The organism is Nostoc sp. (assembly GCF_036919895.1).
GTDB lineage: Bacteria > Cyanobacteriota > Cyanobacteriia > Cyanobacteriales > Nostocaceae > Nostoc.
In genome coordinates this window covers 1-57671 of record NZ_JBALBW010000074.1, presented here as the reverse complement: position 1 = coordinate 57671, position 57671 = coordinate 1, and the positions used below count along the sequence as shown (strand labels likewise).

The following is a 57671-nucleotide window of genomic DNA, read 5'->3' as shown; positions in this document are numbered from 1 at the left end:
GGTCAGGACTGCGTAAGTCTTGAATTAATTCGTCAACAATATTTAGTTTAGCAAGCCGGGAAGTTTTTTCTGGTAGCAGCAATTGTGAAGGAAGTGGTGGCGTAGCTATTTTTGGATTAGTTACAATCTCTGGTGGGGGTGGTATCATCGTTGTTTTGTTAGCTTCAGTCAAACTTTTAGTATTTGATATTTCTGACTTTTGCACTTGTTTGACCTGACGAAACCACCTCAGTAGGTAAATAAGTGCGCCAATACTTCCTAGAATGCCAATGGCAAATATCAACCACCAGACAAAACCAAAACCTCTTTCGGTTGCTTTGGGTGTTGTAGTTGGTTTAGAAGTTAAAACAGGAGAGGCAATAATTGGAGAGGTGACAATCTGATTTTTGGCAGCTAAGGCTGCTTGCAGTTTCTCTCTAGTTGTCAGACCCGCAAGGCCATCTACTTTTAAACCCTTTACTTTCTGGAATTTAGCTACAGCGATTTCTGTAGTGGCATTATACTGTCCATCTATCAGTCCACTGTAGTATCCCAACTGCTTTAATTGGGTTTGTAATCTCTGCACATCTGATTTTCGACTACCATATCTCAAAACAGACGGACTAGCAGGAACTGTCGAACTAGCTTGCGCAAGTTCTAAAATTTTAGGCGCTAGCTTAGGTGTAGCTGTACTTGCGCGATTTGGGTAAAAACCCACGCAAGAAAAACAGGTAAATATCAGAATTGAGGAACGGCATAGCCTCATATTGAAAGTTTCAGCCTGAACGTGCTTTTGAAGTCTTCGATACCACAATACCTTCAAGATGTCCAAATGTTAACTATTATTTTTTATTGGAGATTGGGGATGGGCTATGTATTATTCCCCTTGCTTCCTGCTATACCTCCCCTTTAACTATTATTTATGGCAAAATTTCTTGTTCAGATTCTCTGACTACTAGAGTTACAGGGCTTAATTTTTTAGCAGATGCTTCTAAAACGGGTTGCTGTATATTAGCTATTTCGCCGACAGTAACTGTGTCGTTTCGCGCTGCTAAAGTATCGCGTTGGTTAATCAGATAGATGCTGATTAAAGTCAGGAAAACACCTACCCATTGCAACGGACTGAGGACTTCTGAAAGGAAGATATTGCCGAACAGTAGGGCAAATATCGGTGTGAGGAAGGTGAGGGAACTAAGACTCGTGAGACTGCCACTAGAGGCAAAGTAGAAAAATAATCCGTAGGCGATCGCACTGCCAAATACGGTAGCATAACCCAAAGCAACTAAATCAGATGCTCCCAGATTCTCCCACTGCTGAGATTCAACAACTGATGAAATTCCCCATAGTGGCAATCCCCCCAAAATCATGTGCCATCCCGTAGCTGTTACTGGGTCAGCATGTCGGCATACAAATCGAATCAATACTGTTCCCACTGCCATCGATAGCGCTGCTAATAGCATCAACCACTCACCGCTAGCAAACAAATCTTGCCAGTTGCCAATTGTGATATTTGCGCCTGAGTCGAGAAAATGTAAAATCAACTCATCAGGTAAACCAATTAAACTAATGCCTGTGACTCCCAAGCCTAGACCCAGCCATCCCCAAAAACCAATGTGTTCTTGGAATAGCCACAACGACAGCAAGGCAACAGCCAAGGGTTGCGAGTCAATCATCACAGACCCTAACCCCGCACTCGTTCTGACTAATCCCTCTGCCAAGAAGCCTTGAAACAGCGTTCCATCTACTAGAGCAAATAAGGCAATCCACAGCCATGCAGCCCAACCTTTGGGCTGGGGTTTACCCATGAATGCTGCTGCTATTAAAATTAACACTCCAGCTGGTATCAAACGCACACCTGCCATGAATAGGGGTGTGGTGTGGGGTATCACTCCTTTCATGGCTACCATTGCCGTCCCCCATAGGAAAAAGGGGGCAATTAACAAAAGAGGGGCGAAGGGAAATCGAGATGCACTGAGTTTCAGTTGCATGGGTTTGCTGATGCCTTTGTTTAACAAGCATAAAAATCGCTTTACCCAATTTTACCGAATTATGTAGTTTTGCGATCGCGTAGCCTCGCAAAGATAAGGAAAGAATACTCAGGTTACAGGAGGTTGAATATTTTTTAACGTAACGATACAGATAGCTTTAAAAATCTGTACTAACCTTCTGTGCTTCTTTGATTGAGAGTTAAATTCGATGGGGAAAATTAAGATATAGTCCAATTTTATAAACGCAAATTAGGCAGCTTTTTAAAATCTTTTCAAAAATCAAATACTAGTCCTATAGTTACTAAAACTTTTGTCACATAAGCAACGCCATTGCTTCTCTACGATTGGAGCGATTTCGTGCAGAAAAGCAAGCAGTCTTAACTGCTTTATTGAAGTTTTAGATAAGGATACCTAAGTTTTCCCGGCTCAAGTATCCAATAGCAACATAACCTATATGAAATAGATTGTTAATTCTATTCTAATTACTAGTCTTTATTTTTTAATGCTTCTTAGGACAGTTTATAAATTGAACCTTAAGCAGGATGCCAAAATTAGAGATTATGTCTATTTTATTTTTGAAATTATCTTGAGATGAATAATCTTTTTTTTGTAAGATGTGCGTTAGCCTAGTGTAACGCACCCTACTTTCTAAAATAAGTTAGCAACGCTAGACTTTTCTAAACTAGCTACTAGTTTTACTCCAAATTCTTCCTCAAATACTCCTTTTTTATAATCTAAGCTCCAAAGTTCTAAAGCACAGTCATCATCAGGTTGAGATGGAAAAATCAGCAGATTTACCTGCTGAAGCTGTTGATAATACTCACATTGCACTTGAGCGATCGCACCAATTTGTCGTCTGTCTAATGCCACTGCTAATCTCAGAATAGCACTCAATTGACTAACCATTTGGCATTGCTCTTTAGTCAGCATACTCTGGTAAATTTCATGTTTTTTCTTGGGTGGCGATTTGCGATGATAACGAGCTAAATTGGCTATGATTTCAATCTCGGTTTCTGTATAACCAAGTAATTCGCCATTGCGAATTAAATAGTAAGAGTGCTTGTGGTGAGAGGAGTGACTGACATAATGCCCGCAATTGTGTAATATTGCGGCTGTCCACAACAGTTGTCGCTCGTCAGATCCCCAATGATGTAACGTACCTTGAGTTTGGTCAAATAAACTCTCGGCAAATTTGGCGACGCGATCGCTATATTCTAAATTGACGTGGTATTTATTAGCAATTTTTAAAACATTTCGCTCCCGAATTGAACTTTGGTAGCGGAGCTTATCTTCAATTAAACCGTGGGCTAACATCCAATCTACGATTACGCCTTCTCTCAGAGACCGCTCGCAAACTGTGATGGATTCACTACCCAAAAGGGTCATCACTTCCTGTAATATTACTGCACCAGACAGTATAACTTCAGACCGCTTATCTGGCATACCAGGAATCTCAACCTTTTCGGAATTACTCAGTTTCCGCAAGCGATTTACCAACTCTTGCAAGTCTTTAAGACTAAACTGGTAGCCATTAAGAGTGGAAGGAATAACACCTAAATTTTCTCGTGCATGAATCATCGCCAAGGTTTCAATCGTGCCAGATGTACCCACCAAACGGGGAGATTCCTCAATCTGGAAATTTGCTAATACCTCATCCACGGAACGTTCTAACATCCCACGTGCATAAGCTTGCAGATACTGAAACTCGGTGTTGCTGATGGGGTCGGTGGTGATTAACTCGGTAGTGAGTCGCACTGCACCGACTTTGGTACTGGTGAGAGTGCGTGCTTGGTGACTATTGCCTAAAATTAATTCTGTGGAACCACCGCCAATATCAACAATGATATGGGGTTGGTTGTGAAATTCCATCCCCGACAGCACGCCAAGGTAGATTCGTCGGGCTTCTTCTTGACCAGAAATCAAGTTAACGCTTAAACCCAACTCCTTTTCTACTCTGTGCAAAAAATCTTTACCATTGGGGGCTTCGCGCACCGCACTAGTTGCCACAGCAATGATTGTTTCGACATTGATGGTTTTGGCAACTTCTTGGAAGCGTCCTAAAGCAGCGATCGCCTTTTTAACGATCTCTGGTTTGAGTTCTCCAGTGGTAAGATTGCGATCGCCAAGTCTGACGGTTTCTTTTTCTTTGGCGATAATGCTGAAGGCTGGTAGCGTCGGGTCAATTTTGACTACTACCATGTGTAAAGAATTTGTTCCCAAGTCAATGGCAGCAATAATCCGATCTTGCTTAGGTGGTTGAGTTGGAACACTCTCCCAGCTAGCCGAAACTAAATTCTGCATCTAGTTTTCTCTCTCTATTAAGAAATGATGGCAAACGGTGGTATGTCGGAGTAGCTGGCACTGATATTTATTAAAACTCACTTACTCTGACTAAGTGCTGTTAGCGGATAGCTATGGTTTAGCCCGGATTGAGTAAAAATACTCAGCACTCGCAACTCAGTTTCGTTGAGGGCAACTGAGGTAAGTATATTCACCCTAATGCTCCTAACGCTAGTGACTGTTTAAAGATATTTAAAGTTGCCACTTTAGATGATGTTTTTACAAATAACAAATAACGTTATTCTATAGATGTAAAGATGTGTGAACTAAGCATTGGGAATGGGTAATGGGAAGGATGAAGGACACAAGGAAGAGAATGAGAATAACCCATGCCCAATCCCCATTCCCATTGCCCCCAATCCTCATTACCCCGGGCCCCACCTTCCCCAATCCCCAATCCTATGTTAAGGACACCAGAACGCCCCCAGAAACCAGTTTGGCTTGTAATTATCCTGCTTTTGCGCTGGCATAAACCAGAAGGACGGTTAATTTTAATGATTCCTGCCCTTTGGGCTGTGTTTTTGGCAGCTTCAGGGAAACCGCCTTTACCTCTGGTTGGTGTGATTATATTAGGTACTCTGGCCACGAGTGCGGCTGGGTGCGTTGTCAATGATTTGTGGGATCGGGATATCGATCCAGAAGTGGAAAGAACACGCGATCGCCCCCTCGCTTCTCGCGCCTTGTCTGTGAAAGTTGGGATTGTAGTTGCGATCGTATCCCTAGTATGTGCAGCTATCCTGGCCTTTTACCTTAACCCCCTGAGTTTCTGGTTATGTGTGGCAGCAGTGCCCGTAATTGTTCTTTATCCAGGCGCAAAGCGGGTGTTTCCTGTACCGCAACTCGTGCTTTCAATCGCTTGGGGTTTTGGCGTATTAATTAGCTGGAGTGCAGTTACCCAAACTATCTCCCAACCAACTTGGTTACTTTGGGGCGCAACCCTACTGTGGACACTGGGATTTGATACAGTTTACGCCATGAGCGACAAGGAAGACGATCGCCGCATTGGTGTTAATTCTAGTGCCCTATTTTTTGGGAATTATGCCCCTCTCGCTATTGGAATTTTCTTTGCTGGCACAATTTTGTTATTGTCTTGGTTAGGTGTCCTCATGCATCTGCACTTTGCCTTCTGGGTTAGCCTTGCAGTTGCAACTATCGGATGGGTTTGGCAGTCTCTGCGATTAAGACAGCGAGACTTACCTAATCCTGTTTATGGTGAGATGTTTCGGCAAAACGTGTGGATTGGTTTTATCTTACTTGCTGGGATGATTACTGGCTCTCTTTAATAAATAAAAAGAGAATTATCATAACTTTAATTATGAGATTTTTAATTGAAGTGTACTTCTAAATCGTAGCAATTGCGCGTCGATGAGTTAAGCAAAAAATATTTATGAGTTTTTGTATGTTTAAATTATTTGATTGGTTTAGTCCATTAATTCAGTTTGTGCGTACTTGGACAGCAATAAGTCTAATATGTTTAGTTATTACTTGGTCATTTCCTGCACAAGCTGTTACCCGTATCGATCCGCAACTAGAACAGCAAGTATTACAAATTATCCGCGAACATCCAGAGGCAATTATTGAATCTGTTCAAGCATATCAGCAGCTACAACAACAAAAAGTCAAACAATCACAGCAAGAATTTTTGCAGGATTTAAAAACGAATCCTCAAACAGTGATTGGTGAGTCTCCCATCACAGGTTCAACTCAGTCAAAAACTGTGCTAGTAGAATTTTCCGATTTTCAATGCCCCTATTGTGCTGAGGCGCATAAAACATTGAAACAATTATTAGCAAAGTATCCAGATAAAGTAAAATTAGTTTACAAGAATTTCCCGCTTGTTTCAATTCATGCTGAAGCATTACCAGCTGCGGCAGCAGCTTGGGCAGCATATCAGCAGGGAAAATTTTGGGAATACCATGATGCACTATTTACTAATCAAAAGCAACTGGGTGAGGCTTTATATTTAGATATTGCTAAAAAACTAAAGCTAGATATAAGTAAGTTTAAACGCGATCTTACTCTTGCTACTCCCGCAATTATAAGAGATATCCAATTAGCAGAAAAATTGGCTATTTCTGGCACACCTTTCTTTGTCATTAATAGTCCAACTTTTTCAGGAGTAGTGCAGTTAGCAGATATCGAAAATATATTGACTGGTGCTAAGTAAATTAGTGCATTTGAAAATAGCCTCTAACTATTTACAGCACTTCCTGCTGCTATTTATAAATAGTCTTTCAGATTCCCTTTTTGATTCTCTAAATATTTAATCTTTAATTCCTCTGGAACAGGAATAGGGCGACTATTTTGTAAACTTACAAAAGCACACTTTTGGCTAGCTACTGCTGCTAACTCATTGTTAGATAAAATTTCAGCTTGCACAGTCCACTTCAACCGTCCTAAATTACTCAGCCATAAACGTCCAACTACTTGGCCAATAATTTTTATCGAGGTTTATATTCTATTTTAGTTCCAGCTAGAACAGGTGCATATCCTTGCTCAATTTGCTGATTGAGTTGCCAATGTTCATCTAGAAACTTTAAACGTAAATCTTCTAGCCATCTGATGTACACAATATTACTCACAATTCCCATAAAGTCGATGTCGTATGTTTTTACAGGAATTTTTAATACTACTTCTAATGGTCTGTGCAAACTGTTATTTCCTAGCATTATTCCTCTTTGTTGGATTTTTCAAACTGATCGGTCTGTAAAATTATAAAAAATTTACTCTCTTCACGCATAGGTAATTGTCTAATAACCCATTACCCACAACAATTTCAAACTTCTACTTTGTAGTTTAAGATTAACTCGTCACCAGGTAAACCTCTAATACCCCAATTATATTTTGGCGTTTCAAAAATTGTGATTTCAATATCGTATACAGTAATATTAAATTTTTCATTAATATTTTTAATCAGTAGGCGAATCAACTCTTTTTTTGTTTCCACCGAGCGCCCCTCAAACATGCTAATCTCGATAATCAGATAATTGTCTGTTCTATCAGATGGATAGTAAAAATCTGATTTATCCAGTGGGAAAAATCGGTGAAATCTTTTTTCAATAGTAAGCTGTAAAACCTCTATGAGAGAAGCATGGATTATATTGGATAGTTCTGTTTTAATAGGATTTAATTTGTCTGCTAAAGCATATATCTTGATTTGTACCATACATTTAAAGGTGAGATTCCAAGTACTGATTTAGGTGATTAATTACCCTGCTCATGTGAATTTAATCTCCATAAAGCTTACTCATCATTATGGCTCCTTCGAGGGTTGCAATTATGATAGTAGCGATTATCATCAGCACTTACTTCAGGGTGAATCTCACCTTTCTCGATTCCCCTTTCAATAATTCGACGAATCAGATACAGCCAAGAGTTCATCGCCTGTTGAGCGCGTTCCCGTAACGCCGGATGAGCATCATCACTCTCCACAGCAGTATTTAGCAGTGGACATCCTCCTTTGATAGGTGGATTTTCTGCGAAGCTACTAAATATCCCAATGATTGCTTGCAGTTCTACTGTATGGCGTTTGCTTCGCAATGCAAATCTAATGTGCTGTTTATGCTGAAAGAGTTAAAATCTGCTCGACAACCTGAGAATTAACATCTTTATATTCGCCCAAAGCTACAGTACCGCGCTTTTCAAAACGCTCAATAATTACAGGAATGGTATCAAGTCCAACACCATAATCAGATAAGCGGGTGCGTACACCAACAGACTCGAAGAAATGGCGAGTTTTAGCGATCGCTTCAGTAACCCGTTTTTCCTCACTACCATCGACAATTCCCCAAACTTGCTGGGCATATTGTAGAAGTTTTTGCCATTTGCGATCGCGTTTAATTGTCAGGGTACTGGGTAGCACAATAGCCAAAGTTTGAGCATGATCCAAACCATGCAGTGCTGTTAATTCATGCCCAATCATGTGAGTTGCCCAATCTTGGGGTACTCCTACACCAATTAACCCATTAAGTGCCAATGTCGCAGACCACATCACATTAGCCCGTGCATTGTAGTCTTGGGGATTAGCTAAAGTTTTTGGCCCCTCCTCAATCAGCGTTTTTAAGATTGATTCAGCCATCTGGTCTTGTAGTGGCGCATTGACCGGATAAGTCAAATACTGTTCCATCACATGGGTATAAGCATCGACAATTCCATTACTAATTTGCCGTACAGGTAGGGAAAAAGTCGATTCTGGGTCGAGAACAGAAAAACGAGGAAACACCAAAGGACTGCTGAAAGGTAATTTTTCTTGGGTTTCCCACTTCGTGATAACCGAATTAGTATTCATTTCCGAACCGGTTGCAGGTAAAGTCAAAACTGTACCGAAGGGGACAGCAGCCTTTACAGGTGCATTCTTGGCGAGGATATCCCAAGGATCGCCCACAAAGGGAACCGCAGCAGCAATAAACTTAGTGCCATCTAAAACGGAACCACCACCGACAGCAAGGAGAAAGTCTATTCCCTCATTCCGTACTATTTCAACCGCTTTCAAGAGGGTTTCCAGGTGAGGATTGGGTTCGATTCCACCAAACTCAACTACATTCCGTCCAGACAACGCAGACTTCACCTGGTCATAAACACCATTAGTTTTGATGCTACCGCCACCGTAGGTAATGAGAATTTTGGCATCAGCAGGAATTTCAGCAGCAATATTGGCGATTTGACCTTTGCCAAACAGGATTTTGACTGGGTTGTAAAAAACAAAATTTTCCATGAGTGATTAGACTAAGGAATCGGATTTGACTTTGAGTATTGTAATCAGTTTTATGGCGTTGACCAATTGCAGTCAGAATCGAGATGTAGAGACGCAATATATCTTTTCTATTAAGATTTTGAATTATCCTTATTGTATTAGAAAGTCAAGCTTTGAGCTTGACAAAGCTATAGCAGTCCTAAATCATTTGTAAAAAGAAAAGAAACGAACCGCAGAGGCGCAGAGAAGCCAGTGCGTTGGGCGGGTTCCCCGAATTGTAGCAACTGGCGCGACGCAGAGAGAGAAATCGGAGATTTTCACGGCTCATTTAGGATTGCTATAGCTGCTAGTTGTTTATGTTTGATAATTTTGGTGAAAAAAATAAAAGTGCTGATGAAATTGGCGAAAATTCTAGTAGATAATTAAGCTAATTTTAGATTTTGATTTGGATGAAAAATCTCAAATACAAAATCTAAAATTGGTATGCGGAATTAAACTTTACTCAACCATTCATTCTCTTCTGGGTCTTTGAATAGTGAAGTGCTGAGATAGCGTTCGCCGAAGCTAGGCTGGATCATGACGATTAGCCGTCCTGCATTTTCTGGCCGTTGTGCTACTTGAATAGCTGCATATAAAGCAGCACCAGTAGAAATCCCCGATAACAATCCTTCTTCTTTTGCTAGGCGACGGCTGTAAGCGATCGCTTGCTCATCTGCTACCTGAATTACTTCATCCACCACATCTGGACGATAAATTGCTGGAACAAATCCCGCGCCAATACCCTGAATTTTGTGAGAGCCTGATTTACCACCTGTTAATACTGGACTGTTGCTTGGTTCAACTGCGATCGCTTGAAAACTTGGTTTCCGTTTTTTAATAACTTCTGCAATTCCTGTAATTGTCCCCCCAGTACCCACTCCCGCCACGAGAATATCTACTTCTCCATCGGTATCATTCCAGATTTCTTCTGCGGTGGTTTCGGCGTGAACTTTCGGGTTAGCAGGGTTGCAGAACTGCTGCAACATATAAGCATTGGGCGTTTGAGCTACAATCTGCTCTGCATGAGCGATCGCTCCTCGCATCCCTTCTACCCCTGGCGTTAACTCTACTTGAGCGCCATAAGCTTTGAGCATCGATCGTCTTTCATGGCTCATTGTGTCAGGCATCGTTAGAATGAGATGGTACCCCTTAGCGGCCGCCACCATCGCTAACGCAATTCCTGTATTTCCAGAAGTCGGCTCTACTAAAACAGTTTTTCCGGGGTGAATCAAGCCTGCTTCTTCTGCCGCTTCCACCATACTCGCGCCAATCCGATCTTTCACAGAAGATGCTGGATTCATGCTTTCTAGCTTCACCACAATCCGAGCAACCGCTCCTGAAGCTTGGGGAATTTTGTTTAATTGAACTAAAGGAGTTCGTCCGATTAACTCTGTGATATCTTTCGCTATCCGCATGTTACTACTCCGTCGTGTCTAAATATAATACATCGGGCTTTGCTGGGCGCGAGTTTCTCTTTCCTCGCACAAGTCTTGGAGTGTATACCTACCCAACACTTCAATTGAAGCAACGTTAGCTTGCTCCCAAACTTCATAAACCAGAGTCTTTTCTAGAGTCGGAGAGTCAGAAGTATCTTTCTCTTTCCGCTCGCCTTCGACTAAAGTGACAATTTCTAGCAGTGTAATTTGCCAAGGTTCACGAGCTAAAACAAAACCTCCTTTAGAGCCGCGTTGACTCTGCACCACACCAGCACGCCGGAGGTTGGTCAAAATTTGTTCCAGGTAGCGCTCAGGTATGGGTTGTTTGGTAGCGATCTCGCTCATGCTTAGAGGAAGTTTTTTTCTGTGGTGGCTTGCCAGTTCTAAGAGTGCCAGCAGTGCGTATTCCACTTTGGAAGATAAATCCAAGAGAACGTAGTTTTGGCTATTCAAGACTGTACTCAATATACTACGGTTAATTGGGTGACTTATCGCAGTTTATGCGAAATTAATTTTTTCAAAGTAGGGAATGTGATAGCATCCCATTTACTACTCACGAACACACTATATCCTATCGACTTACCGTAGATTATGAACTTACATAATTCCCATAAATGACTCGATCTTTTTGTGGGAATTATCCTGAGTTTCTGTTTTCAGAGCCTCACCTACCAACACAAATCTCAACAGAGTATGCTACTAACTGATTTGCGAACCATTTTTGAGCGTGACCCAGCAGCGCGTAACTGGCTAGAAGTATTGTTTTGTTATCCTGGACTCCAAGCCCTAGTGTTTCATAGATTGGCACACTGGCTGCATAAAATTGGAATTCCCTTTATACCTCGATTCATTTCTCATATTAGTCGGTTTTTAACTGGGATTGAAATCCATCCTGGGGCATTAATCGGCCAGGGAGTGTTTATTGACCACGGTATGGGAGTTGTGATTGGTGAAACTGCGATCGTGGGCGATCATGCCCTAATTTATCAAGGTGTCACCCTTGGCGGGACTGGGAAAGAAAGCGGCAAACGCCATCCAACTTTAGGCTCTCATGTAGTTGTGGGAGCAGGTGCGAAAGTATTGGGAAATATTCAAATTGGCGATCGCGTTCGGATTGGAGCCGGTTCTGTGGTGCTGCGAGATGTACCCAGTAACACTACGGTAGTTGGGATTCCAGGGCGCGTGACTCGTCAGAACAACTTGTCTACCAATGTTCTAGATCATGATAAAGTCCGCGACGTAGAAGCTGAAGTCATCCGCGCTTTATTTGAACGCGTCAAGGTGCTAGAGAAACAGTTCGAAGAGTTGCAAGATCAATCAAGTTTGTCCCCAACTGAGCTTGGCGACGAACAAACCTACAACCCTAAGAGCAATAAGTCTGATGGGATGATTGAAGATTTTCTTGATGGTGCAGGAATTTAATTTAGGGCATTGGGGATTGAAAAGAGGCAGGGGGTAGAGGGGAAAATTCTTTTTCCCTACTCCCCTCTTTAATAAATGCCCAGATACTCTTAGAACCTGATATAAATATAATACTACGGTTAATTCATCGGATAATAGTAATAAATTTATGGTATCTTTATATGCAAGTTTAACTAGTTTAAACAGTAATAATACTAGAGAAATTTTTACCCGAAGATCCTTTTTGCCAGAGCATCCAAATGGACTTTGGAAAATTGAAAGGGGTTTTGTCAGGACTTTTACCTATTTGGAAGATGGCACAACCGTTGCTTTGGGATTATGGGGCCCTGGAGATATCGTTGGTAAGTCTTTGTCAAAATTAGAACCTTATCAGATGGAATGCCTAACTAAAGTGGAGGCAACAGTCTTACCTTTAGAGGAGTGGACTCAACTCACAGAAACTCTACTTGCTCATATCCAACAGGCTCAAGAATTGATGGTTATTCGTAGCCATAAAAAAGTTGATACCATGCTGATAAAACTGTTGGCATGGTTATCCAAAAAGTTTGGTTCGGAAGTTGAGAAGGGACGTTTAATAGATATGCGTCTGACTCACGAAGACTTGGCGGAAATGCTCGGTTCAACTCGTGTTACCATAACTCGTGTTCTTGGTCAGTTTGAGCAAGAGGGTTTGATTAATCGTCTCTCTCTGCATCGAATTGTGCTGCGAGAAGAAGAAATTTGGTACTACGAAATTTAGATTAAGTAGGTAGGTGTCAAAATTTGTAGTTGGAATAAATTAAGAGGCAAGAGGCTAGTTTATTTTTTTTACATAGTTTGGTTTTATTGTGCCTACCTAGTTAGCGATCGCTATAAACGCTAGACAAGTCCAGCCAAATCGGTAGCCCCAGTTTTTCTAAATAACTTAGGCTAGAGTAAAGTTGCTTGGTTCTCCCCCACAAATCTAAGTCAAACCAGCCGTCATCTTCCGTATCAGGTTGAAGTGTAGCACTGGTAATATTTACTGTGAGTCCATAACGAGAAACTAACTCAGAAATCACTGGCTCTTTGTAATAAGATTTTAAGACGCACAGTTGCAAGCGCAATCGATTGGTTTGACCCAGAGAAATCCATTGCTGGAATTGTTCTTGCCATTGATTTGTCAGCCATGCAGAGTCTTTATCACTCAGTTTGCTAGCTGGATTTGGGAAAGGTAAAGGGTGCTGGTTGGGTTGAATGTGGTTAGCGATCGCTAATTCCAGTAAATTCACTCCCAATCCCTGCAAGTAAGATAGGCTATTTGTCAGTTTTTGAGGATTTCCTGAAAGTTCCAAGTCAAACCAGCCATCGCTGTCACTATCCGATGTTAGAGATGCTGCTTTGATATTGACAGTTAAACCATAACGAGACACCAGCCGGGAAATTACAGGTTGCCTGTGATACCTCTGAGGTACGAGAATGCGACTGTGGACTGAAGCTGCTTCTACAGATTTACTCTGAGACATCAGATTAATTCCCCATAGCGATGCCTACGGTATGCTGCGCCTACGCAATTTTGAGGTTCGCCAGAGAATCTTGTTGATGCTGCACCCCTACAACTCAATTGTGCCTGCTTGAATGTCAGCCTTATAGAGATTTTCATCTTTTTGGATATTGTTAAAATACGGTAACTCTATCGACTTGATGATTTTACTATTATGTAAAGGATAATCTCACAAAGACTGCAAAAAAGCAATAAGTAAATTAACGTAAAATATGTTTAATTTATGTTGTGTGCGTTGTTTGCTTTGTTCTAAAATTTCTACCTCTTAACTTTGCAAATATCCTCTTACTCTTCATATTATTTTTAGTAAAATTTTATTTACTTTTGCTCAAGCTTCATATTAGCAACATCTATTTAGTAAGGTAAAGCGGTTATCACTGAAGGATGCAGAATTCTGATGTATTAGATACGCGCTTAAACATAGATTTCCTAAACAGATTTTTCTTAAATTTATAAGAATTGTCGTGTCAAATAGAAGAAAAGTGTTGGAACATTATTCTGCCTACGTTTCTGTTAAATCTATTTGTCCATAAGACAGAAAAACTTTCATAACCTACCGTAGTTAGAATATGCATCTACCAGAAAATTCAAATTTAGATATAGCCACCTTTCAAGCTTGGCTTTGCCCAAATCTTAAAATTCACTGGCAAATACTTTCTGTCTCTGACTCCGAACAAGTGCTTTTACAAGCAATTAAAACAGAGCAAAATTTTCTATTTTCAACAGATGAAGGCTACGCCCTAAAGCATTTTGATGGAACCTTGACAGTCAAACAGGTTCAGGAAAAGTGTCAACAGGAGTTTGGGCAGGAAATTGAACCTACTTTCATCATACAGCTATTAGAAAAATTGTCTGATTTGAGAGTATTATCTATCCCCAAAAAGAATGAAATACAAAAATTAAGTGCTGAAAAAACCACTAAAAATACAAAATTGTATCGACTAAAATCTACTGTGCAGTGGATACGGCACACAGATGAATATTGGTTATTACGGCTGCAAAATACAGACAATATTGCTTATGTACAAGTCAGTAATTATGATAAAAACCTGATTTTGCAATTAGGTAAATTGCCAGTAGAAAATATTGTAGATAAATATAAAATTAATGCTCAGTATCTGCAAGAACTATTACAAAATCTAGCAGTAAAAGGAATGCTAGAGGGAATTGAACCACCAAAATTTCCGAAAAAGTTCAGTATATTCAAAATACTGTTTTTTAAGTTTCGCCTATTTAATCCCGATAATTGGCTCAACCGTAATATTAAGAATTTTAGGTTTATTTTCACAACAGAGTTTTGTTTCTTACTCTGCATGTTTTTAGGCTTTACTACCGTCCTTGCTTTTTCAAAACAAGAGAGAATTTATAACCTGGGGCAGGAGTTATGGAGTAGTCAAGGTTCTAGTTTAATAATTCCTTTTGTTCTGTTGATGATGTTGGTGGTATCTATTCACGAACTAGGTCATGCTTTCACATTGAAACATTATAAAGGTGTTGTTTTAGACATAGGACTAATGTTTATCTGCCTGTTCCCAGGAGCATATACGAATACGACTGATGCTTATGGCTTAGTTAAACGCAGACAACGTACTTTAGTGATGGCAGCAGGGGTAATTTGTCAAGTAGTTATTTGGGGAATTGCATTGTGTTTATGGAGTATATCAACGCCAGGGAATTGGTTTTATACAGCTACCTATTTATTAATGCTAGCAGCCCAATTTACCTTAGCTCTTAATCTCAACCCACTTAATAAATTTGATGGCTATTATTTGGTGGAAGCAATAACGGGAATTAACCATTTACGTAAAAGGTCGTTTGCATATTATGCTCAACTATGGCGAAGAGAATCTAGTCCTGAACGTACTGAGGATATAGGAATTCTAGCGGTTTATGCTCCTGCTTGTTTACTGTATATCACCTGGCTTTTGGTTAACTTATTTTTCTGGATTTGGCATTTATATACGCCATATTTTCCAGTAAATTAGTTGAATTTAATTCTAAACACTATTATCGATAGGAAAGTAAAACCATGAAGTTTTCTCAACTCAAAATCACTAAAACTGTTTTAATTGCAAGTGTGTTAGGAGCAACGTCTCTTATTTGGCTAATAAATGTTGAGCCTTCACGCGCAGCTAATTCTTATAATCCTTCTACTCCCTGTACAACATCTGTTCCTGAGCCTTATCCTTTGATCGGTGTATTAGCTTTTGGGATTTTAGGTGGAGGATATTTACTCAAGCAGCGATTGAGAAAAAAAGTTGATGACTTAAATAATAACAGTTGTTTGCCAACGAATGATTTCTATACATTAAATAATCAACAACCTAGACAACTACCATTGTTCCACTCAGATGAACATAGCGAAGAAAATTATCAACCTCTTTCTTCATCCTTAGAATTGCAACTAATTGATCCTACGCAAATAATCTAAAACAATTGCCAGTAAATTTAACTGGCTAATACTGGGTAAACAGCCATGCTTATGGCGAGTAGCTAGCGCTGATATATCTACCTCAATTAATTTCTCGCTGTATTTAAGGGTGCATTTATGAGTCTATTTGGATTTGGTGGAAAGAAAGGTCAGAATGCTAAAAAATCTAAGAAATCAAAACCGAGAGAAGTATGGCAAGGTAAAAGTTTTGCTTTAGATGATATTATTACTCCTAGTGTTTTTGTCGGTGGTGGCGAAAATTCGCCTGACCCATTTTTAATTGATTTACATACTCTTCCAGGTTCGGAAATAGATTTGAGTCAAAGTAACTTATTACAGGCGCTAGATCCAAATAGCCTAGAGTTGCTAAATCAACCACATCTTTCCTTATTAGATCATCAAACAATGAGTGATTGGCTGGTTGATCCTAGTTATCAGCCTTTGCCATTCTTTGATAATCCGGGAGTATCTACAAATTCATTTACTGAAACTCCATCAATATTGCACAGTTCAGATACTTGTCCAGCAGATTCTCCACCACCAGGATCTGGTACTGATCCTGGTGTTACTGCTGGTACATCTGGTTGGCCTAATTTTGAGCTTCCAGATGTAAATTCTACTGTCCCTATATTGCCTTTTGACCCGTTGGGGACAGATAAACCTCCTAAATATAATTTTAAAAAATCAGATCAGGCTTTAATTGGAGTGATTGATACAGGATTTAATGCCAAGAATCCAGATATTGATTATAGTCGGGTGAAGTTGGGAAGGGATTTAGTTGATAATGACAATAATCCCTTACTGTCCAATGGTGAAGGTAACGAACACGGCACTCATGTACTAGGTATTATTGGCGCAACTCAAGATAACGGTATTGGCATAGATGGTATTAATGACCAAGCACCAATTTGGGTAGGTCGTGCCATTGGTTCGGGTAAATGGGCTGAATCATTGAAAGAATTTGTTGATGAATTTAAGACATCTGGGCAACCAAATGGCGTAGTTAATCTAAGCTTTGACCTGACTCAAACTAACCCCGATGGTAGCGTAACAACACGCTATGAATTAACCCCACAAGAACGAGCGGTGTTGGAATATGCGCGGCAAAATCATGTTTTGATTGTGGCTGCTGCTGGGAACGATGGTGGTGTAATGTCGGGTTTAGGACAAGCTTCTCAGGAGTTTGACAATATTATTACGGTGGGGGCTGCTGACGGTAAGAGTCGGGCGGCTTATTCGAGTTATGGGCAGAGTTTGGATATTTTGGCATCGGGAGGGACGGCAGAAAAACCAAAATTATCGACGCTAGGTGATGGTGTGGGAACGATGGCAGGAACTTCGGTGGCGACGGCAAATGTGACGGGGGCGGCATCGTTGGTGTGGGCGGCGAATCCTGGGTTGAGTTATCGTCAGGTGATTGAGATTTTGAAATCTACCGCCACGGATTTGGGTGAGCCTGGGTGGGATGAAGAAACGGGCGCGGGGTTACTGAATATTGCCGATGCTGTAGATTTGGCTAAGGTTACACAACCAGAAGTACGTTACGATTTAGCATTTAATAATCTCTCAAATGATGAAATGTCACTCAATCTTGATACCGCTTTTGAAGCTGCTTTACCTGGTTTTGGAAGTATATCAGAACTTGATGACGAGGATCTCAGCAGCTTTACAGCAGAAGAGCGTACAGCTTATGAAGAAGCATCTCGGGAGATCAGCTCTGAATTAAATGAGTATTTAGCTAGGGCTAGTCAAAAGATTGCCCTTGAGTACACGGCGAATAACTTCGGTATGCAAGTAGATGCTATGGAGAAGCTTCTAGATGTTTTTGATGAAGAAACTTTAGAAAGCTTGGCACAAGCTCAAGATATTTTACGAAACAGTGGTTTTAGTGCTGATCTTAAACTTGAAACTTTAGCTATTGCATCCAATTACAATAATGAGGAGATAGGAAACGCCAGCTTTATCCCAAGTGAACGCCCAGTTGCTGTTTCCGTCCCAGCATTTAATGCACAAATTCTAAATGCTGGTTATGTTTCACAAGTTGGCTTTTTGCGGATTCGCTCTGCTCCTAGTACAAATTCCGCTGAGGTGGGGCGCAAGTATCCTGGTCAGACTGTAACTTTTGATGCATTTGAAAACAATGGCACTTGGGTTCCTGATCCATATATGCCAGGAGGCGGTAGTAGTCGTTGGTACAAAATTGCTGGCACAAATCAATGGATGTCAGCCTTATACTTTAACAATACACCAGAACAAGCTGCTCAGGAACGTGTACGTCAAGAAGCTATCCGGCGTGCAGAAGAAGAAGCTCGACTTGCAGCAGAAGCAGCTCAACGTGCAGCAGAAGCAGCTCAACGTGCGGCAGAAGCAGCCCAACGTGCGTTAGAAGAAGCTTTACGTCGCGCTCAAGAAGAAGCTTTGCGTCGCGTCGCAGAGGTGAAGGCGAACACTGATTATTGGGTAGCACAGACCAGTCTTCTTCCTACTCCACAAAAGCACATTGAGTATGAACTCATTGCTAAGGATTTAGTCTATAACGACTATAAAGAAGGAGAGGATGTTAAAGGCTATAAAGTGGAAAAAGTCTTTAAGCAGGGTGAAGGACTTTATGCTCTCGGACTTACTAAAGATGGTTATCCACCAGTTTTAGTTTTCCGTGGTAGCAAGGAAGAGATTGACTGGGTAGATAATGCTCATCCCGGAGGTGTTGGAGTAGGACAGTATAATGCTGCTTTACAGCAAGGCATTGATAAATGGCTCGAAGAAAAAGCCAACAACGAACCAAAACCAGATGTGATTGGTCATAGCCTTGGTGGTGCACTTTCACAACTCACGGCTGCTGATTTTTCTAAGTGGATAGGTGAAATTGTAACCTTTAATGCTCCAGGGATTAGCCCTGATCGTTTATCTAGGTTTAAAGGAGGGGTACAAGTAACACACTATATTAGTCCAACAGACATTGTTTCGAGGGCTGGTTGGGCTTTTCTACCTGGTACTATTTACGAAATGCGTTTCAAGGGTGATCCTCTCCAACAACACACCAATATCTTCCTCCATGACCCTAATACAATTTGTATTCCAGTTACAAAACAGGAAATTTCTGACCGGAGCTTCGATTGGATGCTTTCTCGCCTTGAATCAGAACTGCTACGGCAAGGCATAGGAAAGCAATTCTCACCCTATTACTTAGCAACTGACGCATTTAACCTAACTGCCTACTATGGCAGCAAAGTTTTAGATGGAATCAGTCAAGGAATTAAAGATGGTGCAGATGCTGTTGGCTCTTTTATTAATGAAGGTATTTTAGCTCTACAAAGGAAAGCCCAAGAAGCTCAAGAAATAGCCAATACTGCTTTTGAAAAGGTCAAGGAAGTCCGTCAACTGGCCCAAGAAAAAGTTCAACAAGCACAAGCTGCATATCAGGATTTCAAACAAGAAACGCAGAAACGAATTAGCGAAGTTGTTCAATATTCTCAACAAAAAATTCAGCAAGCAGCTCAAAAGGTGGCACAGACAATTAAGAATGTCACTCCCAAAGTTGCTGATGCTATCACAAAGTTTGCAAAAGGAGCTGTAAATGCCACCAAAGCAGTAATCAATACTGGCAAGCAAATTGTCAACAATATAATCAATACTGCCAAGCAAGTTGTCAATAATGTAATAAATATTGCCCAAGAAGTTGCTAGTACAGTAAAAACCGTCATTCATAATACTTATAATGCAGGTGTGAAACTTGTAGCTGAGACTGCAAAAACTGTCCAGAATGCAGTAAGTAATACAGTAAATACTGTGTCCAAAGGTTTTAACATGTTAAAATCAGCCTTTGGTTTCTAGTAACCCAAGTTGCGGGTTATGAAATTTCAGTGCATCAACTTTCTGTTTGTTACCACTACTTAATAAAAACGGCAAAATCTCCATTAGGAAGTTATTGATGATTGGGTATGACAAAATAATGTCACTGCACCAGAACCTAGTAATTAAAGTGCGATCGCTTCTTTCTCACCTTGTGAACAAAAGAGCGATCGCACTTGCTCTCAACTACTCCTATCCAAGCAAGTTTGATTACCATCATGCGATCGCATCTTTCTCACCTTGTCAATAAAAGAGCGATCGCATCCCCACTAAAAACTCAACTTCCCTAACCCATGCCATCAGGTAACATCCTCACTGCCACTGATATCATTAATCTAATTGTTGGGGGAATTGACAAAACCACCTTAGAAACTGAACTCACCGCCTCAAATTGGATATCCACCCCAGCTAGAGGCGGTTCAAAAAGTGGTAGCGGTACAATCTGGACTAGTCCAAACAATCAATCTAGCGTCAGAATAATGACAAAGCCAGATGGTTCATCCTATGCCCGCGTTTATAATGGGCCTGGAGGCGGCGCACCAGGAGAACAACCCCTCAACACATTTGGACAACCTGGAAACCGTGTAGAAACTCACTTTATTTTGCTTCCCTAATATAACCTCAAGCAAAACTATGAACTTTGAAGAAATCTGGCAACAATACGACTTTACCGAAGCAGAATTGCTTTCAATGGGATGGCAATTTCCCTATAATTATATCCTCAATCTCAACTACTACTGGGAACTCAATCCCAATAACACAAATTCTGAAATTTCTACCACAGAACAAACCCTAAAACTTATCCTGAAATCCTGCATTCGACTCGATATACAACTCAATTCCAACCCTAATGATTTACCGGAAATACCCGCTAATCTTGGTACAATTACTGGCTGGGGTAAAGTCACTCCCTCCTCTTGGATAGAAAACCTCTCCCTTTCCCCTGATGAATGGCTACACCTATTTTTTGATATCGGTGGAAACAACAAAATTGAAGCACTTTGTCAATCGCTTGCCATTGAAAAAATGGCCCAAGAATCCTTAGTATTGACTTCCTAAATTAGTTGAAAAAGCATTAAATATCATCCTCGTAAAACCGTGAAATTATTACGGTATTATCTCAACAAAAAATTTTGCCGATATTATCTCAAGAAAAGTCCAAAATTTGGTTAAGTATAATTGAATATTCTTTAGCAGCTATTCCTTCAAATTATCTTCGTTACTCCTTCATAACTGCTATTAAAAGTATTTTAGAAAAGTGTAATTATCTTGTTAGTGCAGAAAGTCAAAATTGTAAAGAAAATCTCCCTAATATTCAAATCTTTTTTCAATCAATTCAAACCAACAACCAAGTTTATCAAGCCTCCATGTCGCGCCAAATCGCTGCCGACTTATCCGCCAACATCGAACTCAAAGACGAACCCAAAGACTGGTTTATCAAAACTGCTGACTTTGGCGACGAATACGACAGACTTCTGCAACACCGCGATGGCGAATTCACCCAACTCCTAGAAGATATCGCTCGCTACCATCAAATATTTCAACAGGGATACCAAAAAATTATCCTCTTGCGTCCGTCTACTTACATGGGCTACGATATCCAACTAACAGCTGCGATGCAATGTCTGGGCTACACGAAAGAGCAATTTCAATTTATCATCGTCCAGCCCATCAAACTCTACGCCTTCCACAAATCTACCCAAAAAGTCCATCCTCTTCCTGATTTAGCCACAGAAGAATTAATCTCAGCTATTGGTATGGATGCGCTACGCTGGTACAGCCTCCGCGTTCCCCTGACTAGTGTCGCCCCTATTAACATCAGCACAGCAGGACAAGCAGATGATAGCCTCTATCGCGTTCAATCAGCCCATTTCCGTTGCTGTACACTGCTGCAACAAGCCAAAGAAGAAATAGGGGCAGAGGTTTGTCCACCCTTACCAATAGCTGAAAAATTAGATAATCTACTGCAAGTCATTCGCCAAATCCTGGAACAAAGCGCCAATGAAATTGCCCCTTATTTAGTTATTCAGCATTTAGAGGCTATTAGTGAAATCTGTCATCAATGGTTAGACTCACTGAGCCTAATACCGCCAGATTATGCTCTGTTATTAGCTACTAAGCAAACCATTTTTGACCTGCTAGTTAATATTTTGAATGTCACTGCCCCAGAACCTAGTAATTAAAGTGCGATCGCACTTTTTCAGAGATGATTTTTTAGAGCGATCGCCTATAGATATTGTCAATTCTAGGTTCTAGGTTGAAAAATTAGGGGATAGTAATCAAACTACTTTACCAATCGGTTGCTTTGGTATCATCCCAGACTTCTAACTCCAAGTTATGGAGATAGGTTAGCCCACTTTGAGTTTGTGCGTCTGTTCACTCTAGTGATTTGTCGCCAGTGGATTTGCTCCCGCGTCCACTGGGCAGTTGAATGAGTAGCATTTGAGTAGCGCGATCGCGGTTGGCGATCGCTAAAAATAGGGATAAAAAATGTTCAATTGAGTAGCGAATGAGTAGTAAGGTCGCAATATAGCCCGAAAAGCCTTGTGTAGACTAGAAGGATGGACACTAGTTTGGAATTACCTCCCAATTAAGCAAGAGTTAAGGTCGTTAAGCCAAATCCGACATTTTCCCTTTTTCATTCCACAGCAGGAGTCAAGGGTCATTTCCATGCCTCTTTGTTGAAAATTTTGTGGCTCCCCTTCACCAAAGCATTTAAACCTCATCTAAACCTCTAGCAAAATTCCCTGTTTCAATATAATATCCGTCACATACAGTTGTCGGAATGCAGTTAACAGTGTCATAAAGAAAAGGTGAAGGTTAACCTGTAGGGTATCACTTACCTTAGAGTTGCTTGCACCTCTAGCTTCGATGGATCGCACTCATGACTGAACTCACGCTACGCCTAAAAGAGGGAGATACCGACGAGACAACGATCGCAGTTGACCAAAATTTATTTACAATTGGTCGTCTGCCGGAATGTAACTTGTACTTACCTTTTGCTGGAGTATCCCGCAACCATGCTCGCTTAGTGAAAACAGCAGAGGGTGTGTGGACTATTGAGGATCTGGGCAGTAAAAACGGGACGCAACTCAATAAATATCTTGTTAACTCTCCCCAAGAGTTACATCACGGTGATATTATTTGGCTGGGCAATGTTAGCCTGTTAGTGCTGCTCACAAGCCCTGTTTACCAACCGACACCTGAGTATCCCGAAAGTTCGGAAAATAACGAGCAGAGAACAATCCTGCACAATGTCAAACAATTACAACAGCAATGGATCGCAGCTGATAGCAAGGATGACAATATCAGCAATAAGGACAAAACCATTGCCCGTCTCAAAGACTTAGTGGATATAGCTAAAAATCTCTGTGCGGCAGCATCTATAGAAGAGATTTTCTCTCAGGTACAGGAAGTAGTTTTTCGCTACCTTGATAGTATCGATCGCTTGGGATTATTAATTGATGTTAATGGTTGCGGTCAATTAGAATTAGTGAACTCTGCCACTAGAAATACTTCTCAACAAAAACATCTCCCCTCAGATGGTAGTTGGATTAGTCGGAGTATCTGTCAAAAGGTATTTGACGAAAAAGTTGTCATTCAAACCGCCGATACCCATCAGGATGAACGGTTTGCTAGCGAACAAAGTATTTTAGTCAAAGGTATTCGCAGCGCAATGGCAGTGCCTTTATGGGATGAAAATAAAGTTGTCGGCGTACTCTATGCTGATGCAAATCTTTCTTCTTATCATTGGGCAAATGAAGGCGAGGAAGAACTCAGCTTTTTTTCAGCTTTAGCAAACCTTGTGGCTTCTAGTGTGCAGCGTTGGTTGCTGGTAGAGAAACTCAAAACGGAAGAGATGATTCGCCACCGACTAGAACGCTATCATTCGCCAGCAGTTGTGCAGCAGTTGATATCTGTAGGCGCATTACCAGGTGGTCGTTTAGCTCCCACTGAGAGCGAAATCAGTATTTTATTTGCCGATTTAGTCGGCTTTACGGCAATTTCTGAACAGTTAACACCAACTGCGATCGCTCAACTCTTAAATAATTTATTTGAAGAAATGCTAAAAGAAGTGTTTACTTGGGGTGGCACTTTAGATAAGTATATTGGCGATTGTATTATGGCATTTTTTGGCGCTCCAGAACCACAATCAGATCACGCCGATCGCGCTGTTACTGCTGCCAAGGGAATGCTTACTCGTCTCGAACATCTCAATGCCAATGGTTTTTGGCACGAACCCTTGCAATTACGGATTGCTATTAATAGCGGTAAAGCTGTTGTGGGAGATGTCGGTAGTTCTCAAAGGGTAGATTATACGGCATTAGGTGCAACGATTAATCTTGCTGCTCGGATGGAAGCAGTTTGTCCCCCCAGTGAATGCATCATTAGTCAAGCCACTCATACAATGCTTTCACTACCTTCAGACTTCCAGGAAATGGGAGATTATCGTTTCAAAGGTATTGAGCGATTAGTTAAGGTTTATCAGACGAAATTACAGCCAATGCCAACAATCATTAACCCATTTATTAATCTTTAGCGATTGGGAAGTAGGAATTGGAAAAACAACTAACAAATAACTAATGACTAATGACAAATTTATCAAGATAAATACATACTTGGGTTGTATATTTTGTCTCAAAAATAATTGCGAAATTGTAATACTAAGCGACTAATTCTTGGTTCCAAGACTAAAATTTGGGTGGTAGCTTCCAAAATTGATCTGTGTAACACTAGGAAGCCTAACTGAAGCTATTTTTTAACGGGAGGTCAGGTAATGGCGATCGCCACCATTAATCCCGCCACTGGGGAGACGCTCAAAACCTTTGAGGCGCTCAATGATGCAGAAATTGCCGCTAAACTCGATTTGGCGAATCAGACTTTTGAAAAGTATCGTCAGACTAGTTTTTCTGAACGATCGCAATGGCTACAAAAAGCTGCCGATATTTTAGAGCAAGACAAAGCAGAATTTGCTAAGTTGATGACTCTAGAAATGGGTAAACCATTTAAAGCTGCGATCGCGGAAGTCGAAAAATGCGCCGTCGTTTGTCGCTACTATGCCGAACACGCCCCTAATTTTCTAGCTGATGTCAGTATAAAAACTGATGCCAGCCAAAGTTTTGTACGTTATCAACCAATGGGTGCAATTCTTGCGGTGATGCCGTGGAATTTCCCTTTCTGGCAAGTGTTCCGTTTTGCCGCACCAGCCCTGATGGCGGGAAATGTCGGCTTACTCAAACACGCTTCCAACGTGCCGCAGTGCGCCTTGGCAATTGAAGATATTTTCCGACGCGCAGGTTTTCCTGAAGGTGCGTTTCAAACTCTATTAATCGGCGCTGCCAAAGTTGCTGATTTAATGGCTGATGACCGCGTAAAAGCTGCTACCTTGACCGGAAGCGAACCAGCAGGTATATCCCTCGCCGTCGCCGCCGGCAAACAAATAAAAAAAACAGTTTTGGAATTAGGAGGAAGTGACCCGTTTATTGTGTTAGCAAGTGCTGACTTAGAGACAGCAGTTGTCACAGCAACTACAGCGCGGATGTTGAATAACGGGCAATCATGTATTGCAGCGAAACGTTTTATTGTCGCAGAAGCGATCGCAGACAAATTTGAAAAATTGCTTTTAGAAAAATTTGAGGCGCTGAAAGTAGGCGATCCCATGCAACCTGATACCGATTTGGGGCCACTGGCAACACCTGGTATTCTCCAGGATTTAGACCAACAAGTGCAAGGTGCTATTAGCAGCGGTGGAAAAGTCATCACCGGTGGACATCCTTTATCAGATCGTCCTGGAAACTTTTATCCGCCAACGATTATCATAGATATCCCCACTGATGCACCAATTGCAAAAGAAGAATTCTTTGGCCCGGTAGCCTTGTTATTCCGGGTTCCAGATATTGATGCTGCCATTAAACTCGCTAATGACTCACCCTTTGGCTTAGGTGCAAGTGCTTGGACAACCAACGACCAAGAGAGCGATCGCTTGGTTGAAGAAATCGAAGCCGGTGCCGTGTTTATCAACAGTATGGTCAAATCCGATCCTCGGTTGCCCTTTGGTGGAATCAAGCGTTCTGGATATGGCAGAGAATTGAGTATTCAAGGTATACATGAATTTGTCAATGTTAAAACCGTTTGGGTGAAGTGATTAGTCATTAGTCATTAGTCATTAGTCAAAGGACAAATGACTAATGACAAAGAACAAAAGTCTTATTCGTTAATAGAGTTATCGGAAAATAAAATGAATACAGCTGAATTATTGGTGCAGTGCCTAGAAAATGAAGGAGTGCAATACATTTTTGGACTTCCTGGTGAAGAAAACCTTCACGTTTTGGAAGCGTTAAAACATTCTTCGATTAAATTTATTACGACTCGTCATGAACAGGGTGCAGCATTCATGGCTGATGTCTACGGACGCTTAACAGGAAAAGCCGGAGTGTGTCTTTCTACTCTTGGCCCTGGAGCAACCAACCTGATGACTGGGGTAGCAGATGCTAACCTCGATGGTGCGCCTTTAGTAGCGATTACTGGTCAGGTGGGAACAGATAGAATGCATATTGAATCCCATCAATATTTAGATTTGGTGGCAATGTTTGCACCTGTTACCAAGTGGAATAAGCAGATTGTGCGACCGAGTATTACACCTGAAGTAGTACGAAAAGCATTCAAGCGATCGCAATCGGAAAAACCTGGTGCAGTTCACATCGATTTACCAGAAAATATTGCTGCCATGCCTGTCGAAGGCAAACCTTTGCGTAAAGATAATAGTGAAAAAAGCTATGCATCTTTTGCTAGCATTCGGGCAGCAGCAGCAGCAATTTGCCAAGCAGTTAACCCATTAATATTAGTAGGAAATGGGGCAATTCGCGCTAATGCAAGTGATGCCGTCACACAATTTGCCACATTGCTGAATATACCTGTTGCCAATACTTTTATGGGTAAAGGCGTTATTCCCTACACACACCAACTAGCTATGTGGTCAGTGGGATTACAGCAAAGAGACTTCATTACCTGTGCCTTTGATAACACAGATTTAGTAATTGCGATCGGCTATGATTTGATTGAGTTTTCCCCGAAGAAATGGAATCGTAATGGTGAAATTCCCATTGTGCATATTGGGGTAAGTCCGGCAGAAATTGATAGTAGTTATATTCCTAATGCCGAAGTCGTGGGAGATATTTCCGATTCCCTCTATGAAATTTTAAAATTAGCAGACCGACAAGGTAAACCCGATCCCTTTGCTATCAGCTTAAAGTCAGAGATTCGGGCTGATTACGAACAGTATGCTCATGATGACGGATTTCCCATTAAGCCGCAAAAGTTAATTTATGACTTACGCCAAGTGATGGGGCCAGATGACATCGTTATCTCTGATGTTGGCGCACATAAAATGTGGATGGCTCGTCATTACCATTGCCATAGCCCCAATACTTGCATAATTTCCAACGGCTTCGCGGCTATGGGTATTGCTATTCCTGGCGCTTTAGCGGCAAAACTCGTTCATCCTAACCGCAAAGTCGTTGCTGTCACAGGCGATGGCGGCTTTATGATGAATTCTCAAGAATTAGAAACAGCCTTGCGTGTCGGTACGCCCTTTGTCACCATAATTTTCAATGATGGTGGCTATGGATTAATTGAGTGGAAGCAAGAAAATCACTTTGGCAAAGGAAACTCATCTTTTGTACATTTCAGTAATCCTGATTTTGTCAAATATGCCGAAAGTATGGGTTTGAAAGGCTACCGAGTTGAATCGGCTTTAGATTTAATTCCCACTCTGAAAGAAGCCCTCGCTCAAGATGTACCCGCCGTGATAGATTGTCCCGTAGATTATCGGGAAAATCACCGCTTTAGTCAAAAAGCCGGCGAGTTGAGTTGTTCGGTGTAAAAAGTAGAGACGCGATTAATCGCGTCTCTACAAGAGTGTTTTGGTAGGGTGCGTTAGCCCTTGGCGTAACGCACCGCTTCACTTCATTTATAGATAGATTTCTTCTCTTTCTTTGCGTACTTTGCGGTTCGTAAAAAAAACCACGAAGCTCAAAGGTTCATTCACAATGAGTTAGAATCAATAACTTCTAACTCATTACTGATTTTTACTTCTAATTAATTGTCTTCTGGTCTAAATTTGTGCCTTCCTGCTTTTGGGCAATGTCTTCTACTGCTTTGCATTGTCTTTTGTCAATATCTGACTTAATAATGAGTCCCTTAGTATTCAGCGCTATTTCAACTTGGTATTGACCATTCACCATATTAATTGCAGCGTAAGTTACTGTACCAAACATCATCACTCCGCAAAGTGATAAGATAATTTGCAGAATTCCCAATTCTCGTTTCATTTTTAAAGCTCTAATCTCTTATATTCATCATTAAAGTTTGGTGCGGTGTGAGAACTGAGTTGAGAAGTAGCTACTGATTAGACGACTTTTAGTTGATTACTCAGTTAACTTCAGGATGACTATAATTTCTAGGGTGCAAGACGCGATCGCTAAATAATCTTACTGTTTAGCGAGTATAAAAACCTGATATACTCTCAGCAGTTTCTCAATGAGGAATGATGGCGCGATCGCTCCGAGTAGCCCCAGAGTATATTGAAAAAGTTAAGTCAGCACCTCAGCTTAACGGCTATCCCAGTCAGCAGTCTTTGGCTACTGATATAGGATTTTCTCTCTCCACAGTCAAAAGCTTTCTCACTGGTAAACCTGTTGACTATCTAAATTTTGTAGAACTTAGCAAAAAACTGGGGTTAGATTGGCAAGACATTGCATACAAAGAACCAGAAACTCAACCAAATAAACCTCAGCCAACTAACGGGGAAGCATCACCCTTCATCACTGGCGCACCCATCACCCAGCCGCGTTACTTTTTTGGACGAGAGAAAGAATTAAAACGCCTCTTCAACCTACTCAAACGCCATCCCCTACAAAACGCCGCCATTATAGGCAAAAAGCGCAGCGGTAAAACATCCCTGCTGCACTACCTCAAAAATATCACTACCACCCCAGCAGAACAGCTGCGTCCTGAGCAAAAATCTGACTGGCTACCGCATCCAGAAAATTACTGTTGGATTTTCGTAGACTTGCAAGACGCACGAATGCAAAGCCGAGAAGGATTGCTAAAGTACATCCTAGAATCACTGAAGATGCAAGTGCCTAGACCTTGCGATTTAGACCGTTTTATGAATGTAGTCAGCGATAATTTGCAATCTCCCACAGTCATCTTGTTGGATGAGATTGGTGTTGGGTTGCTACGCTGTCCAGAATTAGATGATTGCTTTTGGGAGAGTTTGCGGTCTTTAGCGACTAACCACACAGGCGGAAATCTCGCGTTTGTCTTAAGTACCCCTGAATCACCAATTGAACTGGCGCAAAACACAGGACACAGTTCACCTTTTTTCAATATTTTCGGCTACACCGCATATCTGGGAGCATTGACTCAGAGAGAAGCGCGAGAATTGATAGCAAGTTCGCCAATTGCTTTCACTGATGAAGATGTGGAGTGGATTTTGACACCAAGTTGCTGCTGGCCACTGTTGTTACAAATTCTGTGTAGAGAAAGATTATTTAGTTTAGAAGAAGGGGAAAATGATGATAGTTGGCGTGAGGAAGGGCTACGACAAATGAAATCATTTACTCATTTATTAGATTCATAACTAGCAGAGTAACCATGAAAGCACACCGAATTGAAACAAAGTTAACTAAAAACGGAACCTTGATTCTTGAGGATTTACCGTTTCAGGCTGGGGAAGCAGTAGAAATCATTGTTTTAGAACGTTTTACCCAACCTTCAGAATCTAATCCCTATCCTTTACGGGGAACGGTTATTCACTATGATGATCCTTTTGAGCCTGCTGTACCTATAGAGGATTGGGAAGTCTTGCAATGATAATTTTAGATACCCATATTTGGATTTGGTGGGTAGATAATAATGAACGACTAAACCAGAAATATCGAGATTGCATTGAAGAATATCAATCTCAAGGACTAGGAGTCAGCATTATTTCTTGTTGGGAAGTCGCCAAACTGGTTGAGAATCGCAAACTTGCTTTTTCAATTTCAGTTGACGAGTGGTTAACAGCAGCTTTAGCTTATCCAGGAGTGCAGCTACTCGAACTAACAATACCAATTATTGTTGAATCAACCAGACTCAGTGGTTTTCACCGAGATCCATTTGACCAAGTTATTGTAGCCACTGCCAGAATTTACAACTCTCCTTTACTAACTGTTGACGCAAAAATTCTGGCATATCCTGGGGTGTAAACTCTCAGAAATTGAAAGAAGAGTATCTCTATCAAACACTTATAAAAACACGATTATTTACCTTTTTATCACATTTATTCATCTTTCCACACAGGCAAACATATGCCACTGCCACATATACCCCCCGACACCTACACCTACACCAATGCACCTGAACAGCACCCCAATTTTATATTGGGTAACTTGCAGATTCTATTCTGGCTTTTCTTCCGTCCTACAGCTTTACGTAACTACCTAAAACAAATTTTCGAGACCTTAGAAATCGAGACAAACACAACTAGTCGCTTGCTGTTAAGACTGAGGATACAGGTATATCTAGTCTTGCCTTTCCTAATTAATTTAATACTTGGCTTGACTTTGTGGAGATTAGAACAGTCAGTAGAAAACATTCTACTTTGGGTGGCGTGGGGTGTGGCGTGGTCTGTATGGTTGCACATGGGGTTGATCCTAATTGCATTAAGAATGACGTTGTTGCAATTAGAATGGTTCGTGGCCTCAGTGTTAGTGGTGGGCATAACATTGAGCGTAATGTTTGGAGTGAGTTGGGGCTTCATGTGGAGCGTGTTAGTAATTGTCCTGCCCTTGGGCGCATTAGCTTTTTTCGGAAAGTTCTCTTGGAGTTGGTTTTTTAGTGTCGTAACCTTCAGCCTAGTGTTAGGTATAGTCTTGCGTTTTGTATTTAGCGTACCAGTATTGATTGTGCCTTCAACTTTTACACTTCTAAGAATGGGATTGACATTAATTGTGTTCTTAATTGTGTTGTTATTAGGCTTAGGCGCATTAATGGGAAAGGTTAGCTGGGGTATGTTCTTGATTTTAGCCTTCAGCCTAGTGTTGGCTAGTCCGCTATTGGTCTTAGGTTTGGGCTTGCCAATGTCGGGTATCGGAGCCACTATAAACCTGTGGCGACCTGCCATTTTTTATCCTTTTGTGACGCTATGTAATAGCCTGCTTTATCAGTTTGATAAACAACGTACAGATAATAAAACCATATTGCGCTGGCATTCAGCTTTTTGGGATGAGTTGCAATACATACCTTTAATTGGCTTGGACAAGCATTTAATCTTAGTGATAGAGCGTAACCCTGTTGAGGGACAAGCAGCTGTTGAGTACTTAAATAACAGTCACCAACGTTGGGCTGCTCAAGCTGCACAAATTGAATTGGATATACGAGGATTAGAACGCTGTGCCAATGTGGAAGCTATCCGTAATGCTCATCGCAATTTGACAACTAGCGAACTGGGAAATCCATTGAATACTTTGCTAAGCATTTTCAGTCACATCAGTCAGGATGTAGATGCTGCTCTAAATCAGCAAAGTATCTATAACCAACGTCAAGCACTCAACACAGTTACAAATCTTTTAAATGCACAGCTACGGGAAATTACTCGCAGTAGCAATGATTATGCTCCCCGATTATACCCTATTGCCCAGAGTTGGCTTAATATAATCACCATACATATAAAAGAACTGGTTAAAGCAACGGAACTTGAACAAGAAATTGACTCGCCTTACATTAACGGTAAGCCCATTACACTAGAGCAAGAAATTTTCACGGGGCGTGATGACATTGGCTTACGCATTGAGCAGTTACTTTTAGATCGCCGTCGTCCACCTCTGCTACTATACGGTCAGCGACGCATGGGTAAAACTTCCCTCCTCAACAACATCGGAAAGTTACTACCTAATAACATTATCCCCATGTTTGTGGACTTGCAAGGCGCACCTTCATCAGCTAGTGACCATGCAGGTTTTCTCTACAACCTGGCTAGAGATATGGAGAAGTCAGCGAAAAAGCAAGGTTTAACTCTACCGTCCCTAGCCCGTGAAGTGCTACAATCTGACCCCTTCACCTATTTCGATGAATGGCTAGATAAAGTAGAACAGGCTCTAGATCAAAATACCGCTTTACTAGCGCTAGATGAATTCGAGGTGCTAGACAACGCCATAGCCAAAGGTCGTTTTGATGAACAGGATATTTTGGGAATGCTGCGTCACCTCATCCAACATCGTCCCCGCTTCAAGGTGTTACTGGCTGGCTCCCATACTATCGAAGAATATCAACGCTGGGCTAGTTATCTAATTAATGTCCAAGTAGTGCATATCTCCTACCTCAAAGAAGCGGAAGCACGACAATTAATTGAACATCCCGTCAAAGATTTTACCCTCCGCTATGAACCCAACGCTGTTGAGCGAGTGCTACAACTCACCCGTTGTCACCCGTTCTTAGTACAACTACTCTGCGCGGAAATTATTGTCCTTAAGAATGAACAAGACCCCTCTATGCGGCGATTGGCAACTTTAGCAGATGTGGAAGCAGCGATACCAGAAGCTTTGCAAAGTGGTGGTTTTTTCTTTGCTGACATTCAAAACAATCAAGTAGACGCTACTGGACAAGCTATTTTACGTTTTATCGCCGCTCAAGGGGAAGGGGCTATAGTTAGCCGCCAAACTTTATTGCAACAGTTCCCCGATGTTAATATTACTTTCAGCTTGCTGTTGCAACGGGAGTTAATTGAGGAAGTTGACGACGGCTATGGCTTCCAGGTGGAGTTAATTCGTCGCTGGTTTGCTTGAATCGTGTCTGATAAGTTAACTTCTGACAAATACTATTTGTGCTGACGTAATTGCTCTACTATATATTCTTCTAGTTCTTGTTTTTCTCTGTTACTGGCATTTCGTTGATAAGTTCTGCCTGTTTCTTGCATAAATCTACGTTTCTCGCTGGGAGAAGATTTGAGCTTACCTCCAGATGCTTGCAGCTTTTGCTGTAATTCTTCCCAAGTCTTCTCACCTACACTTTCACCTAGTTTTACCAGTGCTTTTGGGAGTAATGTTTTTGCCTCTCTTTGAAAATCTTCTTCTGTCTCAAGGGAAGCTAAATCTATTTTGCTGAAGTCGATATCAATTTGAAACTTACTCATAGAATTGTATTTGTTTTTTTACAGTTATTACCACAATATGGGTTTGCAGATATTACTTCCTGACGTTGTTATTGTCAGATGATAAGTATCAGAATTGAAATATATCAAATTATCAGTCGGCAATTTCCCAAAATCCTCAAAAGCACGATTTTTTATTTTGTGTATCTTAGCTCAAATCATGGTTATATCTCAGATAATCATGATTTTTATCAATTTTTAAAGAATGATTTAAGACTTTTATATCAAAAGGAATATATATCTAGTGAATGCAAGCCTAACCAGGTTAGGAGTATTAAAAATGCTATCTTAAAGGCAAAGGTCATTTGCTAAATTTTTGAGGAAAACGCTATGACTACAACGCTTAAAGAGGCTAATTCTATTGAGTCATTGCTAGGTAAAGAGGCTGAAGACCTGCTTACCTACAAAGCAAAGGTTTCTCAGGATTTACTACATTTGCCGGGGCCAGACTTTGTAGATCGAATCTGGCTTAACAGCGATCGCAATCCTCAAGTATTGCGTAATCTCCAGTTACTTTATTCTACTGGTCGTCTGGCAAACACAGGTTATCTCTCGATTTTACCAGTAGACCAAGGCATTGAACACTCGGCAGGTGCGTCTTTTGCGCCCAATCCGATTTACTTCGATCCAGAAAATATTATCAAGCTAGCGATCGCCGCAAATTGCAATGCGGTTGCTACCACTTTGGGGACATTAGGGATAGTTTCGCGCAAGTATGCCCACAAAATTCCCTTTATTGCCAAAATCAATCACAACGAATTGCTGACTTTCCCTAATCAATCTGACCAGATATTGTTTGCTGATGTGGAACAAGCTTGGAATTTGGGGGCCGCCGCCGTAGGTGCAACAATCTACTTTGGTTCGGAGCATTCTACCAGACAAATTCAGGAAATCAGCCAAGCTTTTAAACGCGCCCATGAATTAGGGATGGTGACAATTCTCTGGTGCTATCTGCGGAATAACGCTTTTAAACAAGATAAAGATTACCACCTTGCGGCTGATCTCACCGGACAGGCGAATCATTTGGGTGTAACGATTGAAGCCGACATCATTAAACAAAAGTTACCCGAAAATAATAATGGTTATGGTGCAGTTGCCAAAGCTAGTGGTAAGAGTTACGGCAAAACCGATGAGCGTGTTTACACAGAATTGACAACCGATCACCCAATTGATTTAACTCGTTACCAAGTACTGAATTGCTACTCTGGGCGTGTGGGGTTGATTAATTCTGGTGGCGCGACTGGTAAAAATGATTTCGCCGAAGCAGTTCGCACTGCCGTAATTAACAAACGCGCTGGTGGTTCAGGATTAATTTCTGGGCGAAAGACTTTCCAACGTCCCTTTGAGGAAGGTGTAAAACTGTTTCACACCATTCAAGATGTTTATTTGTCGCCAGATGTGACGATAGCTTAGGGAGTTGGGAGTGGGGAGCAGGGGGAGAAGAATTAATAACCAATGCCCCATGCCCTATTCCCCATTCCCCATTCCCCATTATTTTTTTAAGAACAGCTACCCCTTTTTAAAAAGAGTTTTGTTCCCTAATTATGTATTTTTTGAGTCTTGTTCTTTGTCTTTAGATCCAGGGTTGTATCAAGCTGGATACCTTGTTGAGCAAGGCTTCCAAAAAATATTAAGCGAGCAAAATAATGGGAATCACCTATAGACAGTAAGTTTCCTAAAAATGAGGTGCGTTTGCCCTGTCTTTGTAGTTCTTGAGCTATTAACTCTTGAGTGCGTACTTCAATTTTCTTTTGACGTTCTATCGGTAGCTCTTTGATTTTGTTTCTCAAACTTCTCCCCATTGTCCCTTGAATCCTCCCCTAAGTTTAAAAGATGACTTTTATATCGCGTATCGGCTTTTTTGATTAATTCTTTATAAAAACGCTTTTGGCCAACACCTGATTTATTACCTGCTACGAGTAAGATTGCTTGTCTTATTGGGTCAAAAGCGAATGCTACACGCCAAACACCACCATTAGCATTAAACCTTAACTCTTTCATATTCTTGTATTGGGAACCATTGAGTGTGTCAGCATGAGGACGTTTTAGCTGTGAACCAAATGTCTCTAATAACTTTGCTGTAGCTATGAGTTCATCTTGTACTTCTTCAGACAAATCCTCAAATTCTGATGCAAAATCATCATGAAATTCAACGTTCTACACTAATCTATTATTAATAATGAGACATATATTTTCAACAGTATACCAGGTAAATAAAAGAACTATCTACTTCATAGCCTTTCCCGACATCCCCCAAAAAGCTCCTAACACAGAGCATTAAGCCCCTTAGCCGCTTTATTTAGTTAAAGCCTTCCCTACTAAGGAACTCTTCATTTATCAGCAACAGGATAGTAACTGTGGAATTTTTGCCAATTCCCCAGTTACCATCCCCAACGAATTCAGAAAAGGCAAATCTTGGTAGGGATTCTGGGATATCCTTAGATAAGTGAAAGATTTGCCAAAAAATAGTAAGAATGAAGCTGGCAGCAAGAGTAAGTCAGGTAACACCTTCATTAACCTTAGCGATCGCAGCCAAGGCTAAGGCACTGAAGGCGGAAGGAATAGATGTTTGTAGTTTTAGCGCTGGAGAACCAGATTTTGATACCCCGGCGCATATTAAAGCCGCAGCAGTAAAAGCTTTGGATGAAGGTAAAACCAAATATGGTGCAGCAGCCGGAGAACCAAAGTTAAGGGAAGCGATCGCCCATAAGCTTAAAATTGATAACGGTCTTGATTACAAGTCAGAGAATGTCATTGTCACCAATGGCGGTAAACATTCTCTGTTCAACTTGATGGTGGCGCTAATCGATCCAAGTGATGAGGTCATTATCCCTGCACCCTACTGGCTAAGTTATCCCGAAATGGTGACTTTGGTCGGTGGAGTTCCGGTAATTGTCCCTACAGATGCCACGACTGGTTATAAAATTACACCCGAACAACTCCGTAAAGCAATTACGCCAAAGACGAAGTTATTTATCCTCAATTCCCCATCTAATCCCACAGGGATGGTTTACACGCCAGATGAAATCAAAGCACTGGCGCAGGTAGTAGTTGATGCAGATATCTTTGTTGTCTCTGATGAGATTTACGAAAAGATTCTCTACGACGGTGCAGAACATATTAGCATCGGTTCTCTTGGGAAGGAAATTTTTGACCGGACTTTAATCAGTAATGGGTTTGCGAAGGCTTATTCCATGACTGGGTGGAGACTCGGCTATTTAGCGGGGCCAGTGGAAATTATTAAAGCAGCGAGTACCATTCAAGGACATAGTACATCTAACGTGTGTACCTTTGCCCAATATGGTGCGATCGCGGCTTTAGAAAGTTCTCAAGATTGTGTCGAAGAAATGCGCCAAGCGTTCGCCAAACGCCGACAGGTAATGCTAGACAGACTCAACGCCATTCCTGGATTGAGTACCGCAAAACCAGATGGCGCTTTTTATCTGTTCCCTGATATCAGCAAAACCGGTCTAAAATCCCTAGAATTTTGTGACGCGTTGCTGGGAGAACATCAAGTTGCAGTCATTCCCGGAATTGCTTTTGGCGCTGATGACAATATTCGCCTTTCCTACGCCACAGATATGGCGACTATTGAAAAGGGAATGGATAGATTGGAGAAATTTGTCAAGTCGCGTATTTAGTTCTTTGTCATTTGTCATTTGTGAAGAGAATTTACTCCACCTTTTCGACTCAGAACGGGTGGAGTTCATTTTAAAACCTGAATTTCGGAGTTCCAAGCCTCTAGTTGCGTTATCGTATTCTTGATGGGTTGCAATAAAACGAATAAAAATAATTTCAATATCATAACTGCGGGTTTTCTCATGACTGAACGTCACCGTCCCCCGATACTTAAACCAAATGAATTTTACACATTCCGCAGTTATTTCCAAATGAAATTCGCTCCTGCCGATATTCTGCGGGAATTAGGAGTAACTTTAATTAAAGCAACAATCAATTTACCTGTCGCTGCTTCAGAATTACTGACTCGACTACCAGACTTACACCAACGTCTAGAAGAAGCGATCGCTCGTGTTAGTCTAACTAGTGAAGCGGCTAGACGAGAGGTACTAATCGCACCCATTTTATTAGAAGTAGCCCACATCACTAAAGCAATAGTTAATATTGAGTACCCGATTGAGGTTAATCAGTACCTCAGAGGTGACTTAGACTACTATCTTGAGTCAAAACACAATGTTTTAGTGGTAGAAGCAAAACAGGCAGATTTAACACGGGGATTTACCCAGTTAGCTACAGAATTGATTGCCTTGGATACGTGGGTAGAATCAGATGAATCAATTTTATATGGTGCTGTGACTACTGGAGATATTTGGCAGTTTGGTAGTTTTGATCGCCAAGAGAGGAAAGTGAGTCAAGATTTAATGTTATATCGAGTGCCAACAGATTTGGAAATATTGATGCAGATTTTAGTGGGAATTTTGATGCAAGGTTAAATCACTATTAAGGTGAATTTTTGTCATTTGTCATTTGCCACCTCTACATTAACTCCATTTCCTGCAACCCATTGCGTAGTCTCTTCGCCTCTTCGGGATTATATCTTTCATGAAGGGCGATCGCTTTTTTAAAAGCTGTTAAACTATCTTGATGATTGCCAATTTTCAGTAATACTACACCTAGATTTTGATATGCTTCGGCATAGTTGGGATTTAACGCGATCGCATGTTGATAATATACGATCGCATCTGCAAATAAACCCAAAGCCTTAAATGTCATTGCCAAATTATAATGTCCAAAAACAAAAGTAGGGTCAATTTTCAAAGCTGTGGCGTAAGCGGTTTTCGCACCGTTGAAATCTCCAGCTGCTTTGAGTAAGTTACCCAAGTTGTTGTATGCTCCTAGTTTGAGCATGGGATAAATTGGCAATTTAATGGCAGCTTGATAGTGAGAAATCGCTTGTGGGGATTTTTGCAATCGACTGTAGGCAATGCCTAAATGATAGTGGAGTTCATATAAAATATCGTAGTTGTCTTCAGCAACGGTGATTCCATGTCTGAGCAAATCCATACCTTGAGAAATTTTCCCAGTTTGCACATACAATGCCCCTAATTTACTGCAAACATAGGGGTCATCGGGATGAGTAGCAAAAAAACCTTCCATTGCTGTGGCTGCTTTGGCATATTTGTTATTTTGAGCGATCGCACTTTTTTGATATCCTGTGTGTACAAGTGCCACTCCTGGTAAATAACCTACTTGCCAATGGGGTTCTTTGGTTAAAATTCTTGATACGCTATCATCCACTAAGGCATGGTAAGGACGGTCAAAACGAATATCTGGATGATTGCGGAACAGCCTGGAAACCAAAGAATAAGGAGATTGTTCCGCACCAACTTCCTGACGGACGAGGTTGATGAGCAGGTATTCATCTCTAGCGATCGCCTCTCGCAATTGCGGTACAATTGCAGGTGTCAGAGTTTCATCAGCATCTAATACCAGAATCCAATCTCCAGTAACATGTTTGAGAGCTACATTGCGGGCAACACTGAAGTCATTGCACCATTTAAAATGATGGACTTTGGCACCAAGTTGTTGGGCAATATTGGGAGTGCGATCGATTGAGCCTGTATCCAAGACTACCATTTCATCTACTACTTTTCTGACACTGCTCAGACATTTCGGTAGTGTTGCTGCTTCGTTTTTTACAATCATGCACAGACTGAGTTTCATATTGCCGATAAATTCTGGTTACAATTATTTGCTTACTGTTTGTTGTCACCAACTTTTACGTTGTGTTTATATCGCATCCGAACTCGACGCAGGTCAATTTACTATCAGAGAAAATCGACCCGTCTCTGTATCTAATTCTTTAATAGATGTACCCTCGAAATAATATGTTTGTCTAGTAATTAGTGAAGATAGTTAATAATAATTTTAAATCAACTATTTCTCATTTTTCATGATTATGTAATTATAATATACATTGTATAAATATTCATATATTGTGATGAAAAAAACATTCACCCAAATAGCAAATAAACTTCGCCGCAATCTTCCAGAATACTGGCGCTCGCTTAACAATTGGTTTTTCGATACACCAGAAAGGGCACTCTTAGAAGCTCAACAAGCCGCTCAGAGAATTAGAAATATCGAGATAGAACATTTTGAGGGTAAAAAAATCTCTTCAGAATCAGTAAATTATACTGAAACGGTAATGTCTTATTGGCAAGTCTACGTTGATAAAAATTTAACTATTATCAAGATTAGACTTGCAGAATTCCAACTTAGTCGGGGAATCGTCAATATTTCTAATTCTACTTCGTTAGAAAAATTGAAAATTATTGATGAAGTTCTAGAGAAGTATGCTATTAAAGATAAGCTAATTAGTAACGGCGCATTATTGTCAAATTATCAACCCTTAACAACAGATCGGAGCGAAATCAATAAACAGCCAGACTCATCTAATATTCAAAGTCTACCTTCAAATCAAAATACTCTATTTTTACCTGGGTCTATTGGTAGAACTCTTAATAAAATCAAAGGAGATTTTTCACCACAAAGAGAAGAAGAATTTGTCAGAAATTACCGAATTTCTAGAAATAGAACAAGAGTTGCCCTAAGATTTTTGCTCATCTTAATAATTGTCCCCTTTTTAACTCAGATTTTATCTAAACAGTTCTTAGTAATTCCCATATTAGAAAAGACTAGAGGAGAGAATACAACTCAAATATTCATTAATTCCGATCTGGAAAAAGAAGCACTTCATGAATTATCTAGTTTCCAAAAAAGTTTGAGGTTTGAATCTTTATTAAATCATGCGCCAGCGCTTTCATCAGAGGTAATAAGAGAAAAAATAAAGGATAAAGCAATTGAGATAGCTGATGAATTTCAGATAAAAACTAATGGTGCTGTTAGTAATGTTTTTGCTGATTTAATCTCACTAGTTTCTTTTAGTATAATTGTCGTTTTTAGCAAAAAAGAAATTGCGATCGTGAAGTCTTTTATAGATAATATCGTCTATGGACTGAGCGATAGTGCTAAGGCTTTTATAATTATTCTTTTTACAGATATATTTGTAGGATTTCACTCACCAGATGGGTGGGAGGTTCTTCTTGAAGGATTCACAGAACATTTAGGTTTGCCAGCTAGTAGAAATGCAATATTTTTGTTTATTGCAACATTTCCGGTAATTTTAAATACCATATTTAAATACTGGATATTCCGCTATCTGAGTCGCTTATCTCCGTCAGCATTAGCTACATTAAAAGAAATGGACGAGTAATTCATAATTATTTTGGCGCATTTTTCTGATGATTCGTTAGGCTATGTATGTATATCCTTGTTCTTTTGAAGCGCACTATGGATTTTGAAAGCAGAACTAATGCCCCAACCCCCACAGACAACATAGAGTTTGCTCAACCAACTACTACGCGTAAGCCATTGCAATTGCTACGAGATACTGAAGCTTTACTACGTCGCCCAACCGTAGCAACACTGTCGCTAATTTTGCCACCAAAACTGTCCAATAAATTCCAAGTAACCTCATCTTTAGCAGATGACTCCTTTGATGAGTTGGCAGAAATTGACCTAGAAACTATTAGTGATTTTGAACTGCGACCTGCACGAATTAGTGTTGGCTTAAGCTTTATTGGTTTTGGGGCGCTGATGATATTAGTGCTGCTGCTGTATTTAAACACATTGCATCCAGAACTCAGGGCGGGCGAGCAGATTCGGCAATACTGGTATCAGTATATTTGGTTTGCCAGTTTCGGTGTTGCGGGGATGTTTATGTTGGGGCGTGAAGCGATGCGTCCGATGCCAAAGCGACGGAAGTAATTCGTAATTACATCCTCTCAGAGAAGACAGTAATTCTTAACTAAATTTTATCAGGGGATGGGGGCTTAACTCGCTAAAGTTGGTTAAAGTGAAATTATTTAATTAAGAATTTATAAATTTCAGAAATTAGCACTTCACAATATGCTTCGGTATAAGCAGCAGTTAGGAACTTTTATATATGAACTACGATGCTTTCATTGTTCCACCAGGTTCAAAGATTTCGCTGAAAAAAAACTATGACCCAGCTTATAAAACTGATTTCGATCAAAAAGCTGATGCTGCAAGCAAATTGCAAACAGATATTGAACGATTAGCAAATTACCAAAATATTCTCTATGCTCAAAACACATATTCCTTGCTGATTATTTTTCAGGCGATGGATGCTGCTGGTAAAGATAGCACAATTAAACATGTGACCTCTGGCGTGAACCCGCAAGGATTTCAGGTGTTCAGTTTCAAGAGTCCCAGTGCGGAAGAATTAGACCATGACTACCTGTGGCGAACAACTAAGGCTTTACCCGAAAGAGGTCGAATTGGGATATTCAACCGCTCATATTATGAAGAAACTTTAGTGGTTCGTGTCCATCCAGAAATGCTGGAAAATCAACAACTTCCTCACTTACCTAATGGAAATAAGATATGGAAACAACGTTTTGAAGAAATTAACAATTTTGAAAAATATTTAGTAGATAATGGTGTAATCGTTTTGAAGTTCTTTCTCAATGTCTCTAAATCAGAGCAGAAAAAACGCTTTTTAGAACGGATTGAATTACCTGAAAAAAATTGGAAGTTTTCAGATAGTGATGTCAAAGAAAGAGCTTTTTGGGATGATTATATGAAAGCTTATGAAGAAGTTTTCAATTCCACGAGTACAAAATGGGCCCCGTGGTATATTATTCCTGCCGATCGCAAATGGTTTACACGCATGGTAGTCGCTAATATTATCTGCACAAAATTAGAAGAACTAAATCTGCAATACCCAACGGTTAGCGACGAACATAAACAGCAACTTTTAGAGGCGAAACGTATTTTAGAGCAGGAAGATGAACAGATAAATTTAAAAGATAAAGGAAAAAACAAGGAAAGTTAGTTCAGAAATGTTGTATGATTCATATATAAAGATGAGCAATTATCAATTTATTAATGCTCTCTGTAACTAATAAGTTTCGTTAGTATTGACAGCCAAAAAATCATGATTCAGATGGCGGAAGATGCCAACAATCATCCACCTCACTTTCCTAATGCTGCCTTTGATATTGTAGCGATCGCAGCCTCAGCAGGCGGGCTGACTGCTCTATTGAAAGTACTATCGACTCTACCAGCAAAATTTCCAGCTGCGATCGCCATTGTGCAACATCTTGCTCCAGAACATCGGTCGTTCATGGCAGAAATTCTCAGTCGGCGCACGGATATTACCGTCAAGCAGGCAGAGGAGGCAGATTACCTCACCCCTGGAACGGCTTATGTTGCGCCGCCTAATCGTCATTTATTAGTTAATGATGACGGCACGCTTTCGTTATCACAGTCGAAATTAGTCCATTTTTTACGTCCTTCGGCTGACTTGTTATTTGAATCGGTTGCAGCCACTTACAAAGAAAGAGCGATCGCCATTGTGCTAACTGGAACGGGTAGCGACGGTGCAATGGGAGTAGAAGCAATAAAAAAAATGGGCGGTACTGTTATTGTCCAAGATGTCAAAACCGCCGAATTTTCTGGGATGCCTTCAGCTGCGATTCAAACTGGTAACGTAGATTTTATTCTCCCCTTAGATGAAATCTCCACCACCCTGGTGAATTTAGTCATGGGAGAATGTAAATAAGCTAGGAAGTAAGGAGCAGGGGGAATGGAAAAAGAACCAATTAAAAGTCATGAAGACTTGGAAGTATACAAAATGGCATTTGATGTAGCCATGAAAGTTTTTGAATTATCTAAGAAGTTTCCCATAGAGGAAAGATATTCGTTGACATTCGTAGATCATCACGCTCTGTTTGTGCTTTCTAATCCCCCTGCCCCCTGCTCCCTGCTCCTTGCCCCCCTGCTCCCTGCCCCCCTACCCTATGACTTCCGCAGAAAAAGACCCCGAATTTGAAAATCTACTGATTTATCTCAGACAAAACCGGGGATTTGATTTTACAGGCTATAAGCGCTCGACTTTGATGCGTCGGGTACGCAAGCGGATGCAGTCATTGACTATAGAAAACTTTGAAGAGTATTTAGACTACTTAGAAGTCGATCCAGAAGAATTTAATCATCTTTTTAACACCATCTTAATTAACGTCACCGCTTTTTTTCGAGATTCATCAGCTTGGCAATACCTAGCCGAGGAAATACTGCCTAATCTGATTAAAAATAAAAAAACTTCTGACCAAATACGCATCTGGAGCGCTGGCTGCGCTTCTGGGGAAGAAGCTTATACCTTGGCAATGTTGATGGCTGAAATATTGGGAGCAGAAGATTTTCGCCAACGAGTGAAAATCTACGCCACAGATGTAGATGAAGATGCTCTCAACCAGGCTCGTCAAGCTGTTTATTCAGCAAAAGATGTCCAAGCCGTGCCAGAAGAATTGCGGCATAAATACTTTGAGATTATCGGAAATCGCTATGTCTTTCGCCAAGATTTGCGCCGCTCAGTAATTTTTGGTCGCCACGATCTGCTTCAGGATGCGCCCATTTCGCGCTTAGATTTGCTGGTCAGTCGCAATACCATGATGTATTTTAATTCTGAGACTCAAGGGCGAATTTTAGCCCGATTTCATTTTGCACTTAATGATAATAGCTATCTATTTTTAGGCAAAGCAGAAATGCTATTGATGCATTCTAATCTGTTTACCCCAATAGACTTAAAAAACCGGATATTTACGAAAATATCGTCGGTTAATATCCGCGATCGCCTCTTAGTTATGGCAAATTTAGTAGATGAGGAATCTAGCAGCCGTTTGTCTCGACACCTGCGGCTGCGAGACATGGGTTTTGATACAGCACCAATTGCCCAAATAGTCATTGATATCAATGGCACTCTGATACTGATGAACGAGCAGGCGCGGACTTTGTTCGCCCTTTCACCCAAAGATTTAACTCGTCCCTTCCAGGATCTAGAAATTTCCTATCGACCAGTTGAATTGCGATCGCTAATTGAACGAGCTTATACCGAACGTCGCCCTGTCAGTCTGACAAATGTAGAGCGCTATTTGTCTAGCACAGAAACCCAATATTTAGATGTGCTAATTACGCCTTTGCAAGAAACAGATACCAGCTTTTTAGGTGTTAGCATCGCCTTTCATGATGTCACCCGTTACATTAAACTCCAAGATGCTCTGCAACGCTCCCAACAGGAATTAGAAACCACCAACGAAGAACTTCAATCTACCAATGAAGAATTAGAAACCACCAACGAAGAACTTCAATCTACCAATGAAGAATTAGAAACCACCAACGAAGAACTCCAATCTACTAATGAAGAGTTGGAGACAATGAACGAAGAACTCCAATCTACTAATGAAGAATTACAGACAATTAATAGTGAACTGAGCGAGCGCACTACAGAACTCAATCGCACAAATATTTTTCTCGTCTCCATTCTCAAAAGTCTCCAAACGGGAATAGTGGTAATTGACAGCAGCTTTAACATCTCAATTTGGAATTACATGGTAGAGGATTTATGGGGCTTGCGGACTGATGAAGTTCTAGGAAAGTCTATCTTCAGCCTAGATATTGGGCTACCCGTCGAGCAGCTGCGATCGCTCATCCGCGATTCCTTATCTGGTAAAAAACAATTTCAAGAAACGATCCTCGATGCTACCAATCGTCGGGGTAGACAAATAAAATGTTACCTAGCAATTACTCCCCTCCTTGGCATTGAAATGCAGGGAGCAGTTTTGATGATGGCAGATGTAGAGAGAGTCCATAGTATGATTTCTAGTCAAGAAATGGAGGAACGGCAGCAGCAAGAATGAAGCCCGCATTTCTCACAAGCTTTAAGCGAAGAAGTGGCAGAGGGGCGGAGGGGCGGAGGGGCGGAGGGGAAAGAAATTGTACAATATCTCTCCTCTGCTCCCCTGCTCCCCTGCTCCCCTGCTCCCCTGCTCCTCTGCACAAGCGCAGGCTTTGAGAGATGTGGTGATAAATCCGGGTGAAGGTGGCAGGGAGCAGGGGCAGGGGGGGATGAATCGTTCTGAATTATTCTCTAGAAAAATGCTTAAGTGAAACGTATTATATTTAACTTTTGCTCGCTCTAGTGGCTTTATTGAAGAAGAGGTGAGTTTTCGTGCTGACTTTTTCGGTCAAAGTAATCATTACAGAAGATAGGAAATGACTAAAGAAAATTTCAAACAAGCAATTGTCGAGGCGCATCAGCGACTAGAAAAGCTCTTGCAGCTTGCAAGCCTTGCAATGGAGCAATCCATAGAGTCGGACTATCCTATAGAGCTTTTGCAACAAGCGATCGCCGAAATCTCTATTTCTCTGGAAGAGTTACACCAACAAAACGAGGAATTGATTGCTACACGCCATTTGGTAGAAGCTGAACGCCAACGTTATTACGATTTATTTAACTTTGCTCCAGATGGTTACTTAGTTACAGATGATGCTGGAATTATCCAGGAAGCTAACCAGGCTGCCGCTAACTTATTGAATGTGCGCCAGTCTTACCTGATTGGTAAACCAATTGCTGTGTTTGTGCATCAGACAGAACGGCAGAAATTTCGTCAAATCATGCTGCAATTGCAACAGCAGGGGCAAGTTAAAAGAGAAGAGTTGCGGATTTCTCATAATGAAGGAAGTCTAGATTTTCCGGCAGAATTAACTGCGATCGCTGTGGAAGATAATCAGGGTAAAACCGGAAACTTGCGCTGGCTATTTAGAGACATTAGCGAACAGCAAGCTGCGCTACGCGAACGCCACCAAACAGAACAGAAAATCCGCGAACAAGCTGCCCTATTAGACATCACAACAGACGCAATAAGCGTCCAGGATTTGCATAACCAAATCTTATTCTGGAACCAAGGCGCAGAGAAGATGTACGGCTGGCAAGTTGAGGAAGCTCAAGGAAAAAACGCCTGGGAACTTTTATCTAAAGAAACCTCACCTCTCCTCTCAGAGGCTCTAAAAACTGTTCTTGAGCGGGGAATGTGGCAGGGAGAATTACGTAAATTCACAAAAAATAGTGACGAACTAATCATTGCTAGCCGATGGACGTTAATGCTTGATGCCGCAGGCTTGCCTAAATCAATCCTGATTCTTGACACCGATATCACCGAGAAAAAACAACTCGAAACCCAGTTATTGCGTAGTCAACGTTTAGAAAGCTTAGGCACTCTCGCCAGTGGTATTGCTCACGACCTCAACAATATTCTCACCCCAATGATGGGAATTTCTCAACTGCTGCCCCTAAAATATCCCCATCTTGATGACGTTTCGCTGCAAATGCTGAATATCCTCGAAAGCAATGCCAAACGGGGTAGCGATCTGGTGCGGCAAATTTTGTCATTTACCCGTGGTTCTGAAAAACAAACCACAATCGTGCAGGTATCACAAGTAATAGAAGACATCAAGCGGATAGTCCAACAGACATTTCCCAAATTCATCGACATCAACGTAGATATAACCCCAGATATCGGCATTGTTTTCGGAGACAGTACCGAACTGCATCAGGTGTTGATGAACTTAGCAATCAATGCTCGTGATGCCATGCCCAATGGCGGTAAACTCTGTATTTCTGCCACCAAGTTATTCATCGATGAAAAATATGCCAGGATGCACATAGGGGCAACAGTTAATTCTTATGTGAAAATTACGGTTACTGATACTGGAGTTGGCATTAACTCAGAAATTATCGATCGGATTTTCGATCCCTTTTTCACTACCAAAGGAGTGGGTAAGGGGACAGGACTGGGTTTATCTATATTAATGGGGATCATCAACAGCTACGGCGGTTTTGTGGAAGTAGCCAGTCAGGTAGGAATTGGGACTAAATTTAAAGTATATTTACCAAATCAAGAAGGTAGTACTTCTCAAGTAGTAGATGAGGTAAAACTGTCAACAGGTAAGGGAGAATTAATTTTAGTTGTTGATGATGAAGTAGCCATCACTGAGATTACCAAAACTACACTGGAAATCTATAACTATAGGGTATTGACCGCCCAAAATGGAATTGAGGCCCTTGCCCTCTACACCCAGCATCAAGATGAAATTAGGCTGGTGCTGATGGATATAATGATGCCATCAATAAATGGGAAAACAGCCATCCGCACTTTGCAAACTATCAACTCGCAAGTGCCAATTGTTGCCATGAGTGGATTAGCTACGGCTGAGGCATTAGTACAAACTACAGGTGTTGCTATCCAAGGTTTTTTAGCAAAACCTTTCAGTACCAAGCAATTATTGAACTTTGTTCAAAAAATATTCAGTTAAAATCAATCTGCTAGACTATTTAGCTCAATTAAAATTCTGGAGTTTTGTGACTCTGTGTTTACTCAATTACCAACAATCAACGTCCTGAAACAACCCACTAGCTCTGCTTGGGTTGAACAAGCGATCGCTAACTTAGACATCATCTTACTCGACCACTCCCACTGTGAACGCAAAGCAGCAGGTGTAGCCTTGAATATGATGTTTCGTTACCCTTCTAATACTAAAATGGTTCGAGAACTAACTGCGATCGCCCGTGAAGAACTAGAACACTTTGAGCTAGTTAACCAATGGCTAGAACGCCGGAATATTCCCTTAGCTCCCTTACAACCGCCTCCTTATGGCGCAGGTTTAAGAGCTACAGTCCGCCCCAAAGAACCTGAGCGATTTCTGGATTCCTTACTAGCCACTGGTTTAATTGAAGCTCGCTCTCACGAACGCTTGGGACTATTAGCTGCTCACTGTCCAGAGCCAGAGTTAGCAAAATTTTATCGGGGGTTAATGGCATCCGAAGCGCGTCATTACGGCATATACTGGGTATTAGCTGCTACTTACTTCGACAGAGAAATAGTCATGCAACGGCTTGATGAATTAGCAATTGTCGAAAGCGAGTTGCTGGCGACTTTGCATCCAGAACCTAGAATTCACAGTTAGTAGACTAAGGCAACAGATATGAAGCTTCAGCTAACACACCTGAGACTACTTGTCTCCAACTACAAAGATTCTTTTCTGTTCTACCGGGATCTGCTGAAATTTGATGTCGATTGGGGTGATGAAGATAGCGGATATGCTGAGTTTAATACCGGATATCTCAAGCTGGGTTTGTTCAAAAAAGAATTGATGGCTGAAGTAGTCCCAAGAATCGAACAGCCTTCATACATTGCCAATCGAGATAAAACGGTCTTGATTTTCGCAGTCGATAACGTGGATGAGGTTTATGAGCAAGTCAAAAATCAGAATGCGATCGTTGTGACTCAACCACAAGATCGCCCAGACTGGGGAATTCGCACAGCTTATTTTCGCGATCCCGATGGCAATCTCATCGAAATTTACAACAATCTAGGAATTGTTCAGCTAACTGAACCTTAGAGATTTCCAAAAAATAAGATTGGCACAATTGACCGAAACAGGGCTGAAAATAAGTTCTGAGTAGTGGGTGCTGTTGGGTATTGAGACTACTATTTGAAATTAACTCTGCAAGAATTGCTATTTGCTGAGTAAATTGGGATATAGAACCAGAAAAATTTCTGTGTAAACTTGACCAGCAAATGGTAATGAAAAACTATTATCAAGATTTTATAATTCGTGATTGGGTCGCAAGCGATCGCACAAGAGCCGCCGAAGTCATCAGTTATGTATTATCAGAATACGGTCTGGGTTGGGAACCGAAGGGCGCTGACCGAGATGTGCTACGAGTAGAGGAATTTTATTTAGCTACTGGGGGAGAGTTTTGGGTAATTGAACACCAAAGCCAGTTAGTCGGTACTGGGGCATACTACCCCATACACCGAGGCAAAAAAGCTGTAGAAATCCGCAAAATGTATCTTTTGCCCAGCATTAGGGGTTTGGGATTAGGGAAATATTTGTTACAACAGCTAGAAGCAGCGATCGCAGAGCGGGGATTTGAGCAAATTTGGATTGAAACCGCCAGCGTTTTGGTGGAAGCAGTCAAGCTGTATGAAAGCAACGGCTACACTCCAGCAACGGGAGTAGAAACAACACGCTGCGATCGCCTGTATTTTAAGTCATTGGTCAATGGTTATTAGTCATTGGTCATTGGTCATTAGTTAAGAACAAAGAACAAAGGACAAATGCACACTTGGATTAAAAATCTTACAGACTTACTTAACCTTTTTCTCCAATCCCATTGCCCCCTATGTCAACGCGCAACTTCCCAAGAATTTTGTCAGAACTGCACCAGACAACTGCAAAAATGTCAACGTAAAGACCCAATTTCTCTATGGAAAGAGCCAATACCTGTATTTGGTTGGGGAGAGTATGGTGGCCCGGTGAAACGAGCGATCGCGGCGATGAAATACGAAAATCAACCCCAAATAGCTCGCCCCTTGGGTCAATGGTTAGGAGAAGCATGGTTGTTAAATTCACCAAGGGGAGATAGCCAGCCTGTGGTAGTTCCCATTCCAATGCACCCTAGCAAGCAAAAGCAACGTAAATACAATCAAGCCGCACTAATCGCACAAAGTTTCTGCGAAATAACTGGATTAAAATTGAAACTAAACGGTTTAGCCAGAGTTCGAGAAACTGAAGCGCAATTTGGTTTATCGGTATCTAAACGAGAAAAAAACTTAGATCAAGCTTTTGCTGTTGGGCAAGAATTTCGCGATCGCCCCCCAAATGTTCCAGTGCTGTTAGTGGACGACATTTATACTACTGGTGCTACTGCCAGGTCTGCTGTGCAAGCACTTCGTCAGTATGGAATCGTGGTCTTAGGATTAGTAGCAGTAGCCACTGCTGTCAAAGACAGATAAATCCCGAATTAATCGGCTAAATTGAACATATAAGCGCATAAGTTGACCGAATTACTCTATTTTTGTGGAAAAAATTGCTTGAAATGTATGAATAAAGTTTTTGCGGTGGGTTTAAAACAACTCATGATTATTCCTGCCACATTGCTGGCAATAGGCGTAAGTACAAGTGCAGCTTTTGCTCAAAATAAGTTGTATAGTCCAATTCCTTTATCTAACAGTACTGAAATTACTGATAGCCTCTCAGATAAAGACATTCCCACAGGTCAAGGTGGGTTTGCTCGTGATTACACAGTGAACTTACAAAAGGGCGATAATTTAGCAGTTGACCTGTCATCTGAAAACTTTGACAGCATCATCACACTGCTAGCACCTGATGGTTCGACTGTAGCAGAAAATGATGATGGCCCTGATGGTACTAGCAATTCCTTACTATTTACCCGCATCGTAGAGACAGGGAATTATGTGATTCGTGTCCGGTCTTTTGGAGAAACTGGGGTTGGGGCTTTTAAGCTCAAGGTGACAAAGCTGCAACCGATTAAGTGAAGTGGGGATTGGGGATTGGTTATTCCCCGCATCCCCCTTACTACCACTTCCCTATTTATAAAAAAACGGTCATTACGCAGAGAAATAAGGCTTCAGTCCACTCGACAACTGCGCCGTAGGTGTCTCCGGTGTGTCCGCCTAATTTGTGGTTGAACCATGCACCGGTTAGAGTGGCGATCGCACTTCCTGCAATTATCATTGCTAGTGCCAGAAATAATTGCCGTTTATCTATCAGCACAAGTAAAGCACTCAAAGCCAACAGCAATAATAATCCTGGTAACAAATCTTTGTAAGAACGAATGGCTTGTTTGTGAAAAGCACCTTTGCCAGTTGGTTTCAAATAAGGATATCGCGCGATCGCTACCTGTTGTCCCCAACGTCCCCAGCCACAAGCAGCCATCAGTAATAAACAACGGTTTTCTGGCATATCTGTTAAGGCTGTGATTTTTAGTAAGACTAATGCGATCGCAGTCATTGCCCCAAATGCACCCGTAGCACTATCTGCCATCACCTCCAGCCGCCGATCTGGGTCGCCCACTGCTAAACCATCGGCAGTATCCATTGCCCCATCTAAGTGCAGTCCTCCAGTTATACCAATCCAAAGACTTACTACCAAAGCACTACGAGTTAACACTGGCATACCAAGATAATCCATTCCTGTATCCAGCAACCCTAAAATTCCCCCAATTATCAACCCTACAAGCGAAGCAAGACGTGCCACTCCCTGAAAGTCCAATCCATTCAAATACGGTAATGGAATACTCGTGTAAAATATAATACTAGCTGCCAGCTTGAACAGCAGCTTTTCCCACCACTGTTGCTGTTTCGTCATCGTAATTACATTAATATTTGGTTAATTGCTGGATAATCATCTTAATTTGACTACAATTGAACATTAGTAGACTTTAAAGCTTTAGATAAGATTTACTTCTGTTAGAGATTATCACTGAAAATTTTGTTATGCTGGACTAAGTACTAATTAATTTTTTGAGCAGTCTTTTATACAAAAAACAAATGATTCAGGAAATTAAAATTCCATCAGGAATCAAAGTTTGTGTTTTGTATTCGTTAACTAAAAACTTACTCCAAATTGTTAGACGATTGCCCCACAAAATTGATATTTTTTTAAATGTAGGGAGTAAACAAGCTATTCGATTATGACAGTTTAGCTATGTTGTTGCTCTCCTTAGCTCAATCGCTATTTTCCTATGAGTCACCATCTACCCGACACCAGGATACCAGCTCCGTGCATTATTAACACGGGCATCATTGTGAATAAGCTCGACATCCGGCGATTGCTGGCGGATTTAGGTCGAGTCCACTACATCTACACCCAAGAAGATAAGGTACTGAGCGAGGGTGAAGGGGATGTGATGGAAGTTTTTTCTAATCCACAAAGGTCTACCTTAGTGGCTAACCATGCGCTATACTTAAATATTTATAGTTTTGATTACTTAGAACTCAAACAGTCATCGCAACAAGAAACCTACTTCGATTTGATGCAAGAAGGGGTGTGTCTGCGGTTGATTCCCCGCTCAACCCCCATCCAAGAGCGACGAGAGCGAACCTTCAATGTCAGCGCCATAGAAGCGATGATGGAGCAAGTCCTCTCAGCCAGATGGGATGCAGAAATTGACGATGACTGTTCTGATTCTTTCTAAAATAACGACTACTATAGCAATTTGATGTAGGGGCAATTCATGAATTGCCCCTACATCGGATAGTTTTGCGTAAGCCTTAATAGGCGCATCTTCAAAAATCTAAAATGGCATGAGTGCGAATTTTTCCTTTGAATGTCTTGCTTGCTGTAGTCAGACAAAAGCTAGAGCCGGAGTGTTTTCTACTCCTCACGGGGTTGTAGAAACCCCCAGATTCATGCCAGTGGGAACGCTGGCAAATGTCAAAACTATCACCCCAGCCCAACTCCGAGATACTGGAGCGCAAATGGTCTTATCTAATACTTATCATCTTCACCTCCAACCAGGCGAAGCGATCGTGGCTGGGGGTGGTGGGTTACACAAGTTTATGGGTTGGAATGGCCCAATGCTCACAGATTCCGGTGGGTTTCAGGTGTTCAGCTTAAGTGAGATGCGAAAAATTACTGAAGAAGGTGTAACTTTCCGCTCACCCCATGATGGACGAATTATTAATTTGACACCAGAACGCTCCATTGAAATTCAAAATACTTTGGGGGCAGATGTGATTATGGCCTTTGATGAGTGTCCGCCCTATCCAGCGACTCGTCAAGAGGTTGAAACTGCAACTGAGCGGACTTATCGTTGGTTAGAACGCTGTATAACGGCTCATCAACGCAGTGAACAGGCTTTGTTTGGGATTGTTCAAGGGGGTGTGTATTTGGATTTGCGTTGCCGTGCGGCTGAAGCTTTGGCTAAGTTAGATTTGCCTGGATATGCCATTGGTGGCGTGAGTGTGGGAGAACCGCCAGAATTGATGGCTGAGATTGTAAAAGTGACAGCACCGCTTTTACCGCCCGAAAAGCCACGTTATTTGATGGGTGTGGGTACTTATCGGGAAATGGCGATTGCGATCGCATCTGGTATAGATTTATTTGATTGCGTAATTCCCACTCGCTGGGCGAGACATGGAACGGCAATAGTCCAGGGCGGACGCTGGAATTTAAAAAATGCTAAGTTTCGTGAAGATTTCACGCCATTAGATGAAACTTGTCCCTGCTACACGTGTCAAAATTTTAGCCGTGCTTATGTATCTCATTTAGTGCGATCGCAAGAAATTTTAGCTTATACCTTGTTGAGCATTCACAACATTACCGAGCTAATTCGCTTTACCCAAAAGATTAGAGAAGCAATATTAAGCGATCGCTTCACCACAGAATTTGGCCACTGGTTCAACAAAGAAACGCAAGATGAGGAGTGGGAAGTGGGGATTGGAGACTATGGACTGGGGGTAGATAATAAGCAATGACCAATCCATGTTAAGATATTCCTCAATTATGAAAGCTGTGTTGGATAGGTGGATTTAAACAAACATGGAAGCAGCAATTTTATTAGCAAAACTGCCTGAAGCTTACCAAATCTTCGATCCTTTGGTAGATGTTCTCCCAGTCATCCCTGTATTCTTCTTGTTACTTGCTTTCGTTTGGCAAGCAGCCGTGGGATTTAAATAAGTTAATTTATTTTTCAATTGAGTAGAACAGGCAATATACCTGTTCTATTTTTTTGTGGCACATATTTTATAAAGTTAATATTTATTAATATTTTGTAATATTTTATTATAATAAATAAGATATGAATCAAGCCATGTCAATATGAAGCCTTGAAAGCCAAGCTTAGAGTCAAGGAGGAAATCAGTTATGGGTAATATCAAATTCGTTAAAGAGAATAAAGAAGTAGTCGCGGCGGATGGAGCAAATCTCCGGCTCAAAGCGATGCAAAATGACATTGATATATATAAATTTATTGGCAAGATGACCAATTGTGGTGGTAATGGTCAATGTGGCACTTGCGTTGTCGAGATAGTCGAAGGACTAGAAAATCTTTCCCCCCGCACAGATGTAGAAAATCGTAAATTCAAGAAAAAGCCGGAAAATTACCGTCTTGCCTGTCAAACTTTAGTGAATGGCTCAGTCAGCGTAGTCACAAAGCCTTAAATTCTCAAATCTGCCATCGCCTAAATTTGTATCCAGTCAGTAGTCAAAATACTTACCAAAATTGAGTTTATTCATTTTGAATTTTGTTAGCGCAGCGTAAATTGCGGTATGGCACTCTTAGAGACGCTACACGTAGCTTGCTTCCCTGAGAGGGTACGCTTAGAGCAAGTCCGCGTAGCGTCTCGTAGAGAGCGTAATTTTGAATTTTGAATTGGTATAACTCTGTCATTGATAATGGTATCCTAATGTTGTTGACTGGAAAACTAAGAGAGGCTTTCTTGCCATGCAAGTTAATGACCTGGGGTTCGTAGCGAGTATTTTGTTCGTATTAGTTCCCACTGTGTTTTTACTAATTCTGTACATCCAAACTGCTAGCCGCCAAGGTGGAAAAGATAGTTAAGAATTTGTGTATAAAATAAATAGCCCCTGCACTGTGTAGTGTAGGGGTTTTATTTATCAACCGCTAACTGATAACATTCCTGTAGGGGAAATTCATGAATTGCCCCTACAGTCTGGAGTTTTGCTTGTCTACCATCCTATTAACCAATACGCTTGGGTTAAGGAAAATTGTAGGTTGGGTTGAGGCTTTGCGAAACCAAACAAAACCCCGGAAATGTTCGGTTTCGTTCCTCAACCCAACCTACATGGGTCAAGGTTTTTAGCTCTAACTGAACCGTATTGTCCTATTAACAACAATTCTTATACTCAGCACTGCTTAGTTTAAGCGATCGTCCGCGCCAACAGTACTGGACAAGTGGCATTGACTCGAACATAGTCAGACAATGAAGATCCGATGAGTCGGTCTATATCAACAAAACTCTTAGCGATCGATGGACGACGATCTGGAGAACCGAGCAATAATAAGTCTATATTCAACTCTTCTGCCAACCGACAAATTTCTTCGCCAGGTTTACCACTGCTGATATAAGAACGAGATTGGATACCCTGTTTTTGAGCTTCTGCAACTGCGGCTGCTAAAACTGGATTTTTATCTGAGTTAACCTCGGTTATTTCCGATTTTTTACCGCCTAAATCTGTACTAATATTTGCCAAAATTAACTGGCCTCCCTGAATATCTCGCAGTAAAAACAGTGCCAATTTCAAGCAGTTTTTTGCAGAATCAGAATTGTCTATCGCCACCATAATGCGCTTAATCTTTTTCACATAAATGTCATCTTTTACCAGCAACATGGGGCGAGAAGATAGCTGGAAAACATACTGACTGACTGAGTTCGATAAAATAGATTGTAGTCGCTTCAGTCCGCGTGAACCCATAACAATCAAGTCAGCGTCGATTTCATCAGCTACTTGGCAAACTACATCTTTAGGGTCGCCTTCGCGCAAAATTGAAGAAACTTGGCTAGGATCTAAGTTCAAAGTTTGAATAGCATTAGCCAGAATTTTACCACCATTTTCCCATTTAGTTGTCATGGTAGCAGCAGTATTTTGTGCCTGAACAACATGCAAAATTGTAACTTTTGCAGATTCAATTGAAGGGATTTCTCTCAGGGTTTTGAGCATTTCTTCAGCGTGTCCCAATCCCGATACAGTCAGCAAAATTTTTCTGATCATCTTACGTAATTGTTCTTAAGTTTACTTTTGTTTTCGCTGTTAGTATTTGGCTTAGGTCGGATTTTCACCGCCTTGCTCGATAACCTAGTTAGTAAGTTGGCATAAATAAACTTTGTTTTTGAGCATTAAATACTAAAAAAATCGCAAAGTAGAAAATACTCAACAAATATTTAAGTTTATTGGCATTTATTTACTTAAATTCTCAACTAGGTTTCAATTATTGCGCGTACTCTCAATCTAGCCTGATGAACTTAATAAAAGATGATGTTAGTTATCATTGTTAATCTATGTTCACTTTTTTTAATTAGAAATTAGTTAAGTATTGCAAAGAATTTCTCAAATAACTCTTTATAAAAATTTATCAAAACAGAATTCAGGAGTCAGAATTAGAATGCTCTAATAATCGAAGTCATATTTCATGCTATAAAAACCTCTCCCTAGCTTTAGTACGCAAATCTCTCCCTCTCCGATTCGGAGAAGGAGAGATTTAAACTTTAGTTTTAGTTAGAAAGAGGTCGATCAAACCCGCATTAATTTAGATGCGCTCCTGGTTGTCCGTTTTGGACTACAAACGAAGCTAGGGTTTTGACGGAGGCATTTAAGTCAACGATGCTTGATACAACGCGGTAGTCAGTTTGCCAGCGTTGTGGCGTAAGGTTGCAACGGACGTATCCTCGGTAAGCACCATCAAAGAACTTAGTATGAGGATTGTTGGGTAGAGCAGCTTGAACTGGAGCAATAAATGATGTGGGAAAGTCAGAGGTAATTGAGGTTCCGACGAACTCAGTACCTACCGTTGTTGAGTTGGGGTTATTAAAATCAAGCTTCAAATCGTGTACCCAACTAGAATGGATATCTCCGCTAATCACCACAGGATTAGAAGGTTTACGTTGGTTGAGAAAACTCAAGAGTCGATTCCGTGCAGCCACGTAGCCATCCCACTGATCCATATTGAAGACACCGGGGCCTGAACTACTATTAAAATTGTACTGGCCGAACATAACCTGTTGAGCAATCACATTCCAGCGCGATCGCGATTGGTCTAAACCTTTTCGTAGCCATTGCTCTTGTTCTGAGCCAGTCATCGTAGCATTTGGATCAAAAGCTTCTGGACAGCGAGGCTTCAGTCCATCATTACAAGGTTGGTTAGTGCGGTACTGCCTAGTATCTAGGACGTTGAACTCAGCTAAATTACCGAAAGTTAACCGCCGATAAAGCAGTGCATCTGGGCCTTTAGGCAGCGAAGATTGACGCAAAGGCATGTGTTCGTAGTAAGCCTGGTAAGCATTAGCTCGGCGTTTTGCAAAAGCCTCTTGGGTTTGGTTATCTTCGGGGCTTAAGTTGGCGTAGTTGTTGTCAACTTCATGATCGTCCCAAGTGACAATCCAGGGAAAAGCAGCGTGAGCAGCTTGGAGACTCTGGTCTGTTCTGTACAGGGCGTAGCGATCGCGGTAATCTGCAAGAGTGATGATTTCTGGACTGTTATGCTGGCGTGGCCCACCAGATTGTGGCCCGTATTCGTAGATGTAATCACCTAGATGAACTACAAGGTCAAGGTTTTCTTCAGCCAAATGGCGATAAGCCGTGTAATAGCCATTTTGCCAGTCTTGACAAGAGACAAAAGCAAAGTTTAGTTGTTTGGTATAGCTATAAAACGCTGGTGCTGTGCGAGTTCGCCCAATGGGGCTAGCTTCCCTACCCGTTTGAAATTGATACCAGTACCAACGGTCAGGATCTAGTCCACGCACATCAACGTGGACTGAGTGCGCTAACTCTGGTGTTGCTAGCACTGTTCCTTGACACACAATCTGTCTCATGTTTTCATCAAGGGCAACTTGCCACCGCACTGGCACATTTACCAATGGCATCCCACCTTCAGAGAGTGGATTTGGAGCCAGTCGTGTCCAGATAACAACACCATCCGGCAAAGGATCGCCAGAGGCAACACCAAGACTGAACGGATAACCAGAAAACCTTGAGCTAGCCAATACCGGATGCAATTGGCTAGCGATTGTTAACCCTGTTAAGAATCCTGCACCCAACAAAAAATCCCGCCGTCTGTACCGATTTGCTAGGAGGCGCGTGCCATCTATAAGTTCCATATTCGTCTCTACCCAGATGTAAATACAAGGAACCTAGCAATCTAGGATCAAGCAGAAATTAAGATTTTATTAAGTTTAAGATTGGGAATTGGAAATTGGGAATTAGTTATTTATTCTTTCTCCCCCTGCTCCCCCTGCTTCCCCTGCTCCCTCATCTCCCCATTCCCCATTCCCCATTCCCCATTCCCCATTCCCCATTCCCCATTCCCAATGCCATATTCCCCATTCCCCATTCCCCAAACAGTATTTT

The 57671-nt window shown here is 41.2% G+C and carries 52 protein-coding genes and 3 pseudogenes (1 of these 55 running past the window's edge); 38 read left to right on the top strand and 17 right to left on the bottom strand.

All coding sequences use genetic code 11. The features are described from left to right. The 3 genes from V7K55_RS14640 to V7K55_RS14630 form a co-directional block, all read right to left on the bottom strand. Nucleotides 1–745, bottom strand: partial view of a peptidoglycan-binding protein gene (locus tag V7K55_RS14640; protein WP_334832452.1) — the 5' portion only. It extends 404 nt beyond the left edge of the window; 745 of the gene's 1149 nt are visible here — the first part of the coding sequence; the start codon lies at nt 743–745; its stop codon lies off the left edge, out of view. Nucleotides 746–899: 154 nt separating this feature from the next. Further along, a complete protein-coding gene (locus V7K55_RS14635; protein ID WP_334832450.1) occupies nt 900–1967 on the bottom strand; it encodes a DMT family transporter in 1068 nt (355 codons plus the stop codon). Nucleotides 1968–2615: 648 nt separating this feature from the next. Beyond that, nucleotides 2616–4268 carry a Ppx/GppA phosphatase family protein gene (locus V7K55_RS14630; RefSeq protein ID WP_334832448.1) on the bottom strand — a complete coding sequence of 551 codons (1653 nt, stop codon included), beginning with the start codon at nt 4266–4268 and terminating at the stop codon, nt 2616–2618. Nucleotides 4269–4708: 440 nt separating this feature from the next. On the opposite strand from V7K55_RS14630, the gene V7K55_RS14625 reads away from it, so the two are divergent. Then, on the top strand, nt 4709–5590 hold the full coding sequence (locus V7K55_RS14625; protein WP_334832447.1) for a 4-hydroxybenzoate solanesyltransferase: 882 nt from the start codon (nt 4709–4711) through the stop codon (nt 5588–5590). Between the two features lie 116 nt (nt 5591–5706). Continuing rightward, nucleotides 5707–6474 (top strand): DsbA family protein, encoded by a 768-nt coding sequence (locus tag V7K55_RS14620; RefSeq protein WP_334832445.1) that lies wholly within the window; start codon nt 5707–5709, stop codon nt 6472–6474. A gap of 53 nt (nt 6475–6527) precedes the next feature. On the opposite strand, the pseudogene V7K55_RS14615 reads toward V7K55_RS14620, so the two are convergent. The 6 genes and pseudogenes from V7K55_RS14615 to V7K55_RS14590 form a co-directional block, all read right to left on the bottom strand. Then, a pseudogene (locus V7K55_RS14615) lies at nt 6528–6976 on the bottom strand (acyl-CoA thioesterase). A 107-nt stretch (nt 6977–7083) separates the two neighbouring features. Continuing rightward, nucleotides 7084–7473: a tautomerase family protein gene (locus V7K55_RS14610; protein WP_334832443.1), complete on the bottom strand. Its 390-nt coding sequence runs from the start codon at nt 7471–7473 to the stop codon at nt 7084–7086. 61 nt (nt 7474–7534) lie between these two features. Continuing rightward, nucleotides 7535–7865, bottom strand: a pseudogene (locus tag V7K55_RS14605) (TetR family transcriptional regulator C-terminal domain-containing protein); the annotation flags it as partial. 1 nt (nt 7866) lies between these two features. Beyond that, nucleotides 7867–9021: an iron-containing alcohol dehydrogenase gene (locus V7K55_RS14600; RefSeq protein WP_334832441.1), complete on the bottom strand. Its 1155-nt coding sequence runs from the start codon at nt 9019–9021 to the stop codon at nt 7867–7869. Between the two features lie 470 nt (nt 9022–9491). Next, complete coding sequence (gene cysK, locus V7K55_RS14595) at nt 9492–10454, bottom strand: cysteine synthase A (RefSeq protein WP_334832439.1); 963 nt, start codon at nt 10452–10454, stop codon at nt 9492–9494. Nucleotides 10455–10472: 18 nt separating this feature from the next. Next, entirely contained in the window at nt 10473–10955 is a 483-nt protein-coding gene (locus V7K55_RS14590; RefSeq protein ID WP_334832486.1) for an RrF2 family transcriptional regulator, read from the bottom strand. Nucleotides 10956–11168: 213 nt separating this feature from the next. Between V7K55_RS14590 and cysE the strand changes: the two genes are divergently transcribed. Both cysE and V7K55_RS14580 read left to right on the top strand, forming a co-directional pair. Next, nucleotides 11169–11897 (top strand): serine O-acetyltransferase, encoded by a 729-nt coding sequence (cysE, locus tag V7K55_RS14585; RefSeq protein ID WP_334832437.1) that lies wholly within the window; start codon nt 11169–11171, stop codon nt 11895–11897. Nucleotides 11898–12045: 148 nt separating this feature from the next. Further along, nucleotides 12046–12636 carry a Crp/Fnr family transcriptional regulator gene (locus V7K55_RS14580; RefSeq protein WP_334832435.1) on the top strand — a complete coding sequence of 197 codons (591 nt, stop codon included), beginning with the start codon at nt 12046–12048 and terminating at the stop codon, nt 12634–12636. Between the two features lie 100 nt (nt 12637–12736). Here the strand turns inward: V7K55_RS14580 and V7K55_RS14575 are convergent, their stop codons facing one another. After that, nucleotides 12737–13381: an NIL domain-containing protein gene (locus V7K55_RS14575; RefSeq protein WP_334832433.1), complete on the bottom strand. Its 645-nt coding sequence runs from the start codon at nt 13379–13381 to the stop codon at nt 12737–12739. Nucleotides 13382–14180: 799 nt separating this feature from the next. Here V7K55_RS14575 and V7K55_RS14570 point away from each other — a divergent pair. From V7K55_RS14570 to V7K55_RS14525, 10 genes are all read left to right on the top strand, one after another. After that, nucleotides 14181–15404, top strand: coding sequence for a site-2 protease family protein (locus tag V7K55_RS14570; protein ID WP_334832431.1), 1224 nt, complete (start codon nt 14181–14183; stop codon nt 15402–15404). Between the two features lie 44 nt (nt 15405–15448). Beyond that, the gene (locus V7K55_RS14565; protein WP_334832429.1) at nt 15449–15850 is read left to right on the top strand and encodes a hypothetical protein; all 402 of its coding nucleotides are present in this window, start codon (nt 15449–15451) and stop codon (nt 15848–15850) included. 117 nt (nt 15851–15967) lie between these two features. After that, on the top strand, nt 15968–19684 hold the full coding sequence (locus V7K55_RS14560; protein WP_334832427.1) for a S8 family serine peptidase: 3717 nt from the start codon (nt 15968–15970) through the stop codon (nt 19682–19684). A gap of 118 nt (nt 19685–19802) precedes the next feature. After that, nucleotides 19803–19952 carry a hypothetical protein gene (locus V7K55_RS14555; RefSeq protein ID WP_334832425.1) on the top strand — a complete coding sequence of 50 codons (150 nt, stop codon included), beginning with the start codon at nt 19803–19805 and terminating at the stop codon, nt 19950–19952. 43 nt (nt 19953–19995) lie between these two features. Next, nucleotides 19996–20316, top strand: coding sequence for a hypothetical protein (locus V7K55_RS14550; protein WP_334832423.1), 321 nt, complete (start codon nt 19996–19998; stop codon nt 20314–20316). A gap of 19 nt (nt 20317–20335) precedes the next feature. Next, a complete protein-coding gene (locus V7K55_RS14545; protein ID WP_334832421.1) occupies nt 20336–20761 on the top strand; it encodes a hypothetical protein in 426 nt (141 codons plus the stop codon). A gap of 74 nt (nt 20762–20835) precedes the next feature. Next, a complete protein-coding gene (locus V7K55_RS14540) occupies nt 20836–21885 on the top strand; it encodes a hypothetical protein (RefSeq protein WP_334832419.1) in 1050 nt (349 codons plus the stop codon). A 701-nt stretch (nt 21886–22586) separates the two neighbouring features. Continuing rightward, nucleotides 22587–24242 carry an adenylate/guanylate cyclase domain-containing protein gene (locus V7K55_RS14535; RefSeq protein WP_334832417.1) on the top strand — a complete coding sequence of 552 codons (1656 nt, stop codon included), beginning with the start codon at nt 22587–22589 and terminating at the stop codon, nt 24240–24242. A 237-nt stretch (nt 24243–24479) separates the two neighbouring features. After that, nucleotides 24480–25847 carry an NAD-dependent succinate-semialdehyde dehydrogenase gene (locus V7K55_RS14530; RefSeq protein ID WP_334832415.1) on the top strand — a complete coding sequence of 456 codons (1368 nt, stop codon included), beginning with the start codon at nt 24480–24482 and terminating at the stop codon, nt 25845–25847. A 93-nt stretch (nt 25848–25940) separates the two neighbouring features. Beyond that, nucleotides 25941–27584: an acetolactate synthase large subunit gene (locus V7K55_RS14525; RefSeq protein ID WP_334832413.1), complete on the top strand. Its 1644-nt coding sequence runs from the start codon at nt 25941–25943 to the stop codon at nt 27582–27584. A 211-nt stretch (nt 27585–27795) separates the two neighbouring features. On the opposite strand, the gene V7K55_RS14520 is transcribed toward V7K55_RS14525, so the two are convergent. Continuing rightward, nucleotides 27796–28032 carry a hypothetical protein gene (locus V7K55_RS14520; protein WP_334832411.1) on the bottom strand — a complete coding sequence of 79 codons (237 nt, stop codon included), beginning with the start codon at nt 28030–28032 and terminating at the stop codon, nt 27796–27798. A 215-nt stretch (nt 28033–28247) separates the two neighbouring features. On the opposite strand from V7K55_RS14520, the gene V7K55_RS14515 reads away from it, so the two are divergent. The 4 genes from V7K55_RS14515 to V7K55_RS14500 all read left to right on the top strand — a co-directional run bounded on the left by V7K55_RS14515 (nt 28248) and on the right by V7K55_RS14500 (nt 32529). After that, the gene (locus V7K55_RS14515; protein ID WP_334832409.1) at nt 28248–29345 is read left to right on the top strand and encodes an ATP-binding protein; all 1098 of its coding nucleotides are present in this window, start codon (nt 28248–28250) and stop codon (nt 29343–29345) included. Nucleotides 29346–29359: 14 nt separating this feature from the next. Beyond that, nucleotides 29360–29578: a hypothetical protein gene (locus V7K55_RS14510; protein ID WP_334832407.1), complete on the top strand. Its 219-nt coding sequence runs from the start codon at nt 29360–29362 to the stop codon at nt 29576–29578. Then, nucleotides 29575–29952, top strand: a complete 378-nt coding sequence (locus V7K55_RS14505; protein ID WP_334832405.1) for a type II toxin-antitoxin system VapC family toxin — start codon at nt 29575–29577, stop codon at nt 29950–29952. The genes V7K55_RS14510 and V7K55_RS14505 overlap by 4 nt, the downstream gene beginning before the upstream one ends. Nucleotides 29953–30054: 102 nt before the next feature. Beyond that, the gene (locus V7K55_RS14500; protein ID WP_334832403.1) at nt 30055–32529 is read left to right on the top strand and encodes an AAA family ATPase; all 2475 of its coding nucleotides are present in this window, start codon (nt 30055–30057) and stop codon (nt 32527–32529) included. A gap of 32 nt (nt 32530–32561) precedes the next feature. Here V7K55_RS14500 and V7K55_RS14495 read toward each other — a convergent pair whose 3' ends face one another. Further along, nucleotides 32562–32876, bottom strand: coding sequence for a hypothetical protein (locus V7K55_RS14495; protein ID WP_094345143.1), 315 nt, complete (start codon nt 32874–32876; stop codon nt 32562–32564). A gap of 348 nt (nt 32877–33224) precedes the next feature. Here V7K55_RS14495 and V7K55_RS14490 point away from each other — a divergent pair, with 348 nt between their 5' ends. Then, entirely contained in the window at nt 33225–34307 is a 1083-nt protein-coding gene (locus tag V7K55_RS14490) for a class I fructose-bisphosphate aldolase (protein ID WP_334832401.1), read from the top strand. Between the two features lie 327 nt (nt 34308–34634). On the opposite strand, the gene V7K55_RS14485 is transcribed toward V7K55_RS14490, so the two are convergent. After that, entirely contained in the window at nt 34635–35009 is a 375-nt protein-coding gene (locus V7K55_RS14485; protein ID WP_334832399.1) for a type II toxin-antitoxin system RelE/ParE family toxin, read from the bottom strand. Between the two features lie 359 nt (nt 35010–35368). On the opposite strand from V7K55_RS14485, the gene V7K55_RS14480 reads away from it, so the two are divergent. Both V7K55_RS14480 and V7K55_RS14475 read left to right on the top strand, forming a co-directional pair. Beyond that, complete coding sequence (locus V7K55_RS14480) at nt 35369–36535, top strand: pyridoxal phosphate-dependent aminotransferase (RefSeq protein WP_334832398.1); 1167 nt, start codon at nt 35369–35371, stop codon at nt 36533–36535. 180 nt (nt 36536–36715) lie between these two features. Continuing rightward, on the top strand, nt 36716–37345 hold the full coding sequence (locus tag V7K55_RS14475; RefSeq protein ID WP_334832396.1) for a hypothetical protein: 630 nt from the start codon (nt 36716–36718) through the stop codon (nt 37343–37345). 43 nt (nt 37346–37388) lie between these two features. Here V7K55_RS14475 and V7K55_RS14470 read toward each other — a convergent pair whose 3' ends face one another. Next, nucleotides 37389–38576: a tetratricopeptide repeat protein gene (locus tag V7K55_RS14470; RefSeq protein ID WP_334832394.1), complete on the bottom strand. Its 1188-nt coding sequence runs from the start codon at nt 38574–38576 to the stop codon at nt 37389–37391. A gap of 277 nt (nt 38577–38853) precedes the next feature. Between V7K55_RS14470 and V7K55_RS14465 the strand changes: the two genes are divergently transcribed. The 12 genes and pseudogenes from V7K55_RS14465 (at nt 38854) to V7K55_RS14410 (ending at nt 50119) form a co-directional block, all read left to right on the top strand. Continuing rightward, nucleotides 38854–40128: a proton extrusion protein PcxA gene (locus tag V7K55_RS14465; RefSeq protein WP_334832392.1), complete on the top strand. Its 1275-nt coding sequence runs from the start codon at nt 38854–38856 to the stop codon at nt 40126–40128. Between the two features lie 77 nt (nt 40129–40205). Beyond that, the gene (locus tag V7K55_RS14460; RefSeq protein WP_334832390.1) at nt 40206–40682 is read left to right on the top strand and encodes a hypothetical protein; all 477 of its coding nucleotides are present in this window, start codon (nt 40206–40208) and stop codon (nt 40680–40682) included. Between the two features lie 178 nt (nt 40683–40860). After that, nucleotides 40861–41772: a polyphosphate kinase 2 family protein gene (locus V7K55_RS14455; protein ID WP_334832388.1), complete on the top strand. Its 912-nt coding sequence runs from the start codon at nt 40861–40863 to the stop codon at nt 41770–41772. A gap of 102 nt (nt 41773–41874) precedes the next feature. Further along, nucleotides 41875–42501, top strand: coding sequence for a chemotaxis protein CheB (locus tag V7K55_RS14450; RefSeq protein WP_334832386.1), 627 nt, complete (start codon nt 41875–41877; stop codon nt 42499–42501). 24 nt (nt 42502–42525) lie between these two features. Beyond that, a pseudogene (locus V7K55_RS14445) lies at nt 42526–42677 on the top strand (four helix bundle protein); the annotation flags it as partial. A 62-nt stretch (nt 42678–42739) separates the two neighbouring features. After that, nucleotides 42740–44635: a CheR family methyltransferase gene (locus tag V7K55_RS14440; RefSeq protein WP_334832381.1), complete on the top strand. Its 1896-nt coding sequence runs from the start codon at nt 42740–42742 to the stop codon at nt 44633–44635. Between the two features lie 355 nt (nt 44636–44990). Then, the gene (locus tag V7K55_RS14435; protein ID WP_334832379.1) at nt 44991–47090 is read left to right on the top strand and encodes a PAS domain-containing hybrid sensor histidine kinase/response regulator; all 2100 of its coding nucleotides are present in this window, start codon (nt 44991–44993) and stop codon (nt 47088–47090) included. A 54-nt stretch (nt 47091–47144) separates the two neighbouring features. Further along, entirely contained in the window at nt 47145–47741 is a 597-nt protein-coding gene (locus tag V7K55_RS14430) for a tRNA-(ms[2]io[6]A)-hydroxylase (protein WP_334832377.1), read from the top strand. A gap of 18 nt (nt 47742–47759) precedes the next feature. Then, nucleotides 47760–48176 (top strand): VOC family protein, encoded by a 417-nt coding sequence (locus V7K55_RS14425; protein WP_334832375.1) that lies wholly within the window; start codon nt 47760–47762, stop codon nt 48174–48176. Nucleotides 48177–48361: 185 nt separating this feature from the next. Continuing rightward, complete coding sequence (locus V7K55_RS14420; RefSeq protein WP_334832373.1) at nt 48362–48853, top strand: GNAT family N-acetyltransferase; 492 nt, start codon at nt 48362–48364, stop codon at nt 48851–48853. Nucleotides 48854–48898: 45 nt separating this feature from the next. Then, a complete protein-coding gene (locus V7K55_RS14415) occupies nt 48899–49576 on the top strand; it encodes a ComF family protein (RefSeq protein ID WP_334832370.1) in 678 nt (225 codons plus the stop codon). 87 nt (nt 49577–49663) lie between these two features. Continuing rightward, nucleotides 49664–50119: a PPC domain-containing protein gene (locus tag V7K55_RS14410; RefSeq protein ID WP_334832369.1), complete on the top strand. Its 456-nt coding sequence runs from the start codon at nt 49664–49666 to the stop codon at nt 50117–50119. A gap of 55 nt (nt 50120–50174) precedes the next feature. Here V7K55_RS14410 and cobS read toward each other — a convergent pair whose 3' ends face one another. Further along, a complete protein-coding gene (gene cobS / locus V7K55_RS14405) occupies nt 50175–50951 on the bottom strand; it encodes an adenosylcobinamide-GDP ribazoletransferase (RefSeq protein ID WP_334832367.1) in 777 nt (258 codons plus the stop codon). 376 nt (nt 50952–51327) lie between these two features. Between cobS and V7K55_RS14400 the strand changes: the two genes are divergently transcribed. The 5 genes from V7K55_RS14400 to psbM all read left to right on the top strand — a co-directional run bounded on the left by V7K55_RS14400 (nt 51328) and on the right by psbM (nt 54147). Next, nucleotides 51328–51780: a hypothetical protein gene (locus V7K55_RS14400; RefSeq protein ID WP_334832365.1), complete on the top strand. Its 453-nt coding sequence runs from the start codon at nt 51328–51330 to the stop codon at nt 51778–51780. Nucleotides 51781–51889: 109 nt separating this feature from the next. Continuing rightward, nucleotides 51890–53062, top strand: coding sequence for a tRNA guanosine(34) transglycosylase Tgt (tgt, locus tag V7K55_RS14395; RefSeq protein WP_334832363.1), 1173 nt, complete (start codon nt 51890–51892; stop codon nt 53060–53062). 64 nt (nt 53063–53126) lie between these two features. Beyond that, a complete protein-coding gene (locus tag V7K55_RS14390; protein ID WP_334832361.1) occupies nt 53127–53264 on the top strand; it encodes a photosystem II reaction center protein K in 138 nt (45 codons plus the stop codon). A 186-nt stretch (nt 53265–53450) separates the two neighbouring features. Then, on the top strand, nt 53451–53747 hold the full coding sequence (locus V7K55_RS14385; RefSeq protein ID WP_190939272.1) for a 2Fe-2S iron-sulfur cluster-binding protein: 297 nt from the start codon (nt 53451–53453) through the stop codon (nt 53745–53747). 283 nt (nt 53748–54030) lie between these two features. Then, complete coding sequence (psbM, locus tag V7K55_RS14380; protein WP_012407089.1) at nt 54031–54147, top strand: photosystem II reaction center protein PsbM; 117 nt, start codon at nt 54031–54033, stop codon at nt 54145–54147. Between the two features lie 320 nt (nt 54148–54467). Here psbM and V7K55_RS14375 read toward each other — a convergent pair whose 3' ends face one another. Beyond that, on the bottom strand, nt 54468–55319 hold the full coding sequence (locus V7K55_RS14375; protein ID WP_179071728.1) for a universal stress protein: 852 nt from the start codon (nt 55317–55319) through the stop codon (nt 54468–54470). A 530-nt stretch (nt 55320–55849) separates the two neighbouring features. After that, entirely contained in the window at nt 55850–57421 is a 1572-nt protein-coding gene (locus V7K55_RS14370) for an alkaline phosphatase D family protein (protein ID WP_334832357.1), read from the bottom strand. Nucleotides 57422–57671 lie beyond the last annotated feature (250 nt).

What these genes read in the sequence shown, in the direction of transcription:
- V7K55_RS14635 (WP_334832450.1), bottom strand. Translation starts at nt 1,967, where the DNA reads ATGCAACTGAAACTCAGTGCATCTCGATTTCCCTTCGCCCCTCTTTTG.
- V7K55_RS14630 (WP_334832448.1), bottom strand. Translation starts at nt 4,268, where the DNA reads ATGCAGAATTTAGTTTCGGCTAGCTGGGAGAGTGTTCCAACTCAACCA.
- V7K55_RS14625 (WP_334832447.1), top strand. Translation starts at nt 4,709, where the DNA reads ATGTTAAGGACACCAGAACGCCCCCAGAAACCAGTTTGGCTTGTAATT.
- V7K55_RS14620 (WP_334832445.1), top strand. Translation starts at nt 5,707, where the DNA reads ATGTTTAAATTATTTGATTGGTTTAGTCCATTAATTCAGTTTGTGCGT.
- V7K55_RS14610 (WP_334832443.1), bottom strand. Translation starts at nt 7,473, where the DNA reads ATGGTACAAATCAAGATATATGCTTTAGCAGACAAATTAAATCCTATT.
- V7K55_RS14600 (WP_334832441.1), bottom strand. Translation starts at nt 9,021, where the DNA reads ATGGAAAATTTTGTTTTTTACAACCCAGTCAAAATCCTGTTTGGCAAA.
- cysK (WP_334832439.1), bottom strand. Translation starts at nt 10,454, where the DNA reads ATGCGGATAGCGAAAGATATCACAGAGTTAATCGGACGAACTCCTTTA.
- cysE (WP_334832437.1), top strand. Translation starts at nt 11,169, where the DNA reads ATGCTACTAACTGATTTGCGAACCATTTTTGAGCGTGACCCAGCAGCG.
- V7K55_RS14580 (WP_334832435.1), top strand. Translation starts at nt 12,046, where the DNA reads ATGGTATCTTTATATGCAAGTTTAACTAGTTTAAACAGTAATAATACT.
- V7K55_RS14575 (WP_334832433.1), bottom strand. Translation starts at nt 13,381, where the DNA reads ATGTCTCAGAGTAAATCTGTAGAAGCAGCTTCAGTCCACAGTCGCATT.
- V7K55_RS14565 (WP_334832429.1), top strand. Translation starts at nt 15,449, where the DNA reads ATGAAGTTTTCTCAACTCAAAATCACTAAAACTGTTTTAATTGCAAGT.
- V7K55_RS14560 (WP_334832427.1), top strand. Translation starts at nt 15,968, where the DNA reads ATGAGTCTATTTGGATTTGGTGGAAAGAAAGGTCAGAATGCTAAAAAA.
- V7K55_RS14555 (WP_334832425.1), top strand. Translation starts at nt 19,803, where the DNA reads ATGTCACTGCACCAGAACCTAGTAATTAAAGTGCGATCGCTTCTTTCT.
- V7K55_RS14550 (WP_334832423.1), top strand. Translation starts at nt 19,996, where the DNA reads ATGCCATCAGGTAACATCCTCACTGCCACTGATATCATTAATCTAATT.
- V7K55_RS14545 (WP_334832421.1), top strand. Translation starts at nt 20,336, where the DNA reads ATGAACTTTGAAGAAATCTGGCAACAATACGACTTTACCGAAGCAGAA.
- V7K55_RS14535 (WP_334832417.1), top strand. Translation starts at nt 22,587, where the DNA reads ATGACTGAACTCACGCTACGCCTAAAAGAGGGAGATACCGACGAGACA.
- V7K55_RS14530 (WP_334832415.1), top strand. Translation starts at nt 24,480, where the DNA reads ATGGCGATCGCCACCATTAATCCCGCCACTGGGGAGACGCTCAAAACC.
- V7K55_RS14525 (WP_334832413.1), top strand. Translation starts at nt 25,941, where the DNA reads ATGAATACAGCTGAATTATTGGTGCAGTGCCTAGAAAATGAAGGAGTG.
- V7K55_RS14520 (WP_334832411.1), bottom strand. Translation starts at nt 28,032, where the DNA reads ATGAAACGAGAATTGGGAATTCTGCAAATTATCTTATCACTTTGCGGA.
- V7K55_RS14515 (WP_334832409.1), top strand. Translation starts at nt 28,248, where the DNA reads ATGATGGCGCGATCGCTCCGAGTAGCCCCAGAGTATATTGAAAAAGTT.
- V7K55_RS14510 (WP_334832407.1), top strand. Translation starts at nt 29,360, where the DNA reads ATGAAAGCACACCGAATTGAAACAAAGTTAACTAAAAACGGAACCTTG.
- V7K55_RS14505 (WP_334832405.1), top strand. Translation starts at nt 29,575, where the DNA reads ATGATAATTTTAGATACCCATATTTGGATTTGGTGGGTAGATAATAAT.
- V7K55_RS14500 (WP_334832403.1), top strand. Translation starts at nt 30,055, where the DNA reads ATGCCACTGCCACATATACCCCCCGACACCTACACCTACACCAATGCA.
- V7K55_RS14495 (WP_094345143.1), bottom strand. Translation starts at nt 32,876, where the DNA reads ATGAGTAAGTTTCAAATTGATATCGACTTCAGCAAAATAGATTTAGCT.
- V7K55_RS14490 (WP_334832401.1), top strand. Translation starts at nt 33,225, where the DNA reads ATGACTACAACGCTTAAAGAGGCTAATTCTATTGAGTCATTGCTAGGT.
- V7K55_RS14480 (WP_334832398.1), top strand. Translation starts at nt 35,369, where the DNA reads ATGAAGCTGGCAGCAAGAGTAAGTCAGGTAACACCTTCATTAACCTTA.
- V7K55_RS14475 (WP_334832396.1), top strand. Translation starts at nt 36,716, where the DNA reads ATGACTGAACGTCACCGTCCCCCGATACTTAAACCAAATGAATTTTAC.
- V7K55_RS14470 (WP_334832394.1), bottom strand. Translation starts at nt 38,576, where the DNA reads ATGAAACTCAGTCTGTGCATGATTGTAAAAAACGAAGCAGCAACACTA.
- V7K55_RS14465 (WP_334832392.1), top strand. Translation starts at nt 38,854, where the DNA reads ATGAAAAAAACATTCACCCAAATAGCAAATAAACTTCGCCGCAATCTT.
- V7K55_RS14460 (WP_334832390.1), top strand. Translation starts at nt 40,206, where the DNA reads ATGGATTTTGAAAGCAGAACTAATGCCCCAACCCCCACAGACAACATA.
- V7K55_RS14455 (WP_334832388.1), top strand. Translation starts at nt 40,861, where the DNA reads ATGAACTACGATGCTTTCATTGTTCCACCAGGTTCAAAGATTTCGCTG.
- V7K55_RS14450 (WP_334832386.1), top strand. Translation starts at nt 41,875, where the DNA reads ATGATTCAGATGGCGGAAGATGCCAACAATCATCCACCTCACTTTCCT.
- V7K55_RS14440 (WP_334832381.1), top strand. Translation starts at nt 42,740, where the DNA reads ATGACTTCCGCAGAAAAAGACCCCGAATTTGAAAATCTACTGATTTAT.
- V7K55_RS14435 (WP_334832379.1), top strand. Translation starts at nt 44,991, where the DNA reads ATGACTAAAGAAAATTTCAAACAAGCAATTGTCGAGGCGCATCAGCGA.
- V7K55_RS14425 (WP_334832375.1), top strand. Translation starts at nt 47,760, where the DNA reads ATGAAGCTTCAGCTAACACACCTGAGACTACTTGTCTCCAACTACAAA.
- V7K55_RS14420 (WP_334832373.1), top strand. Translation starts at nt 48,362, where the DNA reads ATGAAAAACTATTATCAAGATTTTATAATTCGTGATTGGGTCGCAAGC.
- V7K55_RS14415 (WP_334832370.1), top strand. Translation starts at nt 48,899, where the DNA reads ATGCACACTTGGATTAAAAATCTTACAGACTTACTTAACCTTTTTCTC.
- V7K55_RS14410 (WP_334832369.1), top strand. Translation starts at nt 49,664, where the DNA reads ATGAATAAAGTTTTTGCGGTGGGTTTAAAACAACTCATGATTATTCCT.
- cobS (WP_334832367.1), bottom strand. Translation starts at nt 50,951, where the DNA reads ATGACGAAACAGCAACAGTGGTGGGAAAAGCTGCTGTTCAAGCTGGCA.
- V7K55_RS14400 (WP_334832365.1), top strand. Translation starts at nt 51,328, where the DNA reads ATGAGTCACCATCTACCCGACACCAGGATACCAGCTCCGTGCATTATT.
- tgt (WP_334832363.1), top strand. Translation starts at nt 51,890, where the DNA reads ATGAGTGCGAATTTTTCCTTTGAATGTCTTGCTTGCTGTAGTCAGACA.
- V7K55_RS14390 (WP_334832361.1), top strand. Translation starts at nt 53,127, where the DNA reads ATGGAAGCAGCAATTTTATTAGCAAAACTGCCTGAAGCTTACCAAATC.
- V7K55_RS14385 (WP_190939272.1), top strand. Translation starts at nt 53,451, where the DNA reads ATGGGTAATATCAAATTCGTTAAAGAGAATAAAGAAGTAGTCGCGGCG.
- psbM (WP_012407089.1), top strand. Translation starts at nt 54,031, where the DNA reads ATGCAAGTTAATGACCTGGGGTTCGTAGCGAGTATTTTGTTCGTATTA.
- V7K55_RS14375 (WP_179071728.1), bottom strand. Translation starts at nt 55,319, where the DNA reads ATGATCAGAAAAATTTTGCTGACTGTATCGGGATTGGGACACGCTGAA.
- V7K55_RS14370 (WP_334832357.1), bottom strand. Translation starts at nt 57,421, where the DNA reads ATGGAACTTATAGATGGCACGCGCCTCCTAGCAAATCGGTACAGACGG.